The sequence below is a fragment of the Aliagarivorans marinus DSM 23064 genome (genome assembly GCF_000429485.1).
Classification (GTDB): Bacteria; Pseudomonadota; Gammaproteobacteria; order Enterobacterales; family Celerinatantimonadaceae; genus Aliagarivorans; species Aliagarivorans marinus.
Window position 1 is genome coordinate 1 of sequence record NZ_AUBY01000022.1, and the last position, 57,671, is coordinate 57,671.

Annotated in this window: 53 protein-coding genes and 1 pseudogene (1 of these 54 running past the window's edge); 20 read left to right on the plus strand and 34 right to left on the minus strand. The window is 52.9% G+C overall.

The annotated features are described in order from the left end of the window. Positions 1-298 (plus strand): annotated as a pseudogene (locus G461_RS0110400) (IS5/IS1182 family transposase); the annotation flags it as partial. 1,248 nt (positions 299-1,546) lie between these two features. On the opposite strand, the gene G461_RS0110410 reads toward G461_RS0110400, so the two are convergent. The 4 genes from G461_RS0110410 to G461_RS0110425 form a co-directional block, all read right to left on the minus strand. After that, positions 1,547-2,461, minus strand: a complete 915-nt coding sequence (locus G461_RS0110410) for a family 16 glycosylhydrolase (protein ID WP_035480024.1) — start codon at positions 2,459-2,461, stop codon at positions 1,547-1,549. A gap of 336 nt (positions 2,462-2,797) precedes the next feature. Next, positions 2,798-4,324, minus strand: a complete 1,527-nt coding sequence (locus G461_RS0110415) for a sulfatase family protein (protein ID WP_026971793.1) — start codon at positions 4,322-4,324, stop codon at positions 2,798-2,800. A gap of 34 nt (positions 4,325-4,358) precedes the next feature. Beyond that, complete coding sequence (locus G461_RS23905) at positions 4,359-5,966, minus strand: MFS transporter (protein ID WP_051333494.1); 1,608 nt, start codon at positions 5,964-5,966, stop codon at positions 4,359-4,361. 432 nt (positions 5,967-6,398) lie between these two features. Continuing rightward, positions 6,399-7,826, minus strand: a complete 1,428-nt coding sequence (locus G461_RS0110425) for an aldehyde dehydrogenase family protein (RefSeq protein WP_026971794.1) — start codon at positions 7,824-7,826, stop codon at positions 6,399-6,401. Between the two features lie 323 nt (positions 7,827-8,149). Here G461_RS0110425 and G461_RS23910 point away from each other — a divergent pair, with 323 nt between their 5' ends. From G461_RS23910 to G461_RS0110470, 9 genes are all read left to right on the plus strand, one after another. Further along, positions 8,150-8,875, plus strand: coding sequence for an IclR family transcriptional regulator (locus tag G461_RS23910; protein WP_051333495.1), 726 nt, complete (start codon positions 8,150-8,152; stop codon positions 8,873-8,875). Between the two features lie 64 nt (positions 8,876-8,939). Then, positions 8,940-9,995: a TRAP transporter substrate-binding protein gene (locus tag G461_RS0110435; RefSeq protein WP_026971795.1), complete on the plus strand. Its 1,056-nt coding sequence runs from the start codon at positions 8,940-8,942 to the stop codon at positions 9,993-9,995. Positions 9,996-10,030: 35 nt separating this feature from the next. Beyond that, complete coding sequence (locus G461_RS0110440; protein WP_026971796.1) at positions 10,031-10,516, plus strand: TRAP transporter small permease; 486 nt, start codon at positions 10,031-10,033, stop codon at positions 10,514-10,516. Then, positions 10,516-11,784 (plus strand): TRAP transporter large permease, encoded by a 1,269-nt coding sequence (locus G461_RS0110445; protein ID WP_026971797.1) that lies wholly within the window; start codon positions 10,516-10,518, stop codon positions 11,782-11,784. The genes G461_RS0110440 and G461_RS0110445 overlap by 1 nt, the downstream gene beginning before the upstream one ends. An 18-nt stretch (positions 11,785-11,802) precedes the next feature. After that, entirely contained in the window at positions 11,803-12,948 is a 1,146-nt protein-coding gene (locus G461_RS0110450) for a mandelate racemase/muconate lactonizing enzyme family protein (RefSeq protein ID WP_026971798.1), read from the plus strand. Positions 12,949-13,011: 63 nt separating this feature from the next. Next, positions 13,012-13,914: a 2-dehydro-3-deoxygalactonokinase gene (locus tag G461_RS0110455; RefSeq protein ID WP_026971799.1), complete on the plus strand. Its 903-nt coding sequence runs from the start codon at positions 13,012-13,014 to the stop codon at positions 13,912-13,914. Continuing rightward, entirely contained in the window at positions 13,904-14,542 is a 639-nt protein-coding gene (locus G461_RS0110460) for a 2-dehydro-3-deoxy-6-phosphogalactonate aldolase (RefSeq protein WP_026971800.1), read from the plus strand. The genes G461_RS0110455 and G461_RS0110460 overlap by 11 nt, the downstream gene beginning before the upstream one ends. An 826-nt stretch (positions 14,543-15,368) precedes the next feature. Beyond that, positions 15,369-15,563 (plus strand): hypothetical protein, encoded by a 195-nt coding sequence (locus G461_RS26075; protein WP_157360283.1) that lies wholly within the window; start codon positions 15,369-15,371, stop codon positions 15,561-15,563. Between the two features lie 426 nt (positions 15,564-15,989). Beyond that, positions 15,990-16,169, plus strand: a complete 180-nt coding sequence (locus G461_RS0110470) for a hypothetical protein (protein WP_026971801.1) — start codon at positions 15,990-15,992, stop codon at positions 16,167-16,169. A gap of 59 nt (positions 16,170-16,228) precedes the next feature. Here the strand turns inward: G461_RS0110470 and G461_RS0110475 are convergent, their stop codons facing one another. The 7 genes from G461_RS0110475 to G461_RS23925 all read right to left on the minus strand — a co-directional run bounded on the left by G461_RS0110475 (position 16,229) and on the right by G461_RS23925 (position 22,745). Then, positions 16,229-16,996: an HAD-IIB family hydrolase gene (locus G461_RS0110475; RefSeq protein WP_026971802.1), complete on the minus strand. Its 768-nt coding sequence runs from the start codon at positions 16,994-16,996 to the stop codon at positions 16,229-16,231. Positions 16,997-17,013: 17 nt separating this feature from the next. Beyond that, entirely contained in the window at positions 17,014-17,814 is an 801-nt protein-coding gene (locus G461_RS25510) for an endonuclease/exonuclease/phosphatase family protein (protein WP_026971803.1), read from the minus strand. After that, positions 17,814-18,677, minus strand: a complete 864-nt coding sequence (locus G461_RS0110485) for a carbohydrate ABC transporter permease (protein WP_084429145.1) — start codon at positions 18,675-18,677, stop codon at positions 17,814-17,816. The genes G461_RS25510 and G461_RS0110485 overlap by 1 nt, the downstream gene beginning before the upstream one ends. Further along, positions 18,674-19,567, minus strand: a complete 894-nt coding sequence (locus G461_RS0110490) for a carbohydrate ABC transporter permease (RefSeq protein WP_211236266.1) — start codon at positions 19,565-19,567, stop codon at positions 18,674-18,676. The genes G461_RS0110485 and G461_RS0110490 overlap by 4 nt, the downstream gene beginning before the upstream one ends. A 72-nt stretch (positions 19,568-19,639) precedes the next feature. After that, positions 19,640-20,929 carry an ABC transporter substrate-binding protein gene (locus G461_RS0110495; RefSeq protein ID WP_026971806.1) on the minus strand — a complete coding sequence of 430 codons (1,290 nt, stop codon included), beginning with the start codon at positions 20,927-20,929 and terminating at the stop codon, positions 19,640-19,642. A gap of 26 nt (positions 20,930-20,955) precedes the next feature. Continuing rightward, on the minus strand, positions 20,956-21,981 hold the full coding sequence (locus G461_RS0110500; RefSeq protein ID WP_026971807.1) for an ABC transporter ATP-binding protein: 1,026 nt from the start codon (positions 21,979-21,981) through the stop codon (positions 20,956-20,958). After that, a complete protein-coding gene (locus tag G461_RS23925; RefSeq protein ID WP_051333496.1) occupies positions 21,978-22,745 on the minus strand; it encodes a DeoR/GlpR family DNA-binding transcription regulator in 768 nt (255 codons plus the stop codon). Before G461_RS23925 ends, G461_RS0110500 begins: the two co-directional genes overlap by 4 nt. A gap of 236 nt (positions 22,746-22,981) precedes the next feature. On the opposite strand from G461_RS23925, the gene G461_RS0110510 reads away from it, so the two are divergent. The 7 genes from G461_RS0110510 (at position 22,982) to G461_RS0110540 (ending at position 28,731) form a co-directional block, all read left to right on the plus strand. Continuing rightward, positions 22,982-24,001: a hypothetical protein gene (locus tag G461_RS0110510; protein ID WP_026971808.1), complete on the plus strand. Its 1,020-nt coding sequence runs from the start codon at positions 22,982-22,984 to the stop codon at positions 23,999-24,001. Positions 24,002-24,041: 40 nt separating this feature from the next. Continuing rightward, positions 24,042-24,791: a TSUP family transporter gene (locus G461_RS0110515; RefSeq protein ID WP_026971809.1), complete on the plus strand. Its 750-nt coding sequence runs from the start codon at positions 24,042-24,044 to the stop codon at positions 24,789-24,791. Between the two features lie 18 nt (positions 24,792-24,809). Next, positions 24,810-25,133, plus strand: a complete 324-nt coding sequence (locus G461_RS0110520) for a hypothetical protein (RefSeq protein ID WP_026971810.1) — start codon at positions 24,810-24,812, stop codon at positions 25,131-25,133. Between the two features lie 235 nt (positions 25,134-25,368). Beyond that, positions 25,369-26,097, plus strand: a complete 729-nt coding sequence (locus tag G461_RS0110525; protein WP_026971811.1) for a substrate-binding periplasmic protein — start codon at positions 25,369-25,371, stop codon at positions 26,095-26,097. 96 nt (positions 26,098-26,193) lie between these two features. Next, a complete protein-coding gene (locus G461_RS0110530) occupies positions 26,194-27,012 on the plus strand; it encodes an alpha/beta fold hydrolase (RefSeq protein WP_026971812.1) in 819 nt (272 codons plus the stop codon). 134 nt (positions 27,013-27,146) lie between these two features. Then, positions 27,147-27,875 carry a substrate-binding periplasmic protein gene (locus G461_RS23930; RefSeq protein ID WP_051333497.1) on the plus strand — a complete coding sequence of 243 codons (729 nt, stop codon included), beginning with the start codon at positions 27,147-27,149 and terminating at the stop codon, positions 27,873-27,875. 253 nt (positions 27,876-28,128) lie between these two features. Then, positions 28,129-28,731 (plus strand): hypothetical protein, encoded by a 603-nt coding sequence (locus tag G461_RS0110540; protein ID WP_026971813.1) that lies wholly within the window; start codon positions 28,129-28,131, stop codon positions 28,729-28,731. A 9-nt stretch (positions 28,732-28,740) separates the two neighbouring features. Here G461_RS0110540 and G461_RS0110545 read toward each other — a convergent pair whose 3' ends face one another. Then, entirely contained in the window at positions 28,741-29,640 is a 900-nt protein-coding gene (locus G461_RS0110545; RefSeq protein WP_026971814.1) for a LysR family transcriptional regulator, read from the minus strand. 94 nt (positions 29,641-29,734) lie between these two features. Between G461_RS0110545 and G461_RS0110550 the strand changes: the two genes are divergently transcribed. Next, a complete protein-coding gene (locus G461_RS0110550) occupies positions 29,735-30,745 on the plus strand; it encodes a zinc-binding dehydrogenase (protein ID WP_026971815.1) in 1,011 nt (336 codons plus the stop codon). A gap of 127 nt (positions 30,746-30,872) precedes the next feature. Here G461_RS0110550 and G461_RS0110555 read toward each other — a convergent pair whose 3' ends face one another. Next, positions 30,873-31,628, minus strand: a complete 756-nt coding sequence (locus G461_RS0110555; RefSeq protein ID WP_026971816.1) for an SDR family oxidoreductase — start codon at positions 31,626-31,628, stop codon at positions 30,873-30,875. Positions 31,629-31,835: 207 nt separating this feature from the next. On the opposite strand from G461_RS0110555, the gene G461_RS23935 reads away from it, so the two are divergent. Then, a complete protein-coding gene (locus tag G461_RS23935) occupies positions 31,836-32,720 on the plus strand; it encodes a LysR family transcriptional regulator (protein WP_035480030.1) in 885 nt (294 codons plus the stop codon). Between the two features lie 6 nt (positions 32,721-32,726). Here G461_RS23935 and G461_RS0110565 read toward each other — a convergent pair whose 3' ends face one another. After that, the gene (locus tag G461_RS0110565; protein ID WP_026971817.1) at positions 32,727-34,502 is read right to left on the minus strand and encodes an SgrR family transcriptional regulator; all 1,776 of its coding nucleotides are present in this window, start codon (positions 34,500-34,502) and stop codon (positions 32,727-32,729) included. Positions 34,503-34,675: 173 nt separating this feature from the next. Between G461_RS0110565 and G461_RS0110570 the strand changes: the two genes are divergently transcribed. Then, on the plus strand, positions 34,676-34,870 hold the full coding sequence (locus tag G461_RS0110570) for a hypothetical protein (protein ID WP_026971818.1): 195 nt from the start codon (positions 34,676-34,678) through the stop codon (positions 34,868-34,870). Between the two features lie 172 nt (positions 34,871-35,042). On the opposite strand, the gene G461_RS23940 is transcribed toward G461_RS0110570, so the two are convergent. The 20 genes from G461_RS23940 to G461_RS0110675 all read right to left on the minus strand — a co-directional run. Continuing rightward, positions 35,043-37,070, minus strand: a complete 2,028-nt coding sequence (locus tag G461_RS23940) for a methyl-accepting chemotaxis protein (protein WP_035480032.1) — start codon at positions 37,068-37,070, stop codon at positions 35,043-35,045. Between the two features lie 146 nt (positions 37,071-37,216). Then, on the minus strand, positions 37,217-38,011 hold the full coding sequence (locus tag G461_RS0110580; RefSeq protein WP_026971819.1) for a nucleotidyltransferase domain-containing protein: 795 nt from the start codon (positions 38,009-38,011) through the stop codon (positions 37,217-37,219). A gap of 141 nt (positions 38,012-38,152) precedes the next feature. Continuing rightward, a complete protein-coding gene (locus G461_RS0110585; RefSeq protein WP_026971820.1) occupies positions 38,153-39,070 on the minus strand; it encodes a lipid A deacylase LpxR family protein in 918 nt (305 codons plus the stop codon). Between the two features lie 189 nt (positions 39,071-39,259). After that, complete coding sequence (locus tag G461_RS0110590) at positions 39,260-40,627, minus strand: RICIN domain-containing protein (protein WP_026971821.1); 1,368 nt, start codon at positions 40,625-40,627, stop codon at positions 39,260-39,262. Between the two features lie 200 nt (positions 40,628-40,827). Then, positions 40,828-41,556 (minus strand): esterase family protein, encoded by a 729-nt coding sequence (locus G461_RS0110595; protein ID WP_026971822.1) that lies wholly within the window; start codon positions 41,554-41,556, stop codon positions 40,828-40,830. Beyond that, entirely contained in the window at positions 41,546-42,520 is a 975-nt protein-coding gene (locus tag G461_RS0110600) for an acetylxylan esterase (RefSeq protein ID WP_026971823.1), read from the minus strand. The genes G461_RS0110595 and G461_RS0110600 overlap by 11 nt, the downstream gene beginning before the upstream one ends. Before the next feature lie 189 nt (positions 42,521-42,709). Continuing rightward, a complete protein-coding gene (locus G461_RS0110605) occupies positions 42,710-43,261 on the minus strand; it encodes a hypothetical protein (RefSeq protein WP_157360284.1) in 552 nt (183 codons plus the stop codon). A gap of 5 nt (positions 43,262-43,266) precedes the next feature. Beyond that, on the minus strand, positions 43,267-43,824 hold the full coding sequence (locus G461_RS0110610) for a hypothetical protein (RefSeq protein WP_026971825.1): 558 nt from the start codon (positions 43,822-43,824) through the stop codon (positions 43,267-43,269). Positions 43,825-43,960: 136 nt separating this feature from the next. Continuing rightward, positions 43,961-45,709, minus strand: coding sequence for an alkyl sulfatase dimerization domain-containing protein (locus tag G461_RS23945; RefSeq protein WP_051333498.1), 1,749 nt, complete (start codon positions 45,707-45,709; stop codon positions 43,961-43,963). Positions 45,710-45,977: 268 nt separating this feature from the next. Then, complete coding sequence (locus G461_RS0110620) at positions 45,978-46,826, minus strand: LysR family transcriptional regulator (protein WP_026971826.1); 849 nt, start codon at positions 46,824-46,826, stop codon at positions 45,978-45,980. A gap of 266 nt (positions 46,827-47,092) precedes the next feature. Next, positions 47,093-48,373, minus strand: coding sequence for a hypothetical protein (locus G461_RS23950; protein WP_157360285.1), 1,281 nt, complete (start codon positions 48,371-48,373; stop codon positions 47,093-47,095). Beyond that, positions 48,282-50,714: a putative bifunctional diguanylate cyclase/phosphodiesterase gene (locus tag G461_RS23955; RefSeq protein ID WP_051333500.1), complete on the minus strand. Its 2,433-nt coding sequence runs from the start codon at positions 50,712-50,714 to the stop codon at positions 48,282-48,284. The genes G461_RS23950 and G461_RS23955 overlap by 92 nt, the downstream gene beginning before the upstream one ends. Next, entirely contained in the window at positions 50,704-51,333 is a 630-nt protein-coding gene (locus G461_RS0110640; protein ID WP_169727248.1) for a methylamine utilization protein, read from the minus strand. Before G461_RS0110640 ends, G461_RS23955 begins: the two co-directional genes overlap by 11 nt. A gap of 405 nt (positions 51,334-51,738) precedes the next feature. Further along, positions 51,739-52,971, minus strand: a complete 1,233-nt coding sequence (locus tag G461_RS0110645) for a DUF3179 domain-containing (seleno)protein (RefSeq protein WP_026971828.1) — start codon at positions 52,969-52,971, stop codon at positions 51,739-51,741. Between the two features lie 103 nt (positions 52,972-53,074). Then, a complete protein-coding gene (locus G461_RS0110650) occupies positions 53,075-53,971 on the minus strand; it encodes a LysR family transcriptional regulator (protein ID WP_026971829.1) in 897 nt (298 codons plus the stop codon). 428 nt (positions 53,972-54,399) lie between these two features. Then, positions 54,400-55,227, minus strand: coding sequence for a mechanosensitive ion channel family protein (locus G461_RS0110655; protein ID WP_026971830.1), 828 nt, complete (start codon positions 55,225-55,227; stop codon positions 54,400-54,402). Positions 55,228-55,359: 132 nt separating this feature from the next. Next, entirely contained in the window at positions 55,360-56,001 is a 642-nt protein-coding gene (thiE, locus tag G461_RS0110660) for a thiamine phosphate synthase (protein ID WP_026971831.1), read from the minus strand. A 30-nt stretch (positions 56,002-56,031) separates the two neighbouring features. Further along, positions 56,032-56,820 carry a hydroxyethylthiazole kinase gene (gene thiM / locus G461_RS0110665; protein ID WP_157360286.1) on the minus strand — a complete coding sequence of 263 codons (789 nt, stop codon included), beginning with the start codon at positions 56,818-56,820 and terminating at the stop codon, positions 56,032-56,034. A 27-nt stretch (positions 56,821-56,847) separates the two neighbouring features. Next, positions 56,848-57,510, minus strand: coding sequence for a thiaminase II (gene tenA / locus G461_RS0110670; RefSeq protein ID WP_026971833.1), 663 nt, complete (start codon positions 57,508-57,510; stop codon positions 56,848-56,850). A gap of 22 nt (positions 57,511-57,532) precedes the next feature. After that, positions 57,533-57,671: the 3' end of an ABC transporter substrate-binding protein gene (locus G461_RS0110675; RefSeq protein WP_026971834.1), read on the minus strand. The gene runs 815 nt beyond the window's last position; 139 of the gene's 954 nt are visible here — the last part of the coding sequence; its start codon lies beyond the right edge, outside the window — the gene reads right to left on this strand; the stop codon is at positions 57,533-57,535.

Genomic DNA, 57,671 nt, shown 5'->3' on the forward strand with positions numbered 1-57,671 from the left:
GAAAGGCATTACTGCCAGCATTCCACCAAGGAAGAATGCTGGATATTGGCGTGGTGAGCACCCGCGGAACGAAGCCGTAAATGCGCTTAAGAGCGGGCAGTTAGCATCATGGAAACAGGATTGTGGCTATCATGAGCGGTCGCTATCAGAGACGGCAATGTATCGCTACAAGCAACTCATAAGCGGCAAATTGAGCCTGCGTGATTACAACGCTCAAGTAGGTGAAATTATGGCTGGCGTGGCGGCGTTGAACAAAATGAGCAGGCTAGGTATGCCTGTTCGTCAGGCAGCTGGATAAACTGCTGAACAGCGCAGGGATACTGTGTTCCCTGTACTGAATTGATCAACAACGCCGCTTCAAGGCAACAACGAACATACTGTGAACATTGATCCTGGATTAGGTGTGGCTTATGGAGCTAGTGCCTCAGCAACCATGGAAATAAAGCTATTCGGTTTGGGAGACGCCTCAGGGGCTCCAGTGTATACCAATCACTCGATATGTGTAGGTGGGGGCTCGGGGCATGTGTACACGCGACGTTCTTGGACGAAAATGCGTTCTCGATGACGCTGTCCGTAGGATTCGTGAAAGGAGTTAGCATAAGCAGTACGCTTTTGGCGCCAATGAAGGCCGATTACTCGAGAATTGACTACTTTCGATTTGAGTTTGACGATTATTAAGATATTTGGTGGTACTAGTGTTAGAAATTATTGCCGTAGCTTTAATTTGTTTTCTTATACCTTTGGTTACAGGAATGATATTCTTGTATTTGGTTATGATTTGGAAAATACAAAAGTATTTAAAGGATAATCACTTTGAATGCTGGCAGAAGTTAGGGAGTCCTCATTTAATAAAGAACAACTCTATAAGTGGGGGCGGTAAGTTCTTGCATTTCCTTAAAAATGGACACAACGATTTGGACGATGATTATTTATCGAAAATCTCCGCGCGGTGCTGGATAATTTATAAGTTCGCCAGCGTGTCGTTTGTGTTTTTAACGGTGGTCGTTATCTATGCGTTTAACTATCTTTGACCACGTTTCAGAGGAAAGCGATCAAAATATTATAAATAACTTAAGTGCCAATGGTTCTCTTTCGTCTGTAGCTGTCTCAGCAAGCGAGCCCAAAGGCTTTGATCAAACGATGTTATTTGGAAGTTAGCGGGACATCCATGTTATCTATCTCGAGCACTCAAGTGGGTGACTGCCTCAGACTGATGCAAAAGCCAGTAGTGGTGATCAGTCCTGACCTGCGTATGCTATAGCACGGCCATTTTGTGGGGCTGACATCCGGTGTGTTTCCGGGGTGGAGGGCAGGCGCTAGGCAATAGCTAGGGCTTTATCGGCAAACCGTTTGGTGGCTCGCCGTGGGGAGCCTGAATGTGGTGAATGGCGACAGTTTTGGTGATTATTGATAATCGTCAATAGGGATAAATAAAAGGCTCGATGCTGCCTCAACGCTATCCCTGCGTATCAGCTTCATCGAGCCTATTCTAATTACCTATCAAGTAAGCGAGTTATTGCTCGCCTACTATTTTCTTCTCAGAATCTTATTCCTGAGTCCACACACGAACGTATTCAACTTCCATGGTGGTTGGTAGGCCGCTATCTTCTTCGGCTACGTCCACAGGGTAGAACTGGTTACAATCCCAACGGGTGAACTTCTTACCGCGCATACCCAGTGACAGGGCTACGTTCATTTGGCGGTGCCAGTAAAGGTTCTTCTTGTAGCCGACCTGCTGGCCGTCAACGTACCAGGTGATGTCGTCTGGAGTGACGTTTACTGCATAGATATGGAAGTCTTCGCGAGGGTCGAAGCCCAAGTTATGCAGGTTTTGGTGAGTCTCTGGGTTTGGCTTTGGACGTACCCACTGCGGCTTACCATCTTTGACGATGATGTTGTGCAGGTTGTGGTCACTGTGAGTAGGATCTTCCTCGTCCTGCTGCAGCTCTACGATGTCGATCTCGGCGTACTGAATATCGCCTTCTTCTTTTAGCGTGGTGTCGATAAAGCTATAGATCCAGAAGGCTGGCGATACGCCCGGGTGCAAGTCGGCGCCTTTGATCTTCGCTTCATAGTAGCCGTAGGTGCCGGTCGCTTTTGACTTCACCATGCCTGAGCGGAAGAACAGCGGGAAGTCGTACACGGTTTTATCGTTACAGCCGTCTTGGAACTTACGGTTGTGCTGATCGTAAGATGCGGTCAGCTTAAGAACGCCATCTTCCACGTAGCTGTTTTCTTTAGACCAAGTCCAGATCTGGAAAGGTTCTGGTTGGAAATCCCACTTGCCGGTGTCCTCAAAGGCAAACTCGTCGGAGCGGTCCTCTTGAAGCACCCAGGTTTCGCCGGGTTTGGCGGTGTGCGGTTGAACGGCTTCTGTTGCAATAACGCTATTCGCGAAAAGGCAAGATGCCCCTAGTAGCGCTGAAATCAAAGTCCTTCTGTAGCATAACTCTTGGGTCATTCCTATTCCCTCGTAATGAGCTCAAATGAGCATTAGGTTTTCATTAGAAATAAAGTCGGTTAATTCACAAGTGCATATTGATTAACAGTGTTCTGGGTTTTAATTAACCCTTGGCAGAGTTGTATGAGTTCTCTAGTTAATTAATCACAATGCTTTGGAATTGAGTTAATTCTAACAACTGTGGCTGTATAAATTGTGATCAAGATCTTTATGGTTGGTTGTGGAATAAAGCTCCCGTTATGTGGGATAAGATTTATTAACTGTGTGTTTTTATGGCGATGGATATAAAAAGGCCTTTCTGAAAAGAAAGGCCTAGGTATTATTCCGCTTTAATTTTTACCAAAGCGCATAGTGGTTAAATATACCGATGTCGCACTCGATATGTTTCTGGAATAAACGTGCTCGGAAGTCACTGCAGATCGACTTAAACACTGGGTCGCTGGTATCCGCCAGGTTGGCGGTCTCTTTTAGGTCGGTGCGGTGGTCGTACAGCTCCTCTTCGCCGGTATCCAAGTAGTAGGTGTAACGGAAGTTCGCATCGAACAGCGATACGTTGCGATTCGCCTCCCGGGCGGTATAGCAGGTCACCATCGGGGTGTTGCCATCGGCTTTCGGTCCAAAGATATCGATGCCCTGAACGTAGCTAGGCACATCCACGCCAACCATCGAGAGCAGGGTAGGCACTACATCGGCGTTGCTCATTGGGGTGCTGCACTGCTCTGGCAGTTGCTGCCCAGCCGCCGGTTTTACGATAAATGGCAGGTGAAGCAGGTTGTTAAAGGCCACATCGTACTTACAGATCATGTCCAGATCGCCCAGGAAGTCGCCATGGTCAGAGGTGAACACGATAATGGTATCGTCGTACATGCCTAAGGCTTTTAGCTTCTCGACAATCTGACCCACCGAGCGGTCAATCAGCTTGACGGACGCGGCGGTGTAGCGATAGGCGAGGGCGAGATCCTCTGGGTCAGCGCTAAAGTTTTCCATGGTCTCTTGGACCGCTTTGGGCTTTTGACCCACCAAGTCTTCGCGACGGGTAAACTCGGGCAGTGGTATATCGTGGAACTCGGCTGCCAGCTCTTCCGGCGGGGTAAACGGATGGTGTGGATCCGGATAGCCGACAAAAATAAAGTTTGGCTGATCGCTGTCTTTATTCTGCTCCAGGTGCTCGCACACCTCGTCGGCCAGCCACATGGTGTTATGCAGCTCAGGGGGCAGCTTGGAGGCATAGATATCGTCGCGGATAGAGCCTTCCTTGGTATTGATGTCCTCACCCGGGAATACCGATTTGAGCAGCTCTGGGTGCTTTTTATGTAGCCAGCGACCGTAGTGGCCACGGTTGTAGCCACAAGGCGCTTCGCCATGGCCCAAGATCAGTTTCTTGGTGTTAAAGCCGTAGTAGGGCTTCTCGTCGTACTCGGCTTCTTCCTTATCCCAGTTTGCGTAGGAGTCATAGAAGCCGTAGGACTCATCGGCCAGCATTGGCTCTAGGTGCATCTTGCCGAACAGGGCGGTGTTGTACTGATTGTCAGACAGGATATCCGCCAAGGTGGGGATCCGGTCGACCACATCCACTCCGAACAGGCGTTGGCTGATCACGTTGTTCTTGTCTTCACAGCCATTGTCGCGACGCCACAAGGGGATACCATTCGACGATACGCCATGGCCGGGTACGTACAAGCCGGTCATTAGGCTGGCCCGTGATGGCATACACGCCGGGTTAGTGGAGATATGCCGGGTAAAGTTACAGCCCTCAGATGCCAAGGCATCGATGTTATTGGTTTGGGCATGTTGGTTACCGTTACAGCCCAGGCTATCAAAGCGCTGCTGGTCGGTGTGTAGAATTATTATGTTCTTTTTCATGGTTTAACCTACTTCTTGTTTATTCCACGGCCTATTAGTACTGCTTGGCTTCGACGGCTGCCGGGGCGGCTTCAGCCTCTTCGTCTGCGCCTTTTTTAATTAGCAGAGACTCAATCTGTTCAATCGATTTGTTCTTGGTTTCTGGCAATACCAGCCATACCAACAGAATGCCGAGTCCACTGCAGATGGCGTAGCTTAAGAAGGTATTCGCGGCGCCGAAGTTGGTGAGCTGCCATGGGAAGAAGCGCTGCACAAAGAAGGCGGCCAGGCTGGCGATAAGACCGAATGATGGAATGGCCACAGAGCGCACCAAGTTCGGTGTGACCTCAGAGAACACGACCCACATAATCGGACCAATTGAGAAGAAGAACGCCGCTTTAAACACAAAGATGGCGGTCACGATGGCGTAAGGGTTTAGCTTGATAAAGGCGTTAATCAAGGTGCCTTCGCTGAGTGCAATCTCGCTATCGCTGTAGAGTGGGCGAATGGCGTCTTTGAAGTCACGGTCGGTCTTGAACTCGCTGTTTAGCAATGTGCCTAACGGCGCAGTATCGATTTTACCCTCAAGCTTGGCGATGCCTTGCTCTGAGATATGGTACTCGGCGCTACTAAAGCCATGCCAAATGGTTAGGTGGCTCAAGCAGATGGTCAGCAGACCAACCAGCAGCAAGTTACGGCGACCCGCTTTGTCTACCAAGCGCATGGCAATCAAGGCGAAGATGATGCTGATAAGACCAAGTAAGGTGGTTTGCAGGAAGGCGTTGTTTTCACCCAGGCCAACTTGCTCGAAGATCATTGGCGAGTAGTAAGACACTGCGCCCATGCCGCTAAACGATTGCACCAAGGCCAAGCCAACACCGATAACCAGGATTTTACGCATTCTGCCAGACAGCAGCGCTTGGAACTGGGTTTTTAGCGGAACATTGCTTTCGGTAATCAGCAGGTTTTCTTCAATCTCTTGAACCACCTCTTTTACTTCGTGGTCAGGCGTGACCATGGCGATGATGTCTGTGGCTTCTTGCTTGTGGCCTTTTTTCATCAGCCAACGCGGTGACTCTGGCAGTTTAAACAGGGCTAGGGTCCACAGGATAACCACTGGGATCTCACTGGCGAACATGGTGCGCCATACGTTCTCGGTTGAGAACAGCAGGGAGTTATCGTCAAGCAACAGTACACAGGCGTAGTTAATCAGGTAAGCCACAAAGAAGCCGATTCCCATCATCACCTGGTTAGAGGCCACATACTTACCACGTTCCTTACTTGGCGCTAGCTCGCCAATATACATGGAGGCGATACTCAAGCAGCAGAATGCCATACCGCCGAGCATACGGGCGACGACCAGTACGGGGTAGCTATTGGCAAACGTTGATGCAATGGCTGATACCAAATAAAGGAAAGCAATCACCAGCATGACTTTTTTGCGGCCAATTTTGTCTACCAATGTACCGCTGAAAAGCAGTGCGATAATCGCACCAAACGCCGGAGCACTAACCACCGTACCAACTTGCAAATCGGTTAAATGGAATTCTGCTTTAATGAACTTTACCGTACCGGAGATGATTCCGGCATCAACGCCGAAAACAAATCCACTTAATACGATGATGATCATAAAGTTAAAGAGATTTCTTTTTTTGTCTGTCATTACTGATCCTTGTATGCCTCTTTTGCTTATGGTTTTTAAATAACCATTCGCTACCACTAAATATAAAAGTATTTCAGTTTTGCTAAATATAAGCGGCTCATGATGTGATTGTTTTATATGAGCTGTTTAAGCTAGCGTTCAATTCGAAGTAACTTTAGCATGCTGGATTTTCTGATTTAGCGATGGCAATCACGAATAGTGGGGTGATGGTGATATTCCCGTTGTGCGGGAGATTTAATATTTATGGCGGTGACTATAAATTGATAGCTATTAACTGGATTACAATGTCGTTTCACTCTGCGCTTTTTATTTGTTCAGCCTGCCTGTAGTTTGTTCTAATTTCTTTATTCTTTCTAAACCCTCTGTAGATCAAATATTTACAACAAATAAAAAAGCAGCTCCGAAGAGCTGCTTTTTTTGTGGTGAGACGCGCTACAGCAGCGCTTCGGTCTCGCGTATCAGGTACAGATACTCAGTGAGGGCGTGGGCTGAGCAATCACAACCGATGCCTGATTGCTTGATCCCAACATGGGGCAGGCTGATGTGGTATTTCACGCCATTAATTTGGATCTCGCCAAACTCGAGTTGATCGGCGATGTTACGGGCGCTGGTTTTGTTGTTGGTAAACACATACGAGGCCAGGCCAAACTCGGTGTTGTTGGCGATCTCTACGGCCTCTTGTTCGCTGTCGAAGGTCGCCATGCAGATCACCGGGCCGAACACCTCTTCATGGAAGATCTTCATGTTGGTGTTGAGCCCCTCGATGACGGTAGGTGGGTAGAATGCACCGGGCTGAGTCTCATCAAAACCACCACCGAGTAGCAGACTGCCGCCTTGGGTAATCGCATCTTCGACAAAGCTGTGTACATTGTCGCGCGCGCCCTTATCAACCAAGCAACCCATGGTACCGGGTGAGTTGGTACCGGTGCCTAACACCACTCGGTTGGTGCGCTCGATAACCTTGTCCTTAAAGGCTGGGTAGACGCTGGCATCCACCAGTACCCGGTTCGGAGTCACGCAGATCTGTCCGCAGTTACCGTACTTAAGGGCGGTCAGGATGTCGGCCGCTAAGTCCAAGTCGGCATCTTTACAGACGATAAACGGCGCGTTGCCGCCAAGCTCCATGGAGTAGCGTTTGATACTGCTGGAGGAGCCGGCCTGCATGACCTTCATGCCGGTTTGGGTGGAGCCAATCAAAGTCAGCATTGCTGGGATCTTAGAGCTAGACAAGACATCATTCACTTCTCGGTCGGTAGCGGCCAAGACATTCACTGCGCCGGCAGGCAGCCCGATGGAGTGGCAGATGGCCCCTACCAGATAGGCCGACAGAGGCGACTTAATCGATGGCTTGAGAATGATTGGGCATCCTGCCGCCATGGCGGGGCCAATCTTGTAGGCGAGATTAAGCAGTGGGAAGTTCCAAGCAAGATAAGCGACTACCACGCCAATCGGGCGATAGGACAAGGTATGGCGATGAGTGCCATCGATGTCTGGGATGGCTTCTGGGGCATGGCGCTTAATCTCTTCAGCGTAATACTCCAGGCTGTGGATCAGCATATCGAAATCTTCCTGGGTTTCTTTCCAGGTTTTGCCCATTTCGTTCATCACACATAGGCGAAGCTCGGATTCATAATTAGCCAGCGCATCTCTTAGCTTTAACATCCATGTGCTGCGCTCATTGATTGTACTTTTTCCCCAGCTTTGCTGTGCTTTATTTGCCAGCTCAAGTGCCACTAGCGCATGTTCTTTATTTGCGACAAATATGTCTGAAATAGGCTGATCCGTTGCTGGGTTAATTAATTGATGTGTGCTACATGCCTCAACAAGTTCTCCGCCAATATATAACTTTGATGCTTCCATTAAATTTTTACCTCATATCCTTTTAGCAAACTCCGCGAGATTATATTCAGCTCAATTTAAATAAAACTGTGATCTAAACGTTTCTGGATTCAGGTTCCCATATGGTGGAATTCGTGTGTGGTATGACCACCCTTGGCTTGATCCGTCCCTAGCCCTGTTGGCAGCGGGGCGAGGGTGACTGCGTGGATTGAGTTAGTCATTCAGCAGGGGTATCATAATCCCACAATGTGGAACTATAGTTTTGCATTGTGGAACGTTGAGGGTGATCACACTTTTGTTTCTATCTAACCGTTATATTTTCCACCGCATCAGGAGGGTGATTTATGAGCAAGCTTCAAGGAAATCAGGCACTGGTTAAGGCATTGGCCGTCATCGACGCCGTCGCAGACGGTCATCGCCAGTTAAAAGATATCTGCCTGGTCCTTGGCTATCCCAAATCCACTGTGCATCGCATCCTGCAAGGGCTGATTGAGGCGCGCTATATCCGTGAAGTGAAGGGGATTGGCTTGGTACTGGGTACCAAGGTGATTCAACTGGGGATCCGCGCACAGCAAGACATGCCGCTCAAGGAGATCGCTAAGCCGTATCTTCGCGAACTGTCAGAGCTGACGCAGGAAACCGTGCACTTGGGGATTAAGGATGAAGACCACGTGTTCTACCTCGATAAGTTACCCGGACAGCGGCAGATCCAGATGCGCTCACAAGTGGGCGACCGGCTACCCATGTCGATTACCGGCGTGGGCAAGGCGCTGATGCTGGATATGCCAAAAATGGAATGGAAGCGCTTGATTAGTTCACAAACCCAGCAGGATGTGGACGCCATGATGCAGCGCATGAACGAGTACTCAAAGCGTGATTACAGCTTTGACCTCGAAGACAACGAGGACCACGTTCACTGTGTCGCGGTTCCGATCCGCAACAAGTACGGCAACATCATTGCCGCGGTATCGGTGACCAGCATTAAAGAGTACATGCCTGATGACCGTATGCGTGAGCTTGTTCCTGTGATTACGAGCTACTGCAAAAAGATATCAGAGCAGCTTAACTAACGCTGTCTGTCGGCTTGCGTGGCCTGGGCAGCAGATTCAATCATCGCTTTAACTAGGTAGTGCTATGTCGAAAGCAGGTAAAATTTTGGCAGTGGGTGGGCTTTTTGTCGCCTCTGTGATTGGCTTTGCAGCCCTTAACAACAGCAAATCCACCTCGGGTTATGAGGAGGGTGGCTACACCTCTCAAGTGAGCACATTGCGCTTTAGCATGAGCTCGAACAATCAGCATCCGATCTTTGATGGGGCTGAGAAGTTCAAGGAGATCGTTGAGAAATACACCGAGCTGAAGGTGGATATCTATCCTTCAGCTCAGCTTGGCGACGACCGTGCTGCCATTGAGATGCTGCAGCTAGGTACCTTGGACGTGTCGATTCCTTCAACCGGACCGCTGGCCAACTTCTATCCTGAATACAACGTATTTGACCTGCCATTTATGTTGAGTAGCGAACAGGTTGCCGACCAAGTGCTGCGCAGTGAATTCGGTGACCAGATGCTTGAGATGCTGAGCTCGCGCGGGCTGGTGGGGCTGGATTTTTGGGAGAATGGCTTTCGCCATCTGACTAACTCGCGTCGCTCGGTGCAGTCCATCGAAGACGTGCGCGGGCTTAAGATCCGCACCATGGAAAGCCCATTGCACTTGGACGCCTGGCGCGCCATGGGTGCCACCCCCACGCCGATGGCCTTTAACGAGCTATTTACTGCATTGCAGCAAGGCACGGTAGATGGCCAGGAAAATCCTTATCCCAACATTGCCCTGAACAACCTCTATGAGGTGCAGGGCTCGATGACCGACACCGGCCACGTGTACACCCCGTTGGCACTGATTTTTAGTGAAGCGACTTGGAATAAACTCAGCCGTCAAGACAAGCGAGTGATCCGTCAGGCCGCTATCGAAGCTGGCGACTACCAGCGCGAGGTGAACCGTCAAGTGAATCTGGACAGCCTGAGTACCATTGAGCAAAACATGGAGGTTGTAACCTTGACGCCGGATGCGCGCAAGGCCTTCCAGGATGCAACCGCCTCGGTGGTGGATAAGTACGAGTCGATTATCGGCGCCGATGTGATTGAAGCCTTCCGCGAAGAGATCCGTAAGGCCGAAGCTGAGCTGGCTCAGCCCTAAGGTGATTCCCCCTACGGGGGGAGTGAGGAAGCACAATGCTTAAATGGTTAGATAAATATTTAGAAAACGTGATTGCCTGCAGCTTGCTGGCAATCATGGTGGGGGCAATCTTCCTGCAGGTTGTCACCCGCACCCTTAACTTCTCGTTGACCTGGACTGAAGAGCTGGCGCGCTACTGCATGATCTGGTTGGTGTACATAGGCCTGAGCTTTGCGGTGGCTAAACGCAGCCACATCCGCATCGATGCCATCAATATGTTGCTCGACAAAAAAGAGCAGCATTATCTATCGCTATTGGCGAGCACGGTGTTCTTGGTGTTTGCGACGGTGATTTTGTACAAGTCGACCCAGATGGTGATTAACCTGCAAATGCTTGGGCAGTCATCGCCTGCGCTAGGTCTGCCGATGTGGACTGTTTACCTGGCGGCGCCGGTAGGCTTTGGACTGGCGGTGATTCGTTTAATTCAACAGATGTTCGCCACTTACGAGTCGTTAGACTCACTGGAAGAGGGGGGCAACTAATGTCGATCTTTATTCTGTTTGCCACCTTCGCCCTGTTGGTGTTCTTGTCGGTGCCGATTGCAGTGGCGCTGGGCCTAGCGACCATGTTGTCGATCGCCTCCTCGGGAGGCTTGAGCCTGGACTTTTTGGTGAGCACCTTGGTGACCTCGGTGGACTCATTCCCGATTATGGCGGTGCCGTTCTTTATCTTGGCTGGCGATATCATGGGCAGCGGCGGTATCTCGCAGCGCTTGGTGAATTTTGCTAACTCGCTGGTGAAGAATCTGACCGGTGGCTTCGCGATTGCCTCGATTATCACCTGTATGTTCTTTGCTGCTATCTCGGGCTCCGGCCCTGCCACGGTGGCCGCAGTGGGCGGGATCATGATCCCGGCGATGATCAAGTACGGCTACGACAAGGCCTTTGCCACCGCGGTAGTGACGGCAGCCGGTGCCATTGGTGTGATGATCCCACCCAGTATCCCGATGGTGATGTATGGCGTGTCGGCCAGCACCTCGATTGGCGATCTGTTTATTGCCGGTGTGATTCCGGGAATGCTGGTGTCGTTCTGCCTGATGGCCTATGCCTATTACTACTCGAAGAAGCACGGCTACAAAGGTTCAAGCGAGCCGTTTTCATTCAAAGAGGTGTGGGCGCAGTTCAAACATGCCCAGCTGGCGCTGTTGATTCCGGTCATCATCCTCGGCGGTATCTATGGCGGTATCTTTACCCCTACCGAAGCCAGTGTGGTCGCGGTGGTGTACGGCCTGATTGTTAGCCTGTTCTTCTACAAAGAGATTACAGTGGCTGACTTGCCTGCCATCTTCACTAAATCGGTGATTACCTCGGTCATCGTGCTAATCATTGTGGGCACGGCAACCGCCTTTGGTAAGTACCTGGCGCTGGAGCAGATCCCCACGCAGATCGCCAATGCCATGCTGGCCTTCTCCGAGAGCAAAGTGGTGTTCATCCTGCTGATGATTGCGCTGCTGCTGGTGGTGGGCTGTTTTATGGAAACCGTCGCGGCCATCATTATTCTGACGCCGATTCTGGTACCGGTAGCCACCTTGTTTGGCTTCCACCCGGTGCATGTGGGCATCATCATGGTGGTCACGCTGGCGATTGGTTTTATCACTCCGCCACTGGGCTTGAACCTGTTTGTCGGCTCGAGTGTCTCGGGTGTGTCGGTGGAGCGCTTGTCCAAGGCCATTATTCCGTTCTTTATTGCCATGCTGGTTGCTCTGGCCTTGGTGGTGTTTATTCCTCAGCTCACGCTGGCCCTGATTTAAGTTAAAGAGAAGATCATTATGAAAATCAAAAACGTGACTGCTCACGCCATTTCAGTTCCGCTGGAAACGCCGTTCTACTTTTCCCAGGGGTGGGCGCACAACCGTAGCTCGATGATTGTCGAGATTGAAACCGATAGCGGCATCATCGGCTGGGGTGAAGCGCTGTGTCATGGCCTGCAGCCACCACACATTGCCGCAGCCTTCATTGAGCAAGTGTTCAAGCCCATTCTGATTGGTCGCAACCCCTTCGATGTCGAAGTGCTATGGGAAGAGATGTACAACACCACCCGCCCGTACGGCCAAGGTGGGGCGGCGGTGAATGCCATCAGTGGCGTTGATATTGCGCTGTGGGATGTGATTGGTAAGGCCTGTAACCAGCCGATCCATGCGCTTATCGGTGGTGCCTTCCGCACTGAAGTGACCCCTTATGCAACAGGCTTCTATCGAGTGGCCGAGGGCAACTACCCAGCCGATCTGATTGCCGAAGCCCATCGCTACGTAGATGCCGGCTTTGAAGCCTTCAAGCTGAAGATTGGCTTTGGCATCGAACAAGATATTGCCTTTATGAGGGCAATCCGCGAAGCCGTCGGTCCGGATGTAAAAATTATGGCCGACGCTAACGGCGCCTACAACTCTGGTGCGGCCCGTCGCTTGATTAAGGCCACCGAAGACCTAAACCTATACTTCCTCGAAGAGCTGCTGTCGCCGGAAGATCTAGAAGGCTACCAACAGCTTAAGAACCTGTCGGGCACTTACATTGCGGCCGGTGAGCAGGTGTTTGGCAAGATGGGTTACCGTCCATGGCTGGAAGGTCGTGCTCTCGACATTATCCAGCCAGACCTGTGCTCGTCTGGCGGTATCACCGAGTGTAAGAAGATTGCTGCCATGGCCCAGGCCAGCGCTACCCGTATGATCCCCCATGTGTGGGGCTCGGGTATTGGTATTGCGGCGTCGCTGCAGTTTATCGCTTCATTGCCCGCCACTCCGCTGTCGTTGAACCCGATTGAGCCAATGTTGGAGTTCGACCAGTCATCGCATCCCTTCCGCAAAGATCTGATCTGCGATGGCATCAAGATGGCGAACGGCAAGGTGCAGATCTCCACCAAGCCAGGGATCGGCGTGGATGTCGATCGCCGCGTGATTGAGCAATACAAAATTAATTAATCCCACATTTGATAGTCCCGGTGCAGCGGTGAATACGGCTGTGCTGGGGGAGTAGTAGATATCATGAGTAGTACCATTGAATGGTTGATTGTTGATTGGGGAACGTCCAATTTTCGCGCCTTTGCCATGGATAGCGATGGCGCGCTAATCGATAAGATCGAGCGCAACATGGGCTTGCTGCAAGTTGAGCAGGGCCAGTTTGCACAGCGTCTCGAGCAAGAGCTACGAGCGTGGCTTGGCGAGTACCAGCAACTGCCGGTGTTTATGGCAGGTATGGTGGGCTCGGCGCAGGGCTGGGTCGACGTACCTTACGTGGAAACGCCCGTCAGCATTGGGCAACTTGCCGAGCAGTGCCATCGCTTTACCCTGCCTTGGGGCGCGCAGGCGGTAATCATCCCGGGCGTTAGCACCGTGGATGAGCACGGTATTCCCGATGTCATGCGCGGCGAAGAGGTACAACTGTTTGGCTTGTTGGCCTTGTCGGGCCAATCTTCGCTACATGCCGCCTTTCCCGGCACCCACAGTAAGCACATCCATGCAAAAGACGGCCAGCTACTGGGCTTTAACACCTTTATGACCGGAGAGCTGTTCTCGGTGTTGTCCAAGCACACCATTTTAGGTCGTGGGCTGCCTGAGCAGCAAAGCGCCGAGCCGGCGTTTCTGCGCGGGGTTAACGAGAGCGGTAGCGCGGTGCTGAGCAGCCGCCTGTTTAGCACCCGGACTCACCGTTTGTTCGGCAATCTGCCAGAAGAGCAGGTGATGGACTATCTCTCTGGCCTGATTATCGGCGAAGAGCTGCGCCAGTTTGATAGCAAGGCGCTGCAGCTCGTCGGCGGTCAAGGCTTGTGCAAGCGCTACGCGCTGGCATGTCGCGAGCTTGGACTGGATAGCCAGTTTGTCAGTGGCGATGAGGCCTTTCTGGCCGGTATGTTGAAAATTAAAGAGGTAATGAGTGATGACAAATAGCAGTTTTAATTTGGCAGAGCACCTGCCTTTGGTAGCCATTATTCGTGGTGTAGAGCCTGCAGACGTGGTTCGGGTAACCCAGATCCTGATCGACGAAGGCTTCACCATGATTGAAGTGCCACTGAATAGCCCAGATGCTCTGGTTAGCATCGCGACCTTGGTTGAGCACTTCGGCAAAGACTACCTAATTGGCGCAGGTACCGTTACCACCCCAGAGCAAGCCCAAGCGGTTATCGACACCGGTGCGAACTTGGTGGTAACGCCGAACTTCAATGCGCAAGTGGTTGAAATGTCGGTTAACGCTGGTTGTGTCACCTTCCCCGGCGTAGTGACGCCTTCGGAAGCCTTTGCCGCCTTGGCAGCAGGCGCAACCGGTTTGAAGTTTTTCCCAATCTCAATGGTGGGAATGGATGGCTTCAAAGCAATGAAGTCAGTACTCCCCAAAGAGACTATCTGCCTGCCGGTTGGCGGCATTAACCCCGAAGAGGGCAGTATGAAGCCGTATCTGGATGCAGGGGCGAACGGCTTTGGCTTGGGCTCTGCGCTGTACAAAGCGGGGATGAGCGATGAGCAGATCCGCGCCAATGCGAAGGCGTTTGCGACCGTATATAAGTCAGTGACTGCGTAAGTAGGGACGTAAAAGTTACAGCGACTAAGAGTCAGCCTTGTTGTCTTTATCCTGCTCACTATATGTGCAGTAAGTATAATGACAATGAATGCTGGCTCTTATGTTTTTTAATCGGTCATTAGGTGCGGCTGTATAGTTCTATTCACCAATATCACTATTAGCACTTCTTAATCAAAGTACTTGCTTTATTTTTGATCTGATGCTTCCTTGAAAGCAGCGCTGATCTAAGTGTTCCCCATCTGCGTTTAATATTGGTTGTCAATAAAACACTCTCGAATTATAGGGCTTGCTGAGTCCAGTTTTTCGTAAGGATTAAAGTCGGCGTCTATAATCATATCTTGTAGGACTCTCACCTGTAGGCATAGTTTGAAGCGATGCTTACTCTTTCTAACTAACCAAGGGGCTTTAGTTATTGTTGTGAAAATGACTCGTAGTTTTGCCCAAATCACAATGGTACTTGCTTTGGCGCTTTCCCTTAGTCCCCTGAGTTATGCGCAAAGTGACCACCCGTCTGGGCGAGCAGTGTTAGTCGATACCTTAGAGTGCAGTCAGCTGAAGGCCCAGGGCATTGGTCTGCGTGGCTGTAACTAGCCCAAGACTAGGGTCTAGAGATTGCTCAACACTGGTTGGGCGCTATGTGGCTGGAATCCCAAGCTTTACCTGCAGAAAACGTCAAGCGAAAACCAACGCCAAAACATCAACTTGTAATGCTCGAAGAGGTATTTCTGAATTATTTAGGAATAATTTGAAATAGTTTGTTGGGGTGCTAGGTCTATTTAACCAGACTACACAGTCTGATTGAATTTGAGTTTTAGGAGATAGAGCCATGAAAGCCATTAAAACAGCCGTTACTGCAATTTTTGTTACTGGTGCACTTACTGTAAGCCTTCCTGGAATGGCTGCGAATAACAGTGGTTATCAGAAAGTTGATTATCGACACACCCTAGGGTCGGATGGTGCTGACCGCTTTACTTGTCGCCAAGAAGCGCGCCGCGGTGAACCACTATCTCCTTTCTGTTAAGATGATGTTTGTAATTATTAAAGGCCGCCTTTTGGCGGCCTTTTTCTATTGCTTATTCAAGCCTATGTCTGGCGGTGTTAGCTGATTTTTATGTTTTTTATTATGCTTATTTATGAGGTTAAATAAACATTTAACGTAAAACTTAGTTAATCGAAATAAAAATGGACCCGCTCCCATCGCCTAACCTTCAGTAAGTGCTTCTGCTGCATGGAGTATTTTGACGGAGGCGAGTATTGCTCCTCCTCTCTCTATGCTGAAACGTCGTAACAACGGCTTATGCAGCCAGGCTGACGTAAGGCCCTATGTAAACTCGCTTGCAAAAGGTTGCTTTTCGTAAGGTCGCTGGAGAAGCACGGAATCACGGGAGGCAGGTTGCTTCCTCGCAGTGAAGATGAGCTTTAAGTGCTCGGTTTAAGGAGATGTGACATGAATAACGCCATTACCGCTAAATTCGCCCTGCTGGGTTTTGCCATGGCGCTAGCGTCGACCAGCGCTTCCGTTGCTGCTGGCCAGGTTGGACACAACCAACAGATGACCCCCATGCAATATGGTTACTATTGTACTCAAGCAACAGCCCAAGGGATCTATCCGCAGCGTTGCCATTGAGCAGCAAGCTGGAGCGTCAGAGGGAGGCCCGCTCCCTCTGGTGTTTCAAGTGCCTTACTCTAAGCTCCCGCTAACAATCCATCTACCCACTGGGCAAACCCTTCACCGCCTTCCTTAGTCATAATCAGCGCAGGCTTGTGCTGCAGCCGTGGTAAGTGCGGCGCGATGTTAGCCACTGCCACAGAGTGGCGGAAGTAGGCGAACATCGGCTCATCATTTAACGAATCTCCAATATAGGCACAACGCTGTAGGATCTGTTGTTCGCTCCAATCCGGGCGGTGGTGAGCTAGCCAGTTAAGCGCGCCCTGCTTTTTGTTGTTATCACCAATCCACATATTGATATGAATCGAGCTGGCGGTGGCTTGCACGCCGCTGTTATGGATGTGTGCCAACGCTTGCTCCAGCTCTTGCTGGGTAATGCCACTGGCGTGTTGGTTGTAGTCGATGGCCCAATCGTAGCGGCGGTAGACGTTATCTTGCGCCAGTTTGAACTTGCTGTTGTCGGCCAGCACTCGCTCGGCCAAGGCCTGTAGGCAGCGATGGTTGTCGAGGCGCTGCTGCTCGGGTTGGGTATCGATGTAATGCAGCTGGCCGTCGGCCTTATCGATGCAAAACGCACCGTTCTCACCGATAACGGCGGTGACCGGCCATAGCCGGGCAATCTGATCGCACCAGCCAGCACAGGCGCCGGTCACCGGGATCACGGCAATGTTGGCCTCGCGCAGACGATACAGCGCGGTCAGGGTGGCAACCGGCAGTTCGCCGTGCAGGGTAAGGGTGTCGTCTACGTCGGTAAAGATAACGTCGGGTCGGGAAAAAGCGCTCATAGAGAAAGGTACTGGCCTTAGTTACAACTTAAAGTAAGGAAGAGGGGTTGATGATCAGACAGGTCGCAGCCGAGATCAACGCTGACGGAGCCCGCTAGCTCATCGCCGTGGCTGAGGAAATAATCGCGGCGATCGGCGCCATCGGGCCACTGCTGGTGGTCAAACACTCCGCAGGTGGCTTGTGGGTTGTCTGCCGCTAAATCGAGCCACTGGCGCCGTTCGGCTAACTGCTCACGGTACTCTGCAGAGTTATCCGGAATGTTCAGGTCGCCACACAGGATGCAAGCTTCAGGCAGCGCGAATGGGCGATACAGCCCGTCGCGGGCTTGGCTGGGGGACTCACTGAGCACCTTGGCGGCATCGATGATCTGCTCGATCTGCGCCAATTGGCTGCTGCGCTGCTCGCGACAGAAGAACTCCAAATGAGTGGTGATCACCCGAAGCGGTCCCTGAGAGCTTTGCACCACCATCTCGCCAGCGGAACGCGGCATATGTTGGTAGGCCTCGCTGGGGGCGGGCAGCAAGCAGTGGTTGCGCCATTGGATAACCGGCAGGCGCGAGGCAATGGCATTGCCGAAGCTGCGTGGCTGGCCGTTCTCAACATAACTAAGTGCTGGCACTAGCTGCCAGTGATAGTCGGGCAGGCTGGCTTGTAGCTGGCTAAAGTAACGATCATCCACCTCTTGCAAAGCGAAGATATCGGCGCGACTTTCGCGCAGATAGTCGATTTGCTCGCGCTGCTTAGGCTTTATGAAGGCATCGACGCCATTTTGGATGTTCCAGCTTAAGATGACGGGACCGGTATTACAGTCATTCATTACTTAAGCCCCGCATTCATAAAGCTTTGCATAAACTGGCGCTGGAACAGCAGGAACATGGCCAGCAGCGGCGCAATCGCAATCAAGGTTCCGGCGCTGAGTACCCCCCAGTCGACGCCTACCTCTGGCGAGCCAAACAAGGCCAGCCCCACGGTAATCGGGCGACTGTCGGTGGTATTGGTGATCACCAAGGGCCACAGGAAGTTGTTCCAGTGATGACTTAACGACACCAAGGCGTAGGCCAAGTAGGTGGGCTTGGCCAGCGGCACATAGACCTTGAGTAACACACCTAAGCGCGACAAACCTTCAACCCGGGCGGCATCTTCCAGCTCTTGTGGAACCTGCATAAAGGCCTGGCGTAGCAGGAAGATACCAAATGCGCTGGCCACATAGGGCAGGGCGATGCCCCAATAGGTGTCGATGGCGTTAAAGCGCGCCACCATCTGGTAGTTCTCGGTAATCAGTGCCTCGGGCATCACCATCATCTGCAGTAGCACAAAGGCGAACACCCATTGCCGGCCACGAAACTCGACCCGTGCTAAGGCAAAGGCGGCCAGTGTACATACGGTGATCTGCAGGCTTAGCAGCAGGGTGACCATGGCGAAGGTGTTAAACAGGTAGCGGACAAACGGCGCCATCTCCCAGGCGTGGCGGAAGTTATCCAAGCTCCAGGGCGCGCTCAAATCAAAGTAGATCGCATCCGAGCCGGTGTGAAAGGCCGCCCAGAGCATATACAACAGCGGTAACACCCACAGAAAGCCCAGTATCCATGCCGCGGTAATGTTGCTAAGGCGCATTATCGACAAAGCAGTGTTCGCACCGCTTGCAGAAGCGGTATTCGGTATGGCAGTTAACATACTCATCGGTAATGTACTCGCTTATGGCTAAGGGCGAATTGAATAGCAGAGCAAAGGCCTAACAGCAGCAACAGCACCATGGTGAGGATGGCCGCATACCCCGCATCGAAGAAGGCAAAAGCCGTCTCGTAGATATAGTAGAGCAGCAAGGTACTGGCGTTATTCGGGCCACCTTTGGTGAGGATGAACAGATGATCGACCACCTTAAAGGCGTGGATCACCGCATTGATAAACACGAATAGGGTGGTGGGGCCGAGTAGCGGCAGAATAAAGCGGCGCAGTCGGTAGAAATAGCCCGGCGCTTCTAAGCGAGCGGCATCATTGAGCTCGCTGGGAATGGCCTGCAGCGCCGCCAGATAGAAGATCATAAAAAAGCCGGCCTCTTTCCAGATAGCGAGCAACATAGTCGCCCAAAGCGCGGTGCTCGGGTCGCCCAACCAGTTCGCGCCCTGTATGCCAAATACCGCTAACACCCGATTAAACAGGCCGATATTGGGGGAGTAGAAAAACATCCAGATGTTAGCAGCGGCGACCATCGGCAACATGGTCGGCAGGAAGAACGACAGGCGCAGCAGGCTGCGACCGAGAAACTTCTCGTTTACCCAAAGCGCCATCACCAGTGCCAGTATCATCGAGGCAGGCACGGTAATCAGGGCGTACCACAGGTTGTTAGTAAGCGCTCGCCAAAACACCGGGTCGTAGTACAGATCCAGCAGGTTATCTTGCAGGGCAAAGTGGCGCGCGCCGGAAAAATCGGTGGCGAACAGGCTGTTATAAAACGCGCTAAAGGCTGGAAAATAGGTAAAGCAGCTCAGCAGTACCATGGCTGGCAATAGCAGCATCCAGGCGAAGGCAAAGTTGGAACTGCGCATCGAGTTTAATAGGGTGTTTGGCATAAGGTGTTCACATGCTCGTATCAAGCGTTACGGCGCAAGGTCAGTGAGCGTGCGCTCACTGACCTTGGCGTATTAACCGCGGTTGGCGCGACGTAGCAAACGCTCCGCCTGGCTTTGTGCGGTGTTCAGTGCTTCTTCAGCAGAGGCCTGACCGGTGAGGGTCGATTGAATTGCATCGTCGAGTACGCGGCGTACGCGGCCAGCATCATAGGTAGCCAACTCTGCAGTGGCCACGCTTAGCTGGTCGCGAGCCACCAAGGCTTGTGGTACTTGCTTGGCGTAGTCTTGCAGATCGGCAGTGGCGTAAGCCGCTTCGCTGATACCCACGTAACCGGTGGCAATACTCCACTGCGCGCTGCGCTCTGGTGCAGTCATAAACTTAACCAAACGGAAGGCCGCTTCTTGCTCGGCTTCGCTGCCGCTATTCATCAAGTAGAAGTTACCGCCGCCAGTTGGTGAGCCCGGCTCCACGTTGCCGGGTAGCTGGGCTACGCCCACATCGAAGCTGGCTTGCTGCATTACGGCGGTCAGGTTACCGGTGGTGTGCCACATCATGGCGGTGTTTTGCTCCAAGAACTCTTGGCGCAGGGTGCCCCACTCGATGGTGCCGGTTGGCATTACCTGATACTTATCACCCAGATCGCGCCAGTATTGCAGGGCTTCAACCATCTTCGGCGAGTTAAAGTTCACCTCGGTGCCCGCTTGGTTCATCAGGGTTTCGCCCTGCTGCTTGGCGAACGCGCCGAACATCCAGTAGGGGTAGCCGGTCGATGGCACCATCAGGCCCCATCGCTCGGTTTCACCCGAGCCGTTTTTCTTAACAAGCTTGCTGGCTACATCGGCCATCTCTGCCCAGGTCGTCGGCGCTTTTTCTGGGTCAAGACCGGCTTCGCGGAAGGCGTCTTTGTTGTAGAACATCACAATGGTGGAGCGCTGGAACGGGATGCCGTAGGTTTGACCGTCTAGCTGGCCGTTTTCCATCAGCGCCGGGTAGAAGCTATCTAGCCACTGTTGGTCTTCCTCGGTTTTCACAAAGTCGTTAAACGGGCGGATCACCCCACGGCTTTGTAACTCCAGCATATCGATGGAGAACATTACCGAGGTTTGCACCGCCTCGCCCGCATTAATGGCAGCCAAGGCTTTTACGCGGGTGTCGTCGTAGTTACCGGCATAAATGGCGGTAACATTAACATCGGGGTTAGCCGCTTCAAATTCGTCTACCATGCCATCGACCACTTGGGTTAATGGACCGCCCACCGAGATGGGGTAGTACATGGTCAGCTCGGTGGTCTCGGCCAATGCCGGAGCAGCGGCAAGGCCAGCCAATAAACTTAAGGTAGAGGCGTACTTGTTAAGCTTCATTGCTTAGGTCTCCAATTGCGGACGGTTTAGTTAAGGCCCGCGGGGTTGAGGGAAGAGGTTGCATTACTTGCCACAAGCTGTTGTTTGGCGTGGCAAAACTGATGTAGGTCTTGGTCATCCCAGTCCAAAAACAGCTGTTGGCCGGGCGCAAATTGCTGAAAGCGTTCCACCTTGATGAAGATCTGCTGCTGGTCTTCCAGCGCCACCTTCAGCAGGGTGTTCTCGCCGTGGTAATCGGTGTTGAGGGCCTGGCAGCTCAGCCCTTGGCTGCTTAGACGCAGGTGCTCCGGGCGCACGCCCAACTGGTTCTGCTGACCGGGTAGCTGAAAGATGTTCATCGCCGGTGAGCCGATAAAGCGCGCGGTAAAGGTGTTTTGCGGCTGGTTGTAGAGCTCGTGGGGGCTGCCCACCTGCTGAACCTGGCCTTCGCTGAGCAGCACGATGCGATCGGCCATCGACATGGCCTCGATCTGATCGTGGGTCACGTAGATAAGGGTTAGCCCAAGTTGCTGCTGTAGGCTACGCAGTTCGCTGCGCATATCGGCGCGCAGCTTGGCATCGAGGTTCGATAGTGGCTCGTCCATCAAACAGATTGGATGCTGGCTTACGATAGCTCGGGCCAAGGCGACTCGCTGGCGCTGTCCACCACTGAGCTGGCTGGGCAGCTTGTGTTGCTGCTCACCGAGCGAGACCAGCTCCAAGGCTTCGTCTAAACGGCGTTGGCGCTCTTGTTTTTCAACCTTACGGGCCTTTAGGCCAAACAAGATGTTCTCTTTCACGCTGAGGTGGGGGAACAGGGCGTAGGACTGGAATACCATCGAGATATCGCGCTGCGAGGGCGCCAAACTGGTGACATCGCGGCCGCCTATTAGCATCTTGCCGCTGCTCGGTGCTTCCAGCCCGGCCAGAATGCGCAGCAGGGTCGACTTGCCGCAGCCCGATGGCCCCAACAGCGCGACAAACTCGCCGCGTTCAATGCTTAGCTCAATATTGTGTAGCGCCTGAAAATCGCCAAAGTGCTTGTTCAGGTCTTGAAGCTGTAAGTAGCTCATTGGGGGCTTCCTACCAGATGAAGGTCGACTTGATGCTGTTTACACAGGCTCGCCAGCTCATCGGCGTCGCAGTCGGTGTAGAGGGCATCAATATGTTTAAGGGTGGTAAAGCAAACGCTGGCACTGCGCAGGAACTTGCTGGAATCCGCCAGTAGCAGATTGTGCTTGCTGTTGCTAAGCATGGTGCGGGTTAGCTCCGCTTCGTCGTGCTGGAACTCAAGTAGCTCGCCGCTAGCCGAGATCCCGGCGATCCCGCACACCGCTAAATCGGCGCGGAAGGACTGCAAAAAGTTGTGCGCAGGCAGGCCGCAGATATCGTGATGTTGATGGCGCAAGCGACCACCACTGACCCAAGTCTCGATATTGGGGAACTGGGTCAGGCTCAACGCGGCATTTAGGTTGTTGGTGACTACCGTGAGGCTAATCTCACGTGGCAGCGCTTCGACCAGCTGAACCACTGTGGAGCCATAGCCCAAAAACAGGGTGCTCTGCGGCTCAATTACCTTGGCCGCGGCTTGGCCGATCAACTGCTTCATCGAAGCGTTGATGCCTGCACGCTTGGCAAAGGTTTGGTTGTTCATCGCCGGCGGCAGGGCAATCCCGCCATGCTGCTTGCGCGCCAAACCCAACTCACACAGGGCATTAATATCGCGACGGATGGTCTGCGGCGTCAGCGAATAGTGCTTGGCCAAGGCATCAGTTGAGATAAAGCCCTGCTCATTGAGCTGCTTAAGAATGGCTTGTTGGCGCGCTTCCAGAATCATGTTCGTTTGGCTTTCGTTTAGAGTTCAAATGAACATTACTCCTGAAAAAAGACAGCGGAGTTAAGCGTTAATGACAGCTTGATGACTGTTTGGCTACTGTTGATAGGTGGCGTATTTTCGTTTGAATACTTAAATGTGTAGGAGGAGATCAGTCGATAACAATACAGTCATTGCTTTTGTTTGTCGGGTTCTGAGACACTAAGACCTGCTGTCGAACGTTCTCATGTAAACCTCCAATGCTGAAACACAAACTTACCATTGCCCTCTCCATAGGCATACTTGCCATTATGGGGTTCGCCGCATTTATGCTCTACGATGAGCCGCTTTCTGACGATGCGCGGTATTTACTGAGCTTGGTTGAAGAGCCTCGCGAGAACGATGCTTACTATCTGCTTATTGGTCTGGACACCGATAAAGAGCAAGACCCTATAGCGGTGGGAAAAGCTTGCGCTCACAAGCAAAGCGATTTGTGTGAGTTTGCGAAATGGGACTTTGAGCATGCGCTAGATGATTGCCCCGACAACAGTACTTCTTGTTTCCTGGATAGCGATTTGACGGGGGCGCTAGAGCATTATTCAGTGCCTTTGCAGCGCATGAAGGCTTTTCTTGCCAGTGATGACTACTCTCCGGTGTTTCCCCCCGATATTAATCGCCGCACCGATGTTAATTGGCTTTTGGCCAATCAGATGGTGAGGTTAATGGTGGCACAACACCTCCAAGCGGGAAGTGCTGTTGAGCTTGAGGAGCTACTTGCACAATTGCGCGCACACTTAGTGATGACGGAGTCCTCACTCGCTAAGGTGCTCATACTGAATTGGACTGCTGCTACATTGAATGCACTGGTTGAGCTGAATGCCAGTACTCAGGTTGAGCCACTGACTGACAGTGAGCGATCTTTTGCCCGAGTTTTTGCCTACGATTTTGCTTCAATTTATAGCAGCTTGAACTTCGTCGCGATGGCTCAGAAAGAGCAACTTTCTAATCTCAACATCTTGAGCCGGCTTATCTACAAGGAGCGCACTACGGTGAACCGGCTTGCTAAAAATTACCGCGCGTTAATTAACAATGCATGGTCGCGGGATGACGCGCTTGAAGGTGATTTCAGGTCATCACTCAGCAAGTTTCCTTGGTATGAGTACTTGCGAAATTACATTGGTGTGTTGCTGATAAAGGTAGCCACTCCCTATCCAATAGGCCTTACAAGTCTTGAGCTTGAGATGACTCAAGCGATTGAAACACTCAATCGTCAGAGATAATCCCTGCTAACTCTTTTGAACTACTAATACTTTAGCGTCCATGGACATCACCCTAGAACTACTCCTAATCGCCTTTGCCACCTCGCTATTCGCTGGTGTTATCGACGCTGTTGCCGGTGGCGGCGGTCTGACTATCCTGCCGGTGCTAATGCTGCTGGGGCTATCGCCGGCTCAGGCGCTAGGTACGAACAAGCTGCAGGCTATTTTCGGCAAGCTCTCGTCGGTGCGTTATTTTATGCGGGTGGGGCTTATCGACTTCTCGGCGATTAAGGTGCCGATGATCTGCTCCTTTATTGGTGCGGGCCTGGGCGCGTATGCGGTGCAGCGTATTCCCACCGATGTTTTGCTCACCTTAGTGCCTTACTTGATTGCCTTGGCTGGCCTGTATATCGCCTTCTCGCCGCGCCTTGGCGATAAAGAGCTAACGGCCCGCATTGGCATGACTGCTTACGGCTTTACCACCGCGCCACTGGTTGCCTTCTACGATGGCTTCTTGGGCCCGGCCTCTGGCTCGTTCTTTATCATCAGCTTTATTAGTTTGCTTGGCTTTAGTCTGGCCAAGGCCACGGCGCACGCCAAGTTGCTGCTTATCGCGTCAAACCTGTCGGCGCTATTGATGTTTGTGCTGGGCGGGCAAGTGCTGTGGCGGGTGGGCTTGGTGATGGCGGTGGGGCAGTGGATCGGCGCGCGCTACGGGTCTGCCTTGGTGCATCACAAGGGGGCCAAGGTCGCCAAGCCGATGCTACTGGCGATGTGTTCGCTGATGTTGGGTAAGCTCCTCTTTAGCTAGTTTTCTGGAAAGTACTAAATGTCGATAAAAAATCTTCCTTTCATTCTCTATTTCTTGGCGTTGTTTGCCTATCACATCGGGCTGTTTGGTGAAGCGGAGGTGAGTCGTTCATCGATGGATGGGGCACAGCGCCACTTTGACGCACTGTTTGTTAGCGATGCTAACGGCGCGTATGTGGTTCAACAGCCTATTCAAATCGGTGGCGTTCGCTTAGGTCCGGGCGCGACTATCGGGGCAAATGTTGAACTGGCTGGTATCCGACTGGGCGATCTGGAAGGGCAGGAGATTGAGGTTATGCAGCAAGAAGGCCGTTTAGTACTGCTCGTTGATTTAGACCGCTAGCTCGGCGCTGGCGTGTCTCGCCCAAATTACTGGATTATCTCGGTGAGCACGCATCCTGAGGCTGCTTTGGTATAGGGGCTAGGGCGGATAGTGGTCGGCTCGACTAAGCTATTTGAAATCGATAGTCGTAACTACAGCGAATGGCGTCGTATTCAGTGCCAGAACTGAACCCTTGAATCAACAGCTTCAGCAATCCCGTTAGGCCGTAGGCGATTTGGCAGAAGCGGTAAAGCGTATGAAGAGCGTGTTAAAACTACTTGTTGTCGTCTGTTTGTTTGGCCTGTCTTGGGGGACAAGCGCTAACAGCGTGTCGATCGCCACAGTCCAGCAAGCGAACCCCTTAGCCCAAGTGTGTGTGCGGGTAATGAGAGAGGTGTATCAACGTTTGGGCTACAGCATGGAAGTTCAATACGGCCCGGCTAAGCGATCCTTCGTTGATGCCAATAACGGCAAGTACGATGGTGAGTTGTTTCGCGTTGCCAGCGTGGCGCGAACACATCCTAATCTGATTCAAATCCCGGTGCCTATCTGTACCCTCGATGCGGTGGTGTTTAGCAAAAGCCTGCGCTTTCCTGTGTCAGGTTGGGAGAGCCTGGAGCCTTATCTGATTGGGCTGATGCGTGGTGTGCAGTTTGCCAGCGTTGGCACTGAAGGTATGAACCGCGAGTTCAGCAACAACTTGGATTCGCTGTTTAGGAAGCTCGATGCTGGGCGGCTGGATATCGTTGTCGAGTCGCGCTTTAACGGTCAGTTTGCTTTGCAAGAGCTAGGGCTCGCGCAGTCGATCACCCAGCTCACTCCCCCGATTGCCAGATACGACTTGTTTCACTACTTGCATAAAGACCACAGCGGGCTGGCGGAAAAGCTTGAGGCGCAGTTAAAGGAGATGGAACAGGATGGGTCGTTACAGCAACTGATTTACCGCTCCGAGCAGCAGGTACAGCTCAACCATATGAATCGATAGCCCCTATCGTCGCCAAGAGCCAAACTCCTCTCTAGAATTACCTTGCAACTCACTGATAAAGTGGGCCTTTCCGCCATGTTCAACAAGGAGTTTAGTGTGAACGAATGGACGCTACCTTATACTTTTGAGTTTCAAGACCGGCCAGTGAGCTGGGGCGTTGCAGGGGAAGGAGAGCCGCTGGTGTTGGTACACGGCACCCCTTGGTCGTCGTTTAACTTTCGGCATTTAATCGATGAGCTCTCTCGGGGCTATCGAGTCTATTTCTTCGACCTGCTGGGCTATGGCCAATCCGATAAGAGCGATGCCGATGTCTCTTTAGGCATCCAAAACCAGCTATTGGGTGCGCTGATAGAACACTGGCAGCTGGTATCTCCCTATATCGTTGGTCACGACTTTGGCGGCGCTACCGTGTTGCGAAACCATATTCTGGACAAGCGGCACTACAACAAGCTGGTGCTCATCGACCCAGTTGCGCTCTCACCATGGGGCTCACCGTTTTTCAAACATATCGAGCAGCATGAGGCGGCATTTGCCGGGGTACCAGATTACATCCACGCCGCCATTGTCGAAGCCTATATCAAGACCGCTGCCCATCAGGTGCTGCCTGCTGAGACTATCGAAGGCATTCTCGCGCCGTGGCTCGGCGAGCAGGGAAAACCGGCGTTCTATCGGCAGATAGCCCAGGCCGATTCGACGTTTACCGATGAGTTTCAGGCGCGCTTTGATGAGGTTTGCTCGCCGTTGCTAATCCTGTGGGGTGAGCAAGACCAGTGGATACCCTGCGAGCAAGCCTATCAACTGCAGAGTAAGATCGCTGGCGCAAAGTTGGTGACCGTTCCAGATACCGGCCACTTGGTGATTGAGGAAGCGCCAGAGCGACTAGCAACGGAGATCCGCGCGTTCTTGCAAGGCTAGCTGGTCTATCGCGACATCTGCGGGTAATCCTGAGTCTCTGAGCTAAGCTATTGACTAGGCGTTACTAGCGTTTGTGATGCACATGGAATGTGCCGCCCAGTTAGCTGGGTGGCGCTGCGAGGCCAAGAGAGAGCATGAACAAAACTGCGTTATTGCTAGTGTTTATCTTGCATCTCTGTTTCTCCCATCCCCTGCAAGGACAGTCGCTCAGCATTACCACTTTACCTGAAACAGATCCTTTGGTTCAGCTGTGCGCGCGTATTATGAGCGAGGTCTATCAGCGGCTTGGCCTGGACCTCGATCTACGTTATATGCCACCAAAACGTGCGCTGGTGGATGCCAATAACGGCAAGTCCGATGGTGAGCTGTTTCGCATTGCTGGTATTGAGTCGCTCTATCCCAACCTTGTTCGCGTGCCAGTGCCCATCTACACCATTGAAGGGGTAGTGTTTAGCAAATTGCATGATTTTCAGGTTGCAGGCTGGGAGAGTTTGCGCCCCTACCGGATTTGGGGGCTGCGTGGGGTACACTTCTCCGAGGTGGGCACTCGCGGGTTTAACCGAGAGTTTAACAATCGGGTTGAACCGCTGTTTAAGAAGCTTGCGGCTGAGCGATTAGATGTGGTGGTGGAAACCAAATTTAGCGGAGCCATCATCTTGCAACAGCTTGGCCTGCAACAGGTCATTAAGACCCTCGAGCCGTCTTTGGCGCGCTTTGAGCTCTACCATTACCTTCATAAAGACCACCAAGCCTTATTGCCGATGTTTGAGGCGACCCTCACCGAGATGCAACGCGACGGCTCATTGGCAGCCTTAATCCTTCAATTCGAGCAAGCGTTACTGGAGAGCTTGCTGGGAGATTGAACGTAGCCATCTTCAACGGCCTAACGCTCTAGAGCCTTTCCTAAATATTAATTTGATTACTTACGGCTATAACTTGCTGTTACTATTGGCCTAAATCTAACTTCCCAATCCACCTATGTCGGGTAACCGAAGCTGGGTAAACGAAATGCTAGTGGCGCTTTGTGGCTCGAATGCCTCTGCTCCCACAAGCTTGGCCACGCCGCGGCCAATAGCGCGGTACTTGGATTGTCGGTAAACCTAAAGGACTCCCTTGATGAACAGCAAGCAACGAAGAGGGCTTGGACTGGCTTTAGTGGTCGCCATACTCGCCGTCAGCTACCAGTTATCTCCGCAGCCATTGGCCTTCGATGCACGAGGGCTCAGCAACCTTCCCTCGATCTTTGGCTATCTGATTATGCTCTCGCTGATTGTCGAGCGCGCCATCGAAGTGCTGCTTTCAGCGTGGCGAAGTGCCGGTGCAGACAAGCTGGATGGCGAGATTGAACAGCTCGCTGAGCGCCTATCGACGTTGCCCGAAGACTGTGGTGATGGCAGTGCTAGCGGTGATGAGCGTCAGCAACTCAGCGAACAGCTGCGCGCAGTCAAATGTCAGCGCGCGCTCTATCGCGTCCACTCTCGCCAGATCTCACAATGGTTGGGGATGGGCATTGGCGTGCTGCTCGGCTTAGTAGGCGTGCGAGTGCTAGGCAATATGGTGAGCGTAGTGGAGGTCTCAGACCTGCAAGCACGGCTGTTTGTGGTGGTCGATGTGCTGATTACCGGCGCGGTGCTAGCTGGTGGCTCAGAGTCCGTCAATCGCATTATGAAGCTATACAACCGCTTTATGGATGCAACGGCGCAGCGGACCAAGGCCTAAGTAGACTTGTTAGGCGTTGACCGATGATACCGGCTGCTCAGATAAGTGCTCCACCAAAAAATCCATCAACACCCTGATCTTGCGGTTGTGCTGCACATCGCGGTGACAAACCAGATACATCGGCAGCGGTGGGATATTGAGGCCGCAGTCGATGCGGATTAGCTTGCGTTGCTCTGCGACCGTGGCGTGGGTAAAGAGGATGCCCCCACCATGCACTGCGGTTTCCACCATCAGCGGCATATTGTCGGTGCGAAACAGCAACTCTTCATTGGACAGCGGCCAGCCCATGGCGGCTGCGCCTTCCTCGAGCTGCTTGTCGCGGTCAAAGCCAAGAATACGATGCTCGCCGAGCTGCTCTACGCTTTCGGGCGTGCCCTCCTTCAACAGGTAGCTATCGCTGGCGTAAGCGCCGAGCTCAATATCGCCGATATGGCGCATCACTAAGTCTTGCTGCAGCGGCCTGAACATGCGCACCGCGATATCGGCATCGCGTTTATCCAAGCTGGAGGCGTGGTTGGTGACCACGATCTGCACTTGCAGCTGCGGGTATTGGTCCATAAATATCGGCAACAAACCGGGCAGGTAGTACTGCGCCAGCATCTCATTGACCGACAGCCTGACCGAGCCGCTCAAGGTGGCGTCTTGCCCTTGGGCAATACGCTGTAAGCGCTCGGCCGAGGCTGCCATATGTCGGCTCTCTTCGAGCAGGCTATTGCCGAAGTCAGTCAGGGATAAGCCCTGAGTACTGCGGTCAAACAGGTTGCGGCCCAGCTTACTTTCTAAAGCCAGCAGTTGCCGACTCATGGTTGGTTGCGAGCAGCCTAATCGTTCTGCGGCTTTATTCAGGCTGCCGCTTTCGGCGATGGCGAGAAACAGTTGCCAGCCTTGCCAGTCGGGTTGCTTATTCATTTATGAATGAATACCTTTCATTTGGGGTTGTTCAATATTTACATATAAATAGCAAAATAGTCCCTGTGAATGGGTAAATCAACAGGGAACCAAGATGAACAGTAACCAGCAAATCGTGATTAGTCAGCATGGCGCACCGGAGGTGCTTGAGTTGATGGCGCAGACAAGCCGCGAGCCAAAGCCCGGTGAGGTGAAAGTGAAGGTGGTAGCAGCCGGGGTGGCCTATGCCGACGTTATGGCGCAGCGCGGCGGCTATCCGATTGCGCCAAAACCGCCGTTTACCCCGGGTTATGATTTTGCCGGTGTGGTGGAGCAAGTGGGCGAGGGAGTGAGCGGGTTTGCTAAGGGCGACCATGTGCTCGGGCTTAACCCGGTGATGGGCTGCTACGCTCAGCAGCTGTGCATATCGGCGCAATATCTGGTGCCTTATCCCAGCCACCTGCCGCCAGAAAAGGTGTGTAGTCTGGTGCTGAACTATCTCACCGCTTACTGCTTGCTACATAAAAAAACGCAGATGAAAGCAGGACAGACCTTGCTGGTCCACTCGGCGGCGGGGGGCGTGGGCTCGGCGCTACTTCAGTTGGCTGCGCTGGCAGGGATAAAGGTGTTTGGCACGGCCTCGGCGGGCAAGCTCGAGCTGGTGCGCAAGTTGGGCGCTACCCCCATCGATTATCAAAAAGCCGACTTTGTCGAAGAGATCCGCGAGCAGTGCCCACTAGGGGTGGATGTGGCGGTTGACCCTTTTGGTGGCGATAACCTGCGCCGCAGCTATCAAAGCGTGAGGCGCGGCGGTCAGTTAGTGAGCTATGGCTTTGCCGGCAAGCACTTTGGCGGCCTGAAGCCCATGCTAAGCGGGTTGGCCCAGTTAACCTGGCTGCGGCTGTTACCCGATGGCCGAAAAGTCGATTTTTGCGCCTTACCCGCCGAGGCCAAAAAAGACCCGCTTTGGTATCGGCAGGCCCTCGCTGAGCTAATTGATCTGCTGGTTGAGGGGAAGATCGACCCGATTATCGGCGAGGTGGTGCCTCTGCAAGAGGCCAGTAAGGCCCACACGCTGATTGAACGCGGAGCGGTAACGGGCAAGGTGATATTGCAGTGTGCTTAAGCTATCGGCCGAGATAGCTATGGCTGCGAGCTTATCGACTTCGCGGCGTCTCAATGTCACCAGTAATGCCACCTGCGCTACGCTTACGTTGCAGGTGGCGTTTGGCATATCAGACGCACGTTGCTGATTAGCGGGTGACAAAACCGCCATTTACAAACAGGGTTTGTCCGGTGGTCCACTGCGACTCCGCAGATGCCAGATAGCTTATCAGCGGCACAATGTCCTCAACTTGCCCGAGTCGATTGGCGGCGCTGGCCGCGCGCAGATGGGCGAGGGTTTGCTCGTCTTCCTCACCGTGCAAGAAGGGGGTATCGATGGGCCCCGGGCACACCGTGTTCACTGTTATCCCTCGGCTGCCAATCTCTTTGGCGAGCGCGCGGGTGAAGTGCTCCAGCGCGGCCTTGGAGCCTGCATACAACGAGTAATTGCCAGTAAAGGCGGCGAGCAATGAGGTGCCCATATTGATAATGCGCCCGTCGTCGGCAAGGTAGCGGGCGGCCTCTTGCATCACGAAGAAGGCTGCCTTGCAGTTGATATTGAACAGTTGGTTGTAATCGGCCTCACTGCAATCGGCTATCGGACGCTTAAGGATCTTGCCCGCGTTGTTGATCACGATGTCGATGTGGCCAAAAGTGTTATGGGCTTCAGCAAACAATGATCGAATGGCGTTGGGGCGGCTTAGGTCGCCTTTTACCAGCAACGCCTTGCTGCCAGCTTGTTGAACTTGCTCGGCGGTCACCTCCGCGTCGCCGCGTGATGCCTCACTGTTAAAATGCACCACGATATCGCAGCCTTGCTGAGCTAAGGCCACCGCGAAAGCTCGGCCCATGTTGCGGGCGGCACCGGTAATCACCGCCACTTTTCCATTGAGGTTACTTGTCATGATTTGCTCCTTGTTTGTTAACGATGACAAGCAAAATTCTAGGTTTATTGCATAATGGTTGGGTATGGTATTTTTTATCATCAATTAAGTGCATTAAATGCAATTATCTGATGTGTATTAGGGTTACTTCTCAGTATGACTTGTGACGTCGAGTGCCAACAAATACGGCACGTTAGTGCGAGCAATGGTTCACAGAAGGATAGGTGAATGAAGGGGATTACCAACGAGCAGCTGTTTTTGATGGTGGTTGAGGCCGGGAGCTTTAAGCGAGCCGCTGAATCGCTGGATATGGACCCATCTATCGTCAGTCGCCGGGTCGCCAACTTGGAGAAGCGGCTAGGGGTGAAGCTGATTGAGCGCTCAACCAGACAGTCTCTGCCCAGCGAGGCTGGTCAGCACTATTTCGCTGGACTCAAGACGCTGCTCGAAGAACAGCAAGCGCTGGAGAGCCAGATTTGCGGCACAGTGAACACTCCGTTGGGCCATCTAAAAGTGGCCGCTCCCCACGATTTTGGCTGTGAGTTTGTGATAGCGGTGCTGGAGAAGATGGCGGAGCGCTATCCTCAGCTGAGCGTGGAGTTAGTGCTGGGCAGTCACTATGAAAACCTTAAATCGCAGAACATTGATGTGGCGGTGAGGATAGGCGAGTTGGCCGACTCTAGCCTGATATGCAGGCGGATTGGCCAAGTTCCGCGTGTTTTGGTGGCCTCTAAGGGCTACTTGAAGAAGCGGGGCGTGCCCGAGTCGGTGGCGGCGTTGGCTGGACATGACTTTGTGTTTTACGCCCGCTCTCAGATCGATGGGCTTCTCAACGTGGGCGCACAATCTGTGCGGGTCAAAGGCCGCTTTGTGGTGAACAGCGTTAGTGCCATCAAGCAGTTGGTGCTCAATGACAAAGGCATCCATCACGGCCCGGTGTGGGCGTTTAGCAAGGAGCTGCGCGAGGGCTCGTTGGTGAAGGTACTGGTAGATGAGCCCCTGAAAAGCTATCCGCTGCATGTTCTGTACGTTTCGCGCAACTACCTGCCGGCCAAGATCCGAGTGTTTATCGATACCTTGATTGAATGCATCGGCCGAGATGGCTTCGAGTAGCCGCCGCTAGTGGCTCTCGCCCGCCGACCACACCTCTTGAATCGCCGGCCAGCCCCAGTGGGTGATCCGCACACCTTGTAGAGCCTTGTCACAGCGCAGGGTCTGTTTTTCGTGGAACAGCGGCAGTAAGGCGCCTTGGTAGATAAGCGTGGTTGCGATGGACTCGAGGGCCTTAAGGAAGTCTGGCCCCGGCGCAATCGCACGTGTCGCCGCTAACTTATTGCGCAGCCATTGTTGTTGCGCGGGTGGCAGGCAGCGCTGCAGGGGCGTGTTGTTAAGTAGCCACAGGTAGGCGGAGGACTGGCGGTTATCATCAAGGTTAATGCTCATTAATATCAGGTCGTCACCCAGTGGCTGTTGGCTGCGCTGGCACAGCTCGGCGTAGCTGTAGCGATTCACTTGGCAAGCCACCCCAAGCGGTGCCAACAGGGCTTTGATGGCGGCGGCGCAGCTTAGCAGGGTGGTTTCATCGTAGACCGCAATGGACAGCTTGCTGGGCAGCGCAGCGTTTGCCAGTGGCTGATGCCTTGGCACCGCCAGCCAGTTGGGGAGCAAGTTGTGAGCAGGTATGGCCCGCAGTAGCGTGCCTTGGGCCTGGCACTGCTGTTCGATATCGGCCTGGGTGAGCTGCGCTAGCACGGCGGCGAGCCGGGCTTGCTGTTCTTCTGGCCATTTCACTTGATTGACCAGCAGGTGCAAACAACCGTCTTCGGTGCGCGAGTAGTCGCTGTCGTCGCTGGTTTTGGCTGTATCAGCGCCGCAGGCTTGCTCGACCAAGGCGGAGACGCGAGGGCTGCTGGACATCGTGTGCTGAGGTGGAACTGGCGCGAGGCTGTTGGCTGCGGACGGATCGCGGTCAAACAGCCAGATGGTGACGCGGTCAACAAAGGCGCGGTAGCCGTGGTAGTGCTCGAAGGGCTCTAGCTGAAGTTTGCTGGTACTGCATTCGCTAACCCGAAACGGACCACAGCCAATTGGGGCCGAGGTTTGAGACAAGGTTAGCTGATGGCTGGGTTGAACCGAGAAGCGAAGATCTGAGAGCAGCAGGGCGAAGCTGGCGTCGCTGCTGGCCAGCTGAAACTCAACGCTTAGCGCATCGGCCGCATTGACCGCCGTAATGTGCGATAAAGATGCGGCGTAGGCCGGTAACTGGCGCATGGCGTTAAATAGCTTGGCCACTTCGTTGGCATCACAAACGCTGCCATCGTGAAAGCGCAGTTTGGGGCGTAGGTAAAAGGTCCAGCACAGCCGGTCCTTATCGTAGCGCCAGTGGTGGGCAAGTTGCGGTGTAACCTTGCCCTGTTCATCGCTTTGCACCAGACAGCTGTATATCTGGCGTAGAAAGAAGCGCTCGGTGTTTCGTTGTGGTAGCTGGGGCAATAGCGGTTGCAGTCGTCGGCGGTAGGTGAGTTGTACCCGTAGCTGACCTTGGTCAAGGCTCACCCCGCTGCTTTGTTGCAGGGCTTGTCCAAACAACTGTTGGTCGCCATCGAGCAGGGTGAGTGCCGTGTCATAGGCGTTGCGGCTAATCAGGCTCTTGGCCAGCTGAAGTTGTAGTTGGGGAAGTGGGTAGTGCAGCGCCAAGCTGGAGCGCTGATTACGCCCAACCTTTGGACTCCAGCTTAGCCAGCCTTTTTCTGCCAGCTGTTTAAGTAAGGTGCGGGCATGGCGAGGGCTGGTAAACAGCGCATCTGCCACCTGACTCAAGGTGGTCGCTATCGGCTGTTGGTCACCTAGCTCACTTAGGCGCGCATAGTAACGGTATGCTTTAACATCATCCAAAATAAGAACTCTTTGGTACTTTTATTTCCGCATTATGGCGATTATTGCGCTTTTGTCGCTGTATTAGAAGTTGAGAAGGTTAAATGCGGAAATCAATAGATGCGTGTTCTCTGTTTTAGCTTCCGCATAAATGGCAATAATAGCCTGTGTACTTTCTAATCAAGGAGCACACGATGGGCTTAGTAAACACGATTCTGACAACGCTAAAACAAGCAGCCACCCAGCCAAGTATGAAGGTGTTCTACCAGCAACAGATGGTCAGCTCGCCAAGCGCCAATCAGCGGATGCTGAGCGCTCAGCTGTTGGATATTATGCAGTGGAGTGATGCTCAGGACGAAAGTCTACCCGAGCATCGCAGCCTACAGTAGGCGACGGCGTTTTATACCAATCCGAATAAGTAGAAGTTCAGATGCTGCGCAGGAAAAATCTTTGAGGACGAGGAAGGGCTTGCCGTAACTAGTGGACTAATTACAAAAGCGCTGACGCTGTCATCAAAGATTTTAACCAGCAAAGATGATCAGATACTTGTTCTGATTGGTATTAGCGCAGCACAAAGCGGTTGAGCATTGCCTCGATAGCGCCTACTTGCTCGCTGAGCTCGTCGCTGGAGCGGGCAACGCTCTCAATCAGGGCGAAGTTATCTTCAGCAACACTGGCGATCACATTAACATTGCGGGTCACTTCGCTGGCCACATGGTGCTGTTGCTGCGCGGCAACGCTGATATGGTCGCTCATGCTGCGCATCTCTCCCATGTTGTCGCGAATGGTATGCATCGCTTCGCTGCTTTTGCTGACCAGCTCCTTAGACTCGCTCATCTGCTCGCGGCTTTTCGCCATGGCCTCGAATACCTGATGCGACTCATTCCGAATGGTGGTCACCATGCTGCGAACCGACTCGGTACTTTTAGCGGTTTGCGCGGCCAGTGTGCGCACCTCGTCGGCGACCACCGCAAAGCCGCGCCCTTGATCGCCTGCCCGGGCCGCTTCGATGGCGGCATTCAAGGCCAGCAGGTTGGTCTTCTCGGCGATGCCTTCAATCACTCCGATCACGCTACCGATCTGCTTGCTGGCCTCGTTGAGGTTGTCGACCTGCTTGGAGTTCTGCTGCAAGGTGCTGTTGAGCGATTCGATCATGCTGATGTTTTGGTCCATCACCGCCTGACCATCGTCGATATGCTGCTCGATGCTATGGCTGAGGTCGCGGCTGCTATCGACACTGGCCGCCACCTCCTTAATCGCTGATTCCATCTCGGTGACGGCGGTGGCCACGGAGCTAAGCTCTGCGGTTTGCTGCTGCAGCTTGGTTTGGACCTGCGCGGCGGTATGGTTGTTCTTGTCGCTCACCGAGGTGAGCTTGGCGGCTGCGGTTTGCATCTGTTGGAACACGCCGCGCATCTGCTCGATCAGGCTATTGATAGAGCGAACCAGCTGGGCGAACTCGCCCTGATAACGGCCCTGCATCGTGGCGCTAAAGTCGCCTTTTTCTAGCTGTTGCATCTGTGTTTGGGTATGGCTGAGCGGCTTGCGGATAAGGCCGGCCAGCCAAAAGGCCAATGCAATCGCAAACAGCAGGCCAATCGGCACCACCACGGTTACGGCGCTCACGGTAAACTCGATTTGCTGTTGGCTTCTGGCGCTGGCTTGCTCGCTGCTTTGCGCCGCAGCGGCGGTGATCTCGGAGACGACCTGGTCTAACTCAGTCAGCTCGCTCAGTATTTGGCGGGTGATGTTGTCGATCTCAGCGATTGTCTGCTGGTTGTTCAGGTAGTTGGTGACGATGCCATTGCTGGCAGATATCTGATCGTTGAACTGCTTTACCTCGGCGCGGATCGCGGGAGTATCTAGTTCGGGCACCTCGACAAATAGCGAGTCCATATACTCGTTGTATACCTCGGTGCTTTGTTGGATCCGCCCGACGATGGTGACCACGTCGTCGGTGTCTTTGGTGTTCACCATGTTCGACAACAGAAACTCGATCAGGCTGAAGCGCTCCATCACGATATCTAAGATATCTTTGATGTAGGAGTCGTACTGAGCGGGCTCTGCAGAAAGTTGGTTGATGCGCTTCTTAAGGTCTGAGGATTGCAGCAGGAAGCGGGTGAGGCCGGCGCGTACCGCCTCATCGTTGCTGATAAACGTCGCCTGATTGCTGGCGAGCTCGTCGGCATGACGCCCCAACTGCTGAACGATGTCGCCGGCGCTACCGAGGTTGCGATTAACCGTGCTCAAGCCAAAGCGATTGGCATGTTGCTGCATCTGCGCTATCAGTGCATCAAGCTGGGCTGACGACTGGGCAACTTCTTGTTGCTCCTTCTGTAGCTGCTCCAGACTCAAGGTGCGGTCCATATCGAGGATCTCGATACCGGTTCGCAGCGCCGAGGTACCCAGCTCCGCCGCCAGGTTTTGGGTGACCTGGCTGTTGTCGGTCAAGGCGCGGAAGCTGCTACTAATTTGCTTGGCCAGCAAGATGGTCGCGCCACCGCCAATCGCAATCAGCAAACTTAATACTGCAAAGCCGAGAAAGATCCGATGAACGATGGAGAATTGGGTGAAGCGGGATTGAGACATGGCATTTCCTTTGCTCGGGGATATTTTGAACAGTATGAGTAGCTTAGTTAACTCGCGGAGTCATTGACCGATTGATTGTGACTTTTGATTCGTAGAGCTTAATAGCGACCGCGTAAGCTGTGACACGGTCGCCACTTTAGCAACAACTACGGCTGAAGTTCTCGTTTAAAGTAGTCGCAGCATAGCGTTTGCGCTGCTGTGTTCGGCTCTACCTGCTCACTCCTACGTAGCTGGAGGTAGAGTGTGATGCAATGCTCCATCGCTTTCGTCAGCGAAGACTCATTGGGAATGGCTACGGTAGCTTGGAGCTGCCGGGCAAACTCGGGCAGGCGCGTTTCAATGGTCCGAACACCGCTGGGAGTTAACCCTTGCTGTTTGAGGGCTAGGGGGGAGAGCACGTTTTGGCGCAGGAACGATATAAACTCCAGTGCCTCAAAGTACTCGCCGCGCGCAATCTTGGTGGCGGCGTAGTGGGTCCAGATCCAGAAGCGGTCTTCTATCCATTGTGGGTCCGGTTGCGGGTAGCTGGGCTGAGCGCAACCAAGCGCCTGTGTGAGTTGTCCATCTCGCTCCCACAGTACTGCGTTGTGATCGACCCGCTTGGCTGCGTCATTGAGGACTACAAACTTGAAGTCGACGTGAATGGCATCGGGGGCAAAGATCGCAATGACCAGGCGGGGTTCACCGACATGTTCGCCAGTAAAGGCGGCGGTCATCCCATCAAGCTGGTTAATCATGGTAAAGCGCTGCTCGAACACGTCTGAATAGTGCTCTGGGCTAATCGCAATCACCAAGTCCAGGTCACTGTACTTATCCATAGTGTTGGTTGCATAGGAGCCGCTGGCGGCCATGCCGACAATGCGAGGGTCTCGCTGGAACTGCTGGATAATGCGCTCTAGTACGCGCTGATGCGTGTCAGGGAGTGTGCTGGGATAGTTCATATTTTACCTGTAATCACAAAAGGTTAGAACTGCGTGGCAGTTAGTGCGGTAAAATTAGCGCAGCACTATAAGATAACCTGAAACGAGGATGTTCGCATTAGATTTTACAGGCGATGGTTAACGGAGAGGGAGGCGCACTAACTAATAGCGCCACCCCAGTTTCAGCTCTCCATAGTAATATAAACTGTGATTGGCCTCTTCAAAGTCGCGACGCTGGGCCAGCAGCGCAAAGCTTGCCCACCAACGCTGGCGATCCAGTTGGACGCCACTACTGAGTGCCATGCGCAGGTGTTCTACGCTGACCTCTGATTGATAGGGTAGGTCGCCATCGATGGTGATGTCGTTAAAGCGGTAGCCGCCCTCAGCGCGGGCGAACCAGTACCAGTTTTGCCGGGCGCGAGTGAGCCCTTGGTAGCTGAGTGATAACTGTTCGCCCACTCTAAGCTCGAGCCCCGCCAGTATCTGGCTGCGAAAGTTGCCCAGTTGATTGTGGTTGTAGGCGCTTAGCTCCCATTGAGTGGTGGGGGTAAACACAGTCCCGCTGTTCATCCGGTATTGCAATCGGTAATGCATATCGACCAAGCCTTGGTCGCGCACTTGATTATCCCAGCCCTCAACAGGCATAGAGCCGGTGATCTTATGGGTGTACTTTTGCACGCGATCAGCTTTAGCGCTGGGGCCAATGATACCTATGCCCAGTCGCAGTTCTTGTAGCAGCGACTGGCTGTACTGATGGTAACCAAGCTGGGTCATCAAGATGCCCGCATAGGGGCGATCATCGGGCTGAGGGCGTGACAAGTCGAGAAACTTGGGCGTCCAGGCTTGTTGGCTGATGTTCCAGAACCATTCGCTTTGCGCTCCTGCATCGCGCGCCTTGGGTCGTTGCGCCAGCCAGCCAAGCGGGCGCTGTAATCCTCGGCGGTATTCGATAAAGGCGCCACCGGTGTAGTTGCCGTCACTGTTGGTGACGATATCGTTGTCTAGCTGTAGCTGCCACGCGTGGCTGGCAAGGGTTGGGAGAGGGATGAAGCAAACAAACAGTATGAATACTCGATACATCTGACGCTCCTTTTCGCTTTAGCTAAAGCATGGCAAAGAGCGCAGTGTTTGCTTATCAATACCTTGAAAGTGTGACTAATGACTAACTGTGGTAAGTCGCAGCCGTGTTGCCTAGCACGCCATTTTTAGCCGTGGTGCTGAGCGAAGTGTCGGAAAGGAAGGCGTGGCACGCGACCACGCCCCAAGGGATTATTGAACGAAACGGAAGCGCTGGTTATTGGCGCCGGTACAGGCCCATTGCTGCAGCTTTCCACCGTTGCTCATCGATGCGCCCGCAATATCCAGGCACTTACCGCTGGCTTTGTTGCGGATCTCAAAGGTATTGCTGCCTTTATCAACCAAGCTCCAGCGTTGATTGCTGTCGCTATGGTTACATACCCACTGCTGCACCGTCGCGCCATTGCTGCTACTGCCATCTTTTAGCTCCATGCACAGCTGGCTGACTTTCGATTGCAGCGCGTACTCGCCGTTACCCAGTGAAGACAGGGTAAAACGCTGGTTGTTGTTGCCCGTGTTGCACACCCATTGATGGTAGGTACTGCCATTCCAGGTTGCGCCGTTAGCCACATCCAGACACAGGTTACTGTGGACTAACTGAAGGTTGGTGTTGCCCGATGGGACATCGACGGAACCGTCACCACCGCTGCCACCGCCATCTTCTGCCACCGGCTTATAAACCCGGATCCAATCGACATACATCTTGTTCTTGTTGGGGTTGGCCAAGTCGGCATCGGAGGCCACAATCCCTTGCTCGGAGCGCCAGCTATGGTCTTCGGTGTCGAGGATGATGAACATCTCCTCATCCATGTTGTAGCGGCTCTTGTCGAGGATAGCCCCGGTGTAGTCTTTGTCCTTCATCACTACTTGGGCCCACGAACCCTCTGGGGTGGGCTGGCCGTTGATGTAGAAGGTTACGTCGGTGGGGCTCTTCCAGTAGGCGGCAAAACGGTGAAAGCCATCGCGCCAGTAGGTGCCCCAAGATGGGGTGTTGTGGGTCTGGTCGTTAAAGTCGCTGATGATGTTGTTGCCACCGTCACGGAAGAACACATGGAAATTGGTTGACATATTCTTGGCGAACCATTCGTCTTCCGCACCGCCGTACACCTCGAGGATGTCGATCTCCCGCTGGTCGTTTTCACTCAATAACCAGAAGTTAGATGACAGCTCCAGGTTGCTAACCTTAATGCTCGCCTCAAGGAAGATTGGGTACTTCACCTTGGTCTTCGAGGTGACCACACCGGCATTGACCTGGTTAGTGCCGGCGCGCCGTGAGGCGCTGATAATCAGGTTGCCATCGGACACCCAAGACTCATCAGAGCTCCAGTAGGTGAGGCCTGGGCCGGTCCAGCCATGAAAATAGGTGTCGTTCCACTTACTGGAAAACGCCGACGGTTTTCCGGTGTAGTTGAACGAATCCGAGTAGGCCTCTTGTAACTCCCACACATACCCAGACCCGGGATCGGCAGGAATAGGGATATCATCCCAATCATTGGCTTGCACAGCGCTGCACACGCTTAAGCTTACCGCGGAAATCAATACCCTTTGCACATTAAACATATCTATCTCCTTGTTAAAGAGTGACCAATTTATAAATATTGGGTTGCCAATAATGCGATCTGGTTAACGTGTAGTTTATTTGAGTTATAAATTAATAAATACGTAAGCGTATGATTTAACGAGAGGAGAACAGTGAGATAGGGTCAACTTGGGTCAGCCCCAAGAGCGGTTGGGCCAGTGCAACAAGCGCTTAGTCGGTGTTAAAGATACAGTGGCGCCATCTTGCGCCAATAACGCCCACGATGCGCGCGGCCATCCCACTCGTACATGCGATGGTGTACGCCCTTGCTATTGAGGATGCCGCTGATGATGTGGTTGTTTTGTAAGAAGGGGTCATCGCGGCCGATAGTGAACACGATATCGCTGTTTTGGATATGCCAGAGCTGTTCGGAATGGGACAGGTTCTGCAAAAAATGCGTGGGGGTGTGGTAGTAGATGTCGTCGTGGTAGTAGCCATCGAACAAGTCGCCAAAAGACTCCACCTGCCAGGTGAGATCGTAGCGCCCGGAGAAGGCCGCTAGCTTGTTGAACAGATGCGGGTGGCGGAAGAAGATATTGGCGGCATGAAACGCTCCCAGCGAGCAACCATGGGAGATGGTGCAAGGGTGGTGGTTTTTCGCCGACATCAACGGCAGCACTTCTTGCAGTATGTACTCTTCATACTGCTTGTGGCGGTTTATGCGGCCATGGGGATGGGCCCAGTAGCAATACATGCTCTCGGTATCGATGCTGTCTACGCAGTAGAGTTGCAAATGCCCGTCATTGATCTTGTCGGCAATGGAATTCACCAAGCCTAGATTCTCGTACTCGAAGAAGCGTCCGCCGCGGGTGGGGAAGACCAACACCTTAGCGCCGCTGTGGCCGAAGATCAGCAGCTCCATATCTCGCTGCAGGTTAGGGCTCCACCAACGGTGATATTCACGGTGCATGGCAATCTCCTAATACTGCAAAAAACGCCTCAACCTGTTTGCGTAACTCACGTTGTTGCTTACGTTCGCCACTGTAGTTGAAGTGCCCGGCATCCAGCAGGAACGAGCGCTTATCTCCCTTGGCGGCATTGAAGGCACTGAACTGGCCGGGCGGCGCCACATGCGGGTCGAACAATGCCAAGGCCCATAGACTGGGTAGGCGCAGATAGGGCGCGGCGCAGGAGGTGTCGAAATAGGGCAGGGTTTGCGCCAGTAAGGCTTTGTCTTCGAAGTCGATCAGCGCCTCGGTACTGCCCACTGTAGGCATTTGCAGCCTAAGCGCCACATTGCCAAAGGTGGGTACATGAAAGTGGTAGCGTTGAATTCGCTTATCAAAGGCCGAGGCAAACACGCCAAGCCCGCCCCCCAAGCTACTGCCTATCAGCCCGATGCGTTTTTTGATCTGTGGAAACAGGCTAAGTAGCGCGTTCACGCCACACCACAGATCTTGCACACAACCACCAATCACATACTGCTGCTTGTCTTGAATGTTGTGCAAGATATGCCAGTAAGGGCTGCTGGAGATTGGCGGATGGACCGAGCGCGAGATACCGCGCACGCAAGGCATCAGGATCGCAGTATTGCTTAGTTTCCACGAGGTATCGGGAGAGCCGATGCCGCCATAGCCATGGGCCCACACAATCGCGCCATTTACCCTGCCCTTCTCTGGTAGCAGCAACCAGCCGCCGATGCGCACACCATCGGTGGAGTCGTAATAGCAATCAAACACTCGCCAGTGATTCTTGACTAAGCCCGTATCTTGCAGGCTCAAAAACGGCTTCACCGCCAAAGCTTGCTGGTATTGTTGCTGCCAGAACTGGGCAAAGTCATCGGGAGCGCTGCTTGCTGCTACTTGCTTTAGCTGGGAGAGGGTATAGCCATAACTCGGGTCAAAGCGATAGTCGTGTTTGAATCTTGCAGGCATAACAATCAGTTAACGGAGAAATTATAATCACACTATAGCGGGGAGATGACAGATTAATGAAGTCTTTGTGCGTGCGCGTTGTTCTCAGAAAGTGTGCAATATGGCAAGCGCTGAGTCTGCCCATAATGTGCAGATTACCTGCACATTATGGGCTTTGATTCTCATGCTGATTTTGATATCTAGCGCTGTTTAGGACATCGCATCACGTTCTGCTTGCTTAAGGCGGTGAACAAAGCGGCAGGCGTCATCGCCCTCGGTCAGCAGCTCTAGTATCTCTACTTGATAGTCATCGTTCATGGTTGCACCGGTATGTTGCTCCAAGGTCTTAACCATGTGGCGGCAGAAGTCGGAGTGACACTGTTTGTTGTCGGTTGCCGCGAGGAACAGATCGCAGCCAGTGCACTGTGTCTCTACCCTTACCGGTTCACCTTGTTCACTGGTCTCCCAATGGCCGGTAATACCAAATATCGGGTCTTCAAAGTCGTGGTAACTGCCCAATGATCGAGCCGACTGGGTGTCGATGTTCATTTTCTTCTGCAAATGGGGAGCGCGAACCTTGCCCCATTCGGCAAACACTGGAATCCAGAATTTGCGCCAGCCATCAAGACCATTCTTGTTATAGAGCCTTACCCAGTGTTTGACTAAAAGGCTGTTTCCAAAGCGATATACCTTCAAGAACAGAGCGCTACGCTCTGCTAACACCATGCTGTAGTGCAGTAAGTAGCCAAGTATTCTTTTCATTTGTTCTACCCCAATTGGTTTGAGTTATGTGTATCAAGGCCTGATTCATTGGTTAATTGCTCGCGGATACCAAGCTCATCTCGGTAGACTTGCATCACGCGCAAATTCATCGCTTGCTCAAAGCTCAGGCTTTGATTGACCAGAGCTGCAAGCGCCGCTTCACTTAGCATCACTGTATTGGCCCGATCGATGGGAGCCTCAATGTCCAGTAAGACGCTTTGCTGATGACGACTGCTCATCTGTGACCACATCTGGGCATCGACGATCACAATGTGTAAATCGGCCAAACCAAGCGCTTCTAGTCGACGAGACAACAAGGTTAACCACCATGCTGCCCGGCGATAACCACGCATACCTGATAGAGGGGCTAGAGGGGTCATCTCACCAGTTTGCTGAGCTAAGTGAGACTGCAATATGATATCGCTGCTGCCGGGCAGTATAGGGCCATCGGCGGACTCACTGCCGCTATGGAAGCGGCAAGGGTAAGCGATGGAAGGCAATACCAGCATTGCTACCATCAGCCAGGTTGATAGGCGATTTATCTTAGCAATTCTCTTAGCCATGCTTGACCTCTTCATCTGCATCATTCAGGCCCTACTGGCTGGCCTGAATGATTCGATGCGTTCTATCAGATTCTTGAGCGTGGTGATTGGTACATCGTTGGTGGTTAGTACTCTTTGTGGTTAGTACCCTCTGTGGTTAGTACATAGGGCTCGGTTTGAACATCTCAAACATTTCCAAGCCTTCTACAGCTTTACGGCCCTGATAGTACTCAACAAAGTCTGCCATGCTCAGCTCAATGGTGGCGTCGCTCGCTTTGTAGTGTTGCTCTGGATTCTCAACAAATTCGGCAATCGAGTTGCGAACATGTAAGCCCATGGTTTCACCATCAATGGCGAAGCTGATCATATGGTCCATACCTGCCGCTTGCTCAGGGTTGATACGCACGCGTAGATGGTTCACTGCGCGTTTCGGGTCGGCTTCAATCCACTTCTCTGACTCAACGTAGGTCAGTGTCACACTCTCATCGCCTTCTAGCGATAAGGCTGATGCAAGATAGAAGTTGCGAACAATCGAGCCGGGAGAGCGTTGGCCCAATGCGCGGAAGGTGTCAGCCAAGCTTTGACGGTACACCTCATTAGTTGGGTCTACTTGATATAGCATCACCGCGAGATCTTTCGCCCATAAGTACTCTTTGTCTTGGAAGGCTTGCTGGAAGGCTTCCAGGGTACGAGCCTCACCGCCAAACAGGGCAATGGTGCGTTCAGCTTTTACTTCAGCTGGCAGGCTGTGCATGTCTTCAGCGTAACCTGAGAACCAGCCTTGGTTTTCCAGGGCAAAGGCTTCTGGGAACGAGTCAAACTGACCATAACCTTCATTCACTACACTGTACTGCAGCAAGGACTCTGGCATCTCGATATGGTGCTTCAGCTCAGAAGGCTTAACCCCCTGATTACTCAACCGAATAGATTGGTCATAGATAAAGGCCATGCCATCGTGCAGGGCGTTAGCTTTCTCCACGATTTTGTCTTTGCCGACAAACGCGTTGGCTCCGCCGCCGCCCGACAGTACGATCTCAGGGTTTAGATCGCGAATGCGGCGCAGGGCTGACATCCAATTTTGCGGGTCACGATAAAGGTCACCACGCAGGGTGTACATGTTGTAGCCAGGCCAAAATACGTTGTCCAGTACCAGCTCAAGCTCTGGGATCCAGAAGGTCAAAGTATCTTCTGCATCGGTAATCTCGTGGAAGGCTTGGATCTTAAGGCCTGCCACTTCAAACCACTCGCCATCTTCTGGCTCGAAGGTTGACTCTACATAGCCACTTGGCAGGCTGAAATCGATGGCTAGGCCAGATGCCATAGCGTCAGGCCCCTCTGCCGGAACGCGGCTACCAAACTGAATATCGCCACGCGCGTTCAGTAGGTTGCCCATCTCAGGAATATTCGCTACCGCCAGGCCACTACCATCGTTTGCCGCAATAATGTCATTGGTTTTGGGGTGGGCAACGATTATTGCCTCATCACCGTCCAGCAGGGTTGAGGTTCCCTTGGCATAGTGGTTGTGATCGTATAGTACCGCAATGATAGGTTTTTCACTTACCTGTTCGCGGATCAGGCGGCGGAAGTTTGCCCCATCTTCGACGTGTTCACCACTGTTTAGAACAATGAGGCCTTCGGGGCGCTCAATAATGACTGGTCCGTAAAAAATCCCATGAATCATGTAGATATTATCGGCGATCTGCTCAACGCGCTGTTCGCCATGAACCCGGATGTTCTTGCCGATCTTAGCTAGGCCTGAAGGGTCAATAACAGCGCCATTAGGCATAGTAACGGTTTGGTGGTCGGGGTCTTGATCATAATGGGTCCACATGGCGGCATTAGCCGCTGGAACGGCCAGCGCCATCGATACACAAGTAGCCAAGCAGGATTTAAGCGTTTTGTTCATAGCAATCTACTCCACATGATGGGGGAGGGCGCACAGCAGCAGGTGCGTCGCTCGTTATTTGATGAGTAGCAGTGTAGAAAATTAACCCATTAGTTATTAGTGGGTATTGCCTATGTCATACATAATCAGTGCTTATGTTTTGGCTGGCAGTCAATAAGCCGAAGGTGGAGATGCCTCCACTGCTGTTAGCTTTGTTGGGAGTCAGAAATCAATAACCGACAGTAGAGTTGGAATGTTGTTGAGCTCGGGTGCTCGAGTGACTTGCTGCCTATCGGGCAACAGTCAGCTGTACTCGTGTTCTGAGCTGCTCGCGGATCTTTTTGTGGTGCGGATCGTCAGCGAAGCGGCGATGGTAGACAAGGTGCAGGGCTAAAGGGATCGACTTGACTGGCATAGGCATGATTTTTAATCCCAGCTTGTCTGCCCATAGCTGGGCGAAAGGAAGAGGCATGATGCCAATGCAGTCGGTGCTGGAGACCATCATCGCTAAGCCAGACAGCGCACTCACCTCGACACTCTCCTTACATGGGTCGAGACTCTCGGTGGTTAAGATATCCAGGAAGTGACTGCCACCACGTTTTGATTTTAATACCACATGCTCCTCAGCAAAGAATGCCTGCTTGCAGATTGAATCACCGCTGAGCCGAGGGTGACCTTGGCGGCATACCACCACGATAGATTGCTCTGTTAGGGGCTCGACAACGAAGGCTGGATCATTAGTCATGGCATTGTCGAGCAACAAGTCAACTTTGTTGCTGCGTAAGTCCTCAAAGGCCTGCTTTTGGTTGCTAGGGGGCAGAGCAAATTTGATTCCCTCCATATTGCCGATGCTATGCAGCACGGCTTCCACACAGTACCCCATCAACTGCCTTTCCGATGCGAAAGCGGTGTTGACTAGGTTTATCGCGTTCTCGAAAGGTTGGGCTATCTGGATGGCTTTCGCTGTTGGCGCAATGCCTCGCCCCTCTCTGATGAATAATGCGGTACCTAAGTGATCCTCCAGCCGCTTGATAGCTTGGCTGACCGCTGGTTGGCTAATCTCCAGTTCATTTGCAGCCTGGGTGTAGGAGCAGTGGCTATAAACTGCCACGAAAACGCGGATTAGGTTCAGGTCCAAACTTGGGCTCCTTAGGTGCTAAATCTTAGTTAGCCGACGTTATATGGCTTGGTTGCGAGCTATTACGCATCTTACTATTGAGAGTGATATGCGGGAAGATGACAGGTGAATGAAGTGCTTACTGACTTTCTTCGACGTCGGGCAAGTTGTACAAAACAACTTAAGCGCGCTTCGTTTTAAGGGCTTAAGTGAGCTGCCTAATCAGCAGCGCTTGTAGCTGAGCGGCCCCAGATATCAGAAGGACCCCAGATATCAGAATGACTGGGCTAATACACCCCACTGATCACCAACTGCCATTGCTCGCGGCTGCCTCGTTGCGGCCAGTCGAAGCCTGCGTCTGCGCCGGGCTGATCGGGTGTGGTTCGGTTGGCATTCCAGCTGGTGGCGTAGAGGTACTCTATGCCCATTTCTATGTATTTGTGGGGCTGATAGCGCCAGGCGAGGGTCCAAGCGTGGCCATGGCTGTCGTTGACATCATAGCGATTGTTGTCGGTATCCACCGTCTCAAAGTTGTCATAGCGCAGGCTAAAGCGGTGCTTATGGTATTTGTAGCTGGTGAGCAGGTACCAAGCGTTAAAGTCGACTGCTACAGCGGCGCTGTCGCCCATGGCCGTGCTGCCATCCATCCATTGCGCCAGCACCCGCCACTCGCGGGTGAACAGGTGCTTGAGCGATAGCGACCAGAATTTAGTATCCCAGGCATACTGGCCTTGCGAGTCAACCTGCAGCGGGTCGCCACGGTTATCGTAGCGATATAGACGCAGCTCGGTGTTACGTCGGTGGCGCCAGTGGCCGCCGATATAGTAACCGATGCGATCGTCAGTCTCTAGAAAGGGTTTTACCCAGTTTGGCTGTAGCTCCAGCGGGCCAGAAATCGAGGGATAATCGGCAAAGGCGACGCGCTCGCCCAGCAGGGTTTGGCGGTTATGTAAAGCCCAGCCGCGCCACGCCAGCAATGTGCCTGCGCCATCGTTGGCCACAAATACGGATGAGACAAGGCTAAAGGTGTGGTTAGAGTTGTATTGCCTGCCCGGTCGGGTGATCTGCCACTCCGTGCCGATGGTGCGCAACTCTTCGGCAACCCAGCTGTTGATGGCGGAAAAGGAGTAGGTATAGGGCGATTGCCAACCTGCTTTGGGGTTCTCGAAACTGAAGTTGGGGTAGAAGGCGCCCACGCGCACACGGTGCTTCCAGCCTGCAGTGAGAGGCTGGTAGGTGAGGGCGGCTTCGGTGAGGCCGAGTCGGGTGTCGCCATCGTGATAGTAATAGACGGTGGCTTGCAGTTGCCAGGCGTTCTCGAAGTCCACCTCGCCTTCTGCCATGGCTTGAGAAAGCACGAGGCCATCGTTGTGGCCATCATAGCGGGTGATGCCGGTGCCTTCGCGCAACCAGCTTTGCATCCATTCTGCGTTGTTGCTGGCGCGAACCCAGGCGGCATCAACGCTGGCCTCTAGCTTATACTCTGCCGCTAGCGCTACTGGCGTCAGCAGTACTTGAGTCAGCAGTACGTGAGTCAGCCGTAATAGGAGCGTTCCTTTGCTCTTCATCACTTCCCTCGATTAAATGGTACTGCTCTATCCAATCACTAAAGTCACTCGAATTCAAAGGTTTGCTAATAAAATAGCCCTGCGCAAACTCCACCTTGTACTGCTTGAGGATCTGTAGCGAAGCCTCGTCTTCCACGCCCTCGGCCACCACTGACAGCCCGAGGTTATGGGCCAACTCTACGCTGGCCTTCACCAGAATGCTGTCTTGCTTATCCGAGGCCAGATTCAGCACAAAGGACTTATCGATTTTCAGCTCGCTCACCGGCATCTGCTTAAGTTGGCCCATGGAGGAGTAGCCCGTTCCAAAGTCATCGATGGAAAGGGCGATGCCCATGTTGTTCAGCAGCGTTAGCGCCTTCATCGCCTGCTCTGGTTCGGCCATAATCGCGCTCTCGGTCACCTCGAAGGTCAGCACCGAGGATGACAAGCTGCGGTTGTAGAGCTCTTCACTCACATAAGCAGGCAGCTCGTTGTCGACCAGATCCAGCGCCGAGATATTCACCGCCAGCTGCAGCTCGATGCCCGCGGCCTTCCACTGCAGGTATTGGTCGAGCGCGGTGCGGATCACCCACTTGGTGAGGTCGCGAATCGCGCCGCTTTGCTCGGCCAGTGGGATAAAATCATCTGGCCCGACAAAACCATGCTCGGGGTGGATCCAGCGAACCAAACACTCCACCTTGGTTACTTTTCCGAGTTCGATATTCAGTTTCGGTTGATAGAACAGCTGCAGCTCGTCGCGTTCGATAGCGCTGCGCAGCTCGGTCATTAGGCTCAGGCGTTGCACAGAGTGTTGGTTTAGCTCGTCGCGGTAGTAAACAATCTTGTGGTGGGTGCTTTTGGCATGCCCGAGCGCGATATCGACACACTGCATCATTCCGCCGGTGTTTTGGGCATTCTCGGGGTAGAGTGCCACGCCAAAGCCTGCCTCGATATCGATCAGTACACCGTCGATATCAAAGGCGGAATCAAACATCTTACAGAACTGCTCCACATCGGCTTTCAGCCGGTAGCTGGCGATGTCGGTGAGCAGAATCATAAACTCGTCTTCGCCGATATGGGCGTAGTAGGCGTTGTCGTACTCAAAGCGGGTTAAGCGCTGGGCGACTCGTTGCAGCAGCTTATCGCCCACATCGTGGCCGAGGGTGTCGTTAATCTCTTTAAAGCGGTCCAGATCGAGAGTGATGACTGCAAAGGGCCGTGAGGGCTGTTGTTCAATTAGGTCCGCCATATGTTTAACAAAGGCGTTGCGGTTGGGCAGGCCGCTCAAGCTGTCGAAGTAGGCCAGGGTGTGGATCTCTTGCTCGCGCTGCACAATGCCCTGCTGCATCGATTGCAGTGCGGTGCTCAGGCTTTGCACTTCGGTGGTCTTGTAGGTGGGGAACGAGCCTGCGTAATTACCGTGCTGAATCCCTTCCGCCTTGGACACGAGCTGACGCATCGGACGGCTGATGCCATTGGCCACATAGATGGTTAGCACCGAAGCTAGCACCGCCACCACTATCAGCACCAACACGAACTCATCTAACAGGTTGATAAAATTCAGGTAGGCGGTGTCGTTGGGCATGACAAACGCAAATTGCAGGCCGGAGGTGATAGTCGCGTCGGTGCTAAAGCGCCAGATCAAGTGCTCCTCGGGCAGGTGCACCTTGCCGATACTGTTCTCGGCAAAGTCATTCACCTTCAGTTGTAGGGCGCGCTCTAACAGCGGTTGACTGGTGCTGGCCACCGCTTGCTCACCGGCGAACACCATCAGATCCAACCCAATCAATTCACGGGTTTGCTCGGTCACCAGAAAGCGGTCCAGCGCTTCGCCTATTACCAACCAACCATTGGGGTTGGGGCTTTGCTCTAAAAAGCGGTAGGGGGCGACTTCGACTAAAAATGCTTGGCCGTCTACCTCGATGAAACCATAACCATCACTGCCCAGCTGAGCGGGCAGGTTGCTGGGAATATCATCGGCGGTCGCAGCCAGTCGCTCGCCATCGGCGCTATAGGCCACCACAAAGTCGGCGCGGTTGCGTTGCTGCAGATTATACAGCGCGGCGGTTAGCGAGGCAGAGTCGTTGCGTGCATCGTCCAGCAGTTGCTTGGAGTTGAAGTCTTTAGCGAAGATGGTCAGCGCATCATTCAGGCTGTTGGCTTCGTTCTCGATCATCAACATAAACACCGTGCTGGCCACACTAAGGCGTGTTCCCAGCTGACTGGTGGTGTGGCGATATGCCGCGTTTAATGTGGTCACCGATACCAAGGTGATCCCCAGTGATAACACCAGCGCAAACGACAGCAAGATGCGTCGCCGAATACTGGTGGTGCCTAAAGCTAGCCCTTTTTTAATATTCATCAAACTCGTCTGTTAGATGGTCGTGGGTTAGGGAATGCAGCGCCTCTTGCAGCGTCCACGCTAGTTGACTGCTTGTGGCAACCGTGACGTTCTGCTCGCGCGCCAGATCGGCCGGTTTCATTAGCGGGTGCCATACATGCAGTTGGTACTCGCCCTGCGGCGCTTCGATGGTAATCTCACCACTGGTGTCGCTAATGCCAAACCATGGCGACTCCGCCACATAGATATAGCCAATCATCCAGTCATGGATATTACAGCCGAGCGCCACCACGCCCGGTTTCTCGAAGGCCAAGGGCTCGGGCGGTTTGTCTTTATACAGGCGCAGCTGAAATGATTTAGCCTCGGAGAAGGAGTAGACGTGGTGCTTAATGGAGTCGGAGTTCGGGAAGTTCACCCACTCCCCGGCCTGAATGGCGAGCACGTAGGGGCTAAACTGGCGGTCGATCTGGTCCATCACCGCTGGTGTGGAGGTGGATACCTCGGGAATCAATGACTTGTCGAGCGGCACCAGCGCCGCCACCGCATGCTCAACCGGATTGCCCTCGGGGCTTAACACCGTCACGCTGAAGCGTTCGGCCTGCACTGAGCAGCCAAGCACAGCAAAACACACAGCAAACATCCTTGTTCGTAATGACATGTTTTTGGTCACTTAATTTTTATTGACTACGTTATCTTGAACCGACTAACGGCAACAAGCTTTCACGTTAAGCGAAAATTTTCGGAGGGTGTGATGGAGGTTCCGAAAATTGCTTGAGGTATGGGAGTGAGTTTAGCAGCTATGTAGGGGGTAGTATGTTGATTTGCAAGGGGTGAGGAGGAAGGAGGCTTCGCAATAGAGAGTCGCTATTTCATCGAGCGCGATAATAGGTAAAAGCCTGTTAAGATTCTAGAACGCAACAAGTAAGGATCCCTCACCTGTTGCGTGACACTCTTGGCTTCATTTCGAAAGCTAGATCTTTGTGCTCTTGTTTTCGTAATCTCTTGGGCGATGTAACGAACTACATTAAAGCTATGAAAGCGGGGGCTAACCGCGATTCAAGTCTGTTTCAGGGAAGAAGTTAGCCCAAACCATCCAATAGGCTCCAGCTTTTACGCTCTCTACTCGTGAAAGCTTTCCATGTAAGGTGTTGCCCCAAAAGTCGATGGTGTCGATATCAGCACCTGAGTGATTGTAGAAAATGCCCAAGCTTTGAAAATGCTCATCGTAGGCCACCACCACTGCTTTGCCTCCCACGGTAGTATTGATTATACCGTTGTGCTCGCGTACAAACTGCTCGGTATAGGCAACGTAGTCGTTTTCTACGTTGACACCCCAAATCAATGTTTTGCTCGCTAGTCGAGTATCTTTTACTTCAATGGTGGGAAAGACCGGTTTATCAGACTTGGCCTGATACACGTTGGCGCTTTTGAAGAGCAAATCCATAATGGGATCGTAGATCGCAAGGAAAGGGTTTTTCCAAAATGATGGCCGCATTTCTTTGATTAAATAGTCGTTTAGAAATACTTGGCCTTCAGGATAAGCCTGAGCAAACTTAGCAAATGGCATTCTAAAGGTCGGGTGCTCTTTCATCCTCGGTGCACAGGCGCAGGCGTTAACATCAGCTTCTTTACTCCCCCAAATCTGCTGTATCGGCTCGCCAGTAACTTTGTCGTACATAACGAGGTTGTTTTCCAGCTGATTCATCGGCGCTAGGTCAACGGCTTGCCCGTCAATTTCTGGAGTGTATGCGATTCCCAAGTTGGTTAGTCCGCAGTAAGTCATAACCACCTCTTCGCCTCCCATTGATTGACCATTCCCTGCGACATGAGGGCGCAGCATTTGACGGTCTGAATGTGCGCGTGCTTCTCCGTCTATATCAATGACTATCACGCTTTCTTGGTCGGAATAGTGTTTCTTGGCTTGTTCTACAGAAACGAAAACACCATTTTTCATGCGGGCGCGCATCATGATGTGAGGGTTGATATAGCCGCTGTAAAAAAATAGCAAAAACAGGAGACTAGCCGATAGGCCAAGCCAAATACTGACCGTATCTTGGTTGTACCAAAGTAACCCAATGCTAGTGGCAAAGGAGAGTAGTGAGGCGATGGCGATGGCGTGGCGGTGGTACCAAACTCGCATAGTAGTGTGTCTTGCAGTTTGAACTACCCACTGACTAACATCTGCTAAGTCCCTGAATAGCAAACCAGATAAGAATAAGGAAACGAAGGCTGAAACTGCGTAAAGGGCAGAGCCTACGGTTAGAACGTTGTCGTACATGGTGACCTCGAATTGACCGATTGATATTGATTCGATGTTAGGCCGTGTAAGTACGAGGATAAACAGTGCTATGAGGAATAGCTTGTGCCGAATTATGGAACAATTAGTGAGTTTCTAGCTCATCAATAGTGGTCTGCAGTTTTTCCCTAATTTCCGTTATCAGAAGCTTTACCTTTGCGGGCACATAACGACGAGAGTGGTAAACCGCATAAACAGGAACAGAAAAGCGGTATCGACTCTCAAACATAGAGATTAGCTGCCTTGCTGCTATCTCATCTCTCACCAAAGAAACAGGTAAGCACCCGACAGCCATCCCTTGCTTAACGTACTCTGTCAGTAGCCCCGGCGATTCTACTAAAAACCGAGGTGCTCGCTTGAGGGGCAACGTTTCATGAGGCCAGCAGTGGGTGTGGTTAGACAGTTCCTGTATTGCGATATTGTGTGTTGCGACCACCTCCTCTTCAGTTACGTCCACTCCGACATGGCTCAAATACTCAGGGCTGATATATAAGTCATAGTCAAGAGTGGCAATAGGTACCGCGATAAGAGAAGAATCTGGCAAGTCCCCAATTGTGAGCATCAAATCAAAACGACGCTCGGTCATTGCGCTCAGTGGCAGCGCGGAAGTATGAATGGAAATAGACAGGCTGGGATAGCTTTTAAGAAAGTTGCCAATCTGACCCGTTCCCATACGAAACAGGTGCTCTGGGCCATACAACGTGAGGTTACCGGAGTAGTCATCTTGCGACTGACTTATTTGCTGTTGAGTTTCTTCTATGTGCTTGGTGATCTCGTAAGCCCTGTGCAGAAATTGTTGACCAACTCCGGTCAGGGTTAGTTTTCGCGTTGTTCGCTCTAGTAACCGGCAGTGAAGAGCATCCTCCAAGCTTCGAATTCTTCGACTAATCGTGGACTTGGGTAAATCATTTAGAGCAGCTGCTTTGGTAAAGCTACCTTGTTCAACAACCTGAACAAATAAAGCGATGTCTTCGAGGTTCATGACTATTGAAACCAAGGTCAAATGATAGTTAAGTATCTCCAATTGACTCAATACGCGCAACAATAGGATTAATACGAAAAGTCGTTCGCGATTCTTCTAAGTTGCTCTTTGTTGGCATGGCCAACTATCAACCCCCTTTTCCAACAACATTCGGTTCGCTGGCGGTGAACCTCTCGCCCTAACCAAGGCAGTGCTTGCCACTCCTGTGGCCGCTATCTCCTCAATGTTGGTTGGTACTGGTCTTGGTTGGAGAAGCAAAAACTGCTTGTAAGTCGATAAGCTCGACTGGTAAGCGTTGCGCTTCAGTTAATCGTTTCTTGCGCCCAACTAGCAGGCTTATCGGTTTGAGCGGGGGGGGAGCGAACTGTTACTGCGTAATCACCCCCTAAACTAGGGGATGATTACATTTCGAGATCATACGTTGTTAGTTATTGCTCTTTCTCAATAATGACTTTTCTATGTGGGAATGGGATCTCAATTCCATTCTCGTCCAGCGCCTTCTTAATTTGCTCTGGCACGGAGTAGAGGATTGTGAAGTAGTGCTCACCTTCGCAGAAGGGGCGAACCAGAAAATCTACCGAGCTATTGTTAAGTGTTTCCACCTCAACAAAGGGGGCGGGATCTTTCAGGATATGCGGGTGATTAGCCAGAACCTCATCGATCACCTTTCTTACCTGATCGGTATTCTCTTTGTAGGCCACGCCAAAGTGCATATCCACGCCACGTACAGCATGGTGGGAGTGATTGGTAATCTGGCTACCCCAAATTTGGCTGTTGGGAATGATGATTTGCTGGTTATCAAAGGTTTGTAGAATGGTGGTAAACAGGTCAATTTCCTGCACCTTACCAAACTGGCTGGCAGCGCCGATAAAGTCGCCCACTTTGTAGGGACGGAAGATCAGCAGCATTACCCCTGCAGCTAGGTTAGACAGAGTCCCCTGCAACGCCAGACCCACCGCTAAGCCAGCGGCACCTAACAAGGCAACGATGGATGCGGTTTGCACCCCAAAGCGATTGAGCACCGCAATTGCCACGAAGGCCAGTACCACATACTTGCCTAAGCTACCTAAAAAGCGAAACAGCGTGTCATCTAATCGTTGATAACGCTCGCCAATGTTACAGATGATCTTGTTCACTCGATTGGCGATAAACAGGCCGACTATCAGGATCACTGCGGCCAGTAACACGTTGGTGGCTCCCTCAATGATGACCGGCAGGTACTGGTTTATGTCTAACTGTTCAACTAACTCTTCCATAATGCTTCCTTCCGTGGAGATTTATATACCCTTACTAGGGTAGACAGATAATCCTCTGTCTGTGGCTAATTCACTCATTTTGCGCCGCTTTTGCGATTGTTGTTGGCTAGTTCATGGATATCCCAAAGAACGCTAGGCTTTGCCGCTCATCAAGGCTATTAGCTCACGACTCACACACTGCGGATCCTCGGCGCTACAAATCGCCGAGACCAAGGCAATACTCGCCACGCCGGCGGCTGCGATCTCCGCAATGTTGCCTTGGTTAATCCCGCCAATCGCCACTAGTGGCAGTTTGCTTTGGGCAATCGCTTTGGTCAGCCCGTTAATACCCCAATGATGCTGAGTATTAGTCTTGGTTGGTGTGGCGAAAATGGCGCTGAGGCCGAGATGATCGACCGGCAGACTTTGCGCCTCAATCAGTTGCTGTTCGCTCTCGACCGACAGGCCAAGCAGTTTATTGGGCCCTAGTAGTTTACGGGCATACTCAGCGGGCATATCGGTCTGACCGAGGTGAACCCCATCGGCATCGACGGCTAGCGCCACATCGATTCGGTCATTGATGATTAGCGGCACCCCGCTGCCCGCCAGCGTGCTCTTTAAAGCTTCTGCGCGCTCGATAAACGCGCGCACATCGCCGCGCTTCTCCCGCAATTGCACCACGCCTATGCCGCCTTTCACGGCTTGCTCGACAACATGACACAGCCTAGACAGGCTGAGGTTTTCGTCGGTGACCAAGTATAGGCTGGGCGTATCTTGTGCAAATGGGTTGCTCATTTTTGGACCTCGCTCAAGTTAGCTGGTTGCTTACAGCTGTTTGACCTTCAAACGCTGTTCCAGCAACTGCTCATCCAGCAAATACAGCGCATCCAATAAGTTGACCTGCAACGAGCCGGGGCCTTTGGATTGCTCGGCGGCGATTTCGCCGGCAACGCCGAGCACTGCAGTGGCCGCCAGGCCAGTGAGATCGCCTGCCGCAGCGAAGGCGCCGGTAAGTGCGGTATGCGAGCAGCCCATGCCGGTGACAAAGGGCATCATCTTGTCGCCATTGGCTAGCTGGTATTCGGCATCGCTGGTTAGCACGTAGTCTTGCTCACCGGAGATCACTACAGCGCAATCATAGTGGTCGACCAAGTAGCGGGCAGCACCGAGGGCAGCGTCGCTGCTGTCGAGGGCGTCCACGCCTTTGCTTTGGGCCTGTTCACCGGCTAGCGCAATCACCTCAGAGGCATTGCCGCGTACGATCAAGGTTTCGGCGAGATCGGCTAGTTGGCGGGCGGCATCGGTGCGCAGGCGGCTCGCGCCACAGCCGACCGGGTCGAGCACGACGGGTTTGCCGTTGGCATTGGCTTGGTCCACCGCATACAGCATTCGAGGCAGCCATTGGCTATCGAGGGTGCCGATGTTAATCACCAAGGCGCCAGCGAAGCTCATCATCTCGGCCATCTCTTCACGGCTGTGAGCCATAATCGGCGAGGCGCCCACCGCCAGCAGGGCGTTGGCAGTGTTGTTCATCACCACGTAGTTAGTGACATTCACCACCAAGGGCTTTTGCTTGCGCAGGGTGTTTAGGGTGTCGATGATCTGTTGTTTCATGATTGCTTCAATCCAAGTCAATGGTGATTAGGCGGCATCCAGCCCTTGCTGCCAGAAGGCGACTTCCATGCGGGTGGCGGTGCGGAAGATTTCACACAGGCGCTGGCCACGTGGGCTGTCCAGTTCGATATCGGCCAATAGCTGGTCGAGGAACTCGGCGCCGGTGGCGACGCCATCTTGAAACTCCTCACTGCCGTACATCTCAACCCAAGAGCGGAACGCGTTGCCTTCCAGCACCGTATCGGCGCTGTTTAAGCGCTCGGCGCCAATCTGCGCATAGCCGATGGAGCAAGGCGCCAGCGCCACAAACAGCTCGCAGATATCGCCCGCCAGGCCGGTATCGAGCACGTAGCGAGTGTAGGCCACGGTGCCGAAATCTTCCGATTCGGCCTGCATGTCGGCCTCGGTTAGCCCCCATTGCTCACAATAGCTCACGTGGTGGGCAATCTCGGTATCCAGCAGGGCATGCAGGCTGGGCAGCACCCGGCGCATCTGCTCAAGGTTTTGCGCTTTGTACACGCCCAGCGCATAGGCGCGGGCGTAGTGAATCAAGAACAGAAAGTCCTGCTTGAGGTAGTGCAGATAAGCAGCCGGTGCCAGCTCGCCATTGGCCAGCTGCTCAACAAAGGGGTGTTGGGTATAGTCGTGCCACTCACTTTGGCAGGCCTTGATCAGATCTTGATGATTCATGCTTAGTCCTTACTCGATTCTGCTAGTCTTTGGCGGCTGGGAAGAACAGCTCGGTGGCAACTGGCTTGGCAATCACGCCCTTCTCAAACATAAACTCGCTAAATTGCTGGTAGCGACCAAAGTCTTGCGCTGCCGGGCGCAAGGCGAAGCGGGTTAGGGTG

Bases quoted from the DNA above. Each gene is read 5' to 3' on its own strand.
- thiM (WP_157360286.1), bottom strand. From the start codon at position 56,820: ATGAAACAACAGATCATCGACACCCTAAACACCCTGCGCAAGCAAAAG.
- G461_RS23905 (WP_051333494.1), bottom strand. From the start codon at position 5,966: ATGACAGACAAAAAAAGAAATCTCTTTAACTTTATGATCATCATCGTA.
- G461_RS0110520 (WP_026971810.1), top strand. From the start codon at position 24,810: ATGTCGATAAAAAATCTTCCTTTCATTCTCTATTTCTTGGCGTTGTTT.
- G461_RS23955 (WP_051333500.1), bottom strand. From the start codon at position 50,714: ATGAATATTAAAAAAGGGCTAGCTTTAGGCACCACCAGTATTCGGCGA.
- G461_RS23930 (WP_051333497.1), top strand. From the start codon at position 27,147: ATGAACAAAACTGCGTTATTGCTAGTGTTTATCTTGCATCTCTGTTTC.
- G461_RS23940 (WP_035480032.1), bottom strand. From the start codon at position 37,070: ATGTCTCAATCCCGCTTCACCCAATTCTCCATCGTTCATCGGATCTTT.
- G461_RS0110590 (WP_026971821.1), bottom strand. From the start codon at position 40,627: ATGTTTAATGTGCAAAGGGTATTGATTTCCGCGGTAAGCTTAAGCGTG.
- G461_RS0110550 (WP_026971815.1), top strand. From the start codon at position 29,735: ATGAACAGTAACCAGCAAATCGTGATTAGTCAGCATGGCGCACCGGAG.
- G461_RS0110455 (WP_026971799.1), top strand. From the start codon at position 13,012: ATGAGTAGTACCATTGAATGGTTGATTGTTGATTGGGGAACGTCCAAT.
- G461_RS0110555 (WP_026971816.1), bottom strand. From the start codon at position 31,628: ATGACAAGTAACCTCAATGGAAAAGTGGCGGTGATTACCGGTGCCGCC.
- tenA (WP_026971833.1), bottom strand. From the start codon at position 57,510: ATGAATCATCAAGATCTGATCAAGGCCTGCCAAAGTGAGTGGCACGAC.
- G461_RS0110490 (WP_211236266.1), bottom strand. From the start codon at position 19,567: ATGCCAAACACCCTATTAAACTCGATGCGCAGTTCCAACTTTGCCTTC.
- G461_RS0110510 (WP_026971808.1), top strand. From the start codon at position 22,982: ATGCTGAAACACAAACTTACCATTGCCCTCTCCATAGGCATACTTGCC.
- G461_RS23935 (WP_035480030.1), top strand. From the start codon at position 31,836: ATGAAGGGGATTACCAACGAGCAGCTGTTTTTGATGGTGGTTGAGGCC.
- G461_RS0110570 (WP_026971818.1), top strand. From the start codon at position 34,676: ATGGGCTTAGTAAACACGATTCTGACAACGCTAAAACAAGCAGCCACC.
- G461_RS0110415 (WP_026971793.1), bottom strand. From the start codon at position 4,324: ATGAAAAAGAACATAATAATTCTACACACCGACCAGCAGCGCTTTGAT.
- G461_RS0110640 (WP_169727248.1), bottom strand. From the start codon at position 51,333: ATGTTTGCTGTGTGTTTTGCTGTGCTTGGCTGCTCAGTGCAGGCCGAA.
- G461_RS0110475 (WP_026971802.1), bottom strand. From the start codon at position 16,996: ATGAGCGCTTTTTCCCGACCCGACGTTATCTTTACCGACGTAGACGAC.
- G461_RS23950 (WP_157360285.1), bottom strand. From the start codon at position 48,373: ATGAAGAGCAAAGGAACGCTCCTATTACGGCTGACTCACGTACTGCTG.
- thiE (WP_026971831.1), bottom strand. From the start codon at position 56,001: ATGAGCAACCCATTTGCACAAGATACGCCCAGCCTATACTTGGTCACC.
- G461_RS0110500 (WP_026971807.1), bottom strand. From the start codon at position 21,981: ATGAGCTACTTACAGCTTCAAGACCTGAACAAGCACTTTGGCGATTTT.
- G461_RS0110450 (WP_026971798.1), top strand. From the start codon at position 11,803: ATGAAAATCAAAAACGTGACTGCTCACGCCATTTCAGTTCCGCTGGAA.
- G461_RS0110470 (WP_026971801.1), top strand. From the start codon at position 15,990: ATGAATAACGCCATTACCGCTAAATTCGCCCTGCTGGGTTTTGCCATG.
- G461_RS0110645 (WP_026971828.1), bottom strand. From the start codon at position 52,971: ATGTACGACAACGTTCTAACCGTAGGCTCTGCCCTTTACGCAGTTTCA.
- G461_RS0110650 (WP_026971829.1), bottom strand. From the start codon at position 53,971: ATGAACCTCGAAGACATCGCTTTATTTGTTCAGGTTGTTGAACAAGGT.
- G461_RS26075 (WP_157360283.1), top strand. From the start codon at position 15,369: ATGAAAGCCATTAAAACAGCCGTTACTGCAATTTTTGTTACTGGTGCA.
- G461_RS0110605 (WP_157360284.1), bottom strand. From the start codon at position 43,261: ATGAAAAGAATACTTGGCTACTTACTGCACTACAGCATGGTGTTAGCA.
- G461_RS0110515 (WP_026971809.1), top strand. From the start codon at position 24,042: ATGGACATCACCCTAGAACTACTCCTAATCGCCTTTGCCACCTCGCTA.
- G461_RS0110460 (WP_026971800.1), top strand. From the start codon at position 13,904: ATGACAAATAGCAGTTTTAATTTGGCAGAGCACCTGCCTTTGGTAGCC.
- G461_RS0110540 (WP_026971813.1), top strand. From the start codon at position 28,129: ATGAACAGCAAGCAACGAAGAGGGCTTGGACTGGCTTTAGTGGTCGCC.
- G461_RS0110600 (WP_026971823.1), bottom strand. From the start codon at position 42,520: ATGCCTGCAAGATTCAAACACGACTATCGCTTTGACCCGAGTTATGGC.
- G461_RS23945 (WP_051333498.1), bottom strand. From the start codon at position 45,709: ATGAACAAAACGCTTAAATCCTGCTTGGCTACTTGTGTATCGATGGCG.
- G461_RS0110410 (WP_035480024.1), bottom strand. From the start codon at position 2,461: ATGACCCAAGAGTTATGCTACAGAAGGACTTTGATTTCAGCGCTACTA.
- G461_RS23910 (WP_051333495.1), top strand. From the start codon at position 8,150: ATGAGCAAGCTTCAAGGAAATCAGGCACTGGTTAAGGCATTGGCCGTC.
- G461_RS0110425 (WP_026971794.1), bottom strand. From the start codon at position 7,826: ATGGAAGCATCAAAGTTATATATTGGCGGAGAACTTGTTGAGGCATGT.
- G461_RS0110580 (WP_026971819.1), bottom strand. From the start codon at position 38,011: ATGAACTATCCCAGCACACTCCCTGACACGCATCAGCGCGTACTAGAG.
- G461_RS0110495 (WP_026971806.1), bottom strand. From the start codon at position 20,929: ATGAAGCTTAACAAGTACGCCTCTACCTTAAGTTTATTGGCTGGCCTT.
- G461_RS0110585 (WP_026971820.1), bottom strand. From the start codon at position 39,070: ATGTATCGAGTATTCATACTGTTTGTTTGCTTCATCCCTCTCCCAACC.
- G461_RS0110445 (WP_026971797.1), top strand. From the start codon at position 10,516: ATGTCGATCTTTATTCTGTTTGCCACCTTCGCCCTGTTGGTGTTCTTG.
- G461_RS0110655 (WP_026971830.1), bottom strand. From the start codon at position 55,227: ATGGAAGAGTTAGTTGAACAGTTAGACATAAACCAGTACCTGCCGGTC.
- G461_RS0110545 (WP_026971814.1), bottom strand. From the start codon at position 29,640: ATGAATAAGCAACCCGACTGGCAAGGCTGGCAACTGTTTCTCGCCATC.
- G461_RS0110610 (WP_026971825.1), bottom strand. From the start codon at position 43,824: ATGGCTAAGAGAATTGCTAAGATAAATCGCCTATCAACCTGGCTGATG.
- G461_RS23925 (WP_051333496.1), bottom strand. From the start codon at position 22,745: ATGATTCTGGAAGCGCGCCAACAAGCCATTCTTAAGCAGCTCAATGAG.
- G461_RS0110485 (WP_084429145.1), bottom strand. From the start codon at position 18,677: ATGAGTATGTTAACTGCCATACCGAATACCGCTTCTGCAAGCGGTGCG.
- G461_RS0110525 (WP_026971811.1), top strand. From the start codon at position 25,369: ATGAAGAGCGTGTTAAAACTACTTGTTGTCGTCTGTTTGTTTGGCCTG.
- G461_RS0110440 (WP_026971796.1), top strand. From the start codon at position 10,031: ATGCTTAAATGGTTAGATAAATATTTAGAAAACGTGATTGCCTGCAGC.
- G461_RS25510 (WP_026971803.1), bottom strand. From the start codon at position 17,814: ATGAATGACTGTAATACCGGTCCCGTCATCTTAAGCTGGAACATCCAA.
- G461_RS0110435 (WP_026971795.1), top strand. From the start codon at position 8,940: ATGTCGAAAGCAGGTAAAATTTTGGCAGTGGGTGGGCTTTTTGTCGCC.
- G461_RS0110595 (WP_026971822.1), bottom strand. From the start codon at position 41,556: ATGCACCGTGAATATCACCGTTGGTGGAGCCCTAACCTGCAGCGAGAT.